Origin of the sequence: Aquitalea magnusonii, from assembly GCF_003202035.1 — a bacterium.
In the GTDB taxonomy this organism is placed as follows: Bacteria; Pseudomonadota; Gammaproteobacteria; order Burkholderiales; family Chromobacteriaceae; genus Aquitalea; species Aquitalea magnusonii.
Genome location: NZ_QJKC01000006.1, coordinates 1 through 56,822, shown reverse-complemented (window position 1 = coordinate 56,822; position 56,822 = coordinate 1). Strand labels below are relative to the sequence as shown.

At 59.9% G+C, this 56,822-nt stretch carries 53 protein-coding genes (1 of these 53 running past the window's edge); 27 read left to right on the top strand and 26 right to left on the bottom strand.

The window, feature by feature from the left end; all coding sequences use genetic code 11:
• The 13 genes from pnp to DFR38_RS07855 all read left to right on the top strand — a co-directional run.
• On the top strand, positions 1-1,255 hold the 3' portion of the coding sequence (pnp, locus tag DFR38_RS07915) for a polyribonucleotide nucleotidyltransferase (protein WP_059286118.1). 893 nt of this gene lie to the left of the window's left edge; the window shows 1,255 of its 2,148 coding nt (coding positions 894-2,148); its start codon lies off the left edge, out of view; the stop codon is at positions 1,253-1,255.
• Between the two features lie 380 nt (positions 1,256-1,635).
• Complete coding sequence (locus DFR38_RS07910; protein WP_059286117.1) at positions 1,636-2,850, top strand: aspartate aminotransferase family protein; 1,215 nt, start codon at positions 1,636-1,638, stop codon at positions 2,848-2,850.
• A gap of 107 nt (positions 2,851-2,957) precedes the next feature.
• Positions 2,958-3,977 (top strand): arginine/ornithine succinyltransferase subunit alpha, encoded by a 1,020-nt coding sequence (gene aruF / locus DFR38_RS07905; protein ID WP_059286116.1) that lies wholly within the window; start codon positions 2,958-2,960, stop codon positions 3,975-3,977.
• A gap of 11 nt (positions 3,978-3,988) precedes the next feature.
• The gene (gene astA / locus DFR38_RS07900) at positions 3,989-5,023 is read left to right on the top strand and encodes an arginine N-succinyltransferase (RefSeq protein ID WP_059286115.1); all 1,035 of its coding nucleotides are present in this window, start codon (positions 3,989-3,991) and stop codon (positions 5,021-5,023) included.
• Positions 5,020-6,480, top strand: coding sequence for a succinylglutamate-semialdehyde dehydrogenase (gene astD, locus DFR38_RS07895; protein WP_059286114.1), 1,461 nt, complete (start codon positions 5,020-5,022; stop codon positions 6,478-6,480). The genes astA and astD overlap by 4 nt, the downstream gene beginning before the upstream one ends.
• Positions 6,477-7,823, top strand: a complete 1,347-nt coding sequence (astB, locus tag DFR38_RS07890) for an N-succinylarginine dihydrolase (protein ID WP_059286113.1) — start codon at positions 6,477-6,479, stop codon at positions 7,821-7,823. The genes astD and astB overlap by 4 nt, the downstream gene beginning before the upstream one ends.
• Before the next feature lie 360 nt (positions 7,824-8,183).
• Positions 8,184-8,363, top strand: coding sequence for a hypothetical protein (locus DFR38_RS07885; protein ID WP_059286112.1), 180 nt, complete (start codon positions 8,184-8,186; stop codon positions 8,361-8,363).
• A 195-nt stretch (positions 8,364-8,558) separates the two neighbouring features.
• On the top strand, positions 8,559-9,488 hold the full coding sequence (locus DFR38_RS07880; RefSeq protein ID WP_059286111.1) for a branched-chain amino acid ABC transporter permease: 930 nt from the start codon (positions 8,559-8,561) through the stop codon (positions 9,486-9,488).
• 17 nt (positions 9,489-9,505) lie between these two features.
• Positions 9,506-10,588: an ABC transporter permease subunit gene (locus tag DFR38_RS07875; RefSeq protein WP_059286110.1), complete on the top strand. Its 1,083-nt coding sequence runs from the start codon at positions 9,506-9,508 to the stop codon at positions 10,586-10,588.
• A gap of 3 nt (positions 10,589-10,591) precedes the next feature.
• Complete coding sequence (locus DFR38_RS07870) at positions 10,592-11,362, top strand: ABC transporter ATP-binding protein (protein ID WP_059286109.1); 771 nt, start codon at positions 10,592-10,594, stop codon at positions 11,360-11,362.
• Entirely contained in the window at positions 11,359-12,069 is a 711-nt protein-coding gene (locus tag DFR38_RS07865) for an ABC transporter ATP-binding protein (protein WP_059286108.1), read from the top strand. Before DFR38_RS07870 ends, DFR38_RS07865 begins: the two co-directional genes overlap by 4 nt.
• A 15-nt stretch (positions 12,070-12,084) precedes the next feature.
• On the top strand, positions 12,085-12,885 hold the full coding sequence (locus DFR38_RS07860; RefSeq protein WP_110313240.1) for a YdcF family protein: 801 nt from the start codon (positions 12,085-12,087) through the stop codon (positions 12,883-12,885).
• Positions 12,886-12,902: 17 nt separating this feature from the next.
• A complete protein-coding gene (locus DFR38_RS07855; RefSeq protein WP_059286107.1) occupies positions 12,903-13,655 on the top strand; it encodes a competence/damage-inducible protein A in 753 nt (250 codons plus the stop codon).
• Between the two features lie 65 nt (positions 13,656-13,720).
• Here DFR38_RS07855 and DFR38_RS07850 read toward each other — a convergent pair whose 3' ends face one another.
• From DFR38_RS07850 to DFR38_RS07820, 7 genes are all read right to left on the bottom strand, one after another.
• The gene (locus DFR38_RS07850) at positions 13,721-14,812 is read right to left on the bottom strand and encodes a polyamine ABC transporter substrate-binding protein (protein ID WP_059286106.1); all 1,092 of its coding nucleotides are present in this window, start codon (positions 14,810-14,812) and stop codon (positions 13,721-13,723) included.
• Between the two features lie 360 nt (positions 14,813-15,172).
• Positions 15,173-16,063, bottom strand: a complete 891-nt coding sequence (mmsB, locus tag DFR38_RS07845; RefSeq protein ID WP_110313239.1) for a 3-hydroxyisobutyrate dehydrogenase — start codon at positions 16,061-16,063, stop codon at positions 15,173-15,175.
• A 24-nt stretch (positions 16,064-16,087) separates the two neighbouring features.
• The gene (locus DFR38_RS07840) at positions 16,088-17,236 is read right to left on the bottom strand and encodes an enoyl-CoA hydratase/isomerase family protein (protein ID WP_239688808.1); all 1,149 of its coding nucleotides are present in this window, start codon (positions 17,234-17,236) and stop codon (positions 16,088-16,090) included.
• On the bottom strand, positions 17,221-18,003 hold the full coding sequence (locus DFR38_RS07835) for an enoyl-CoA hydratase (protein WP_059287228.1): 783 nt from the start codon (positions 18,001-18,003) through the stop codon (positions 17,221-17,223). Before DFR38_RS07835 ends, DFR38_RS07840 begins: the two co-directional genes overlap by 16 nt.
• Before the next feature lie 165 nt (positions 18,004-18,168).
• Entirely contained in the window at positions 18,169-19,329 is a 1,161-nt protein-coding gene (locus DFR38_RS07830; protein ID WP_059287224.1) for an acyl-CoA dehydrogenase family protein, read from the bottom strand.
• 100 nt (positions 19,330-19,429) lie between these two features.
• On the bottom strand, positions 19,430-20,932 hold the full coding sequence (locus DFR38_RS07825) for a CoA-acylating methylmalonate-semialdehyde dehydrogenase (RefSeq protein WP_059287225.1): 1,503 nt from the start codon (positions 20,930-20,932) through the stop codon (positions 19,430-19,432).
• A gap of 45 nt (positions 20,933-20,977) precedes the next feature.
• Entirely contained in the window at positions 20,978-21,829 is an 852-nt protein-coding gene (locus tag DFR38_RS07820) for a 3-hydroxybutyryl-CoA dehydrogenase (RefSeq protein WP_059287226.1), read from the bottom strand.
• Between the two features lie 157 nt (positions 21,830-21,986).
• Here DFR38_RS07820 and DFR38_RS07815 point away from each other — a divergent pair, with 157 nt between their 5' ends.
• Together DFR38_RS07815 and DFR38_RS07810 are read left to right on the top strand one after the other, a co-directional pair.
• Positions 21,987-22,370 carry a MerR family transcriptional regulator gene (locus tag DFR38_RS07815; RefSeq protein ID WP_059287227.1) on the top strand — a complete coding sequence of 128 codons (384 nt, stop codon included), beginning with the start codon at positions 21,987-21,989 and terminating at the stop codon, positions 22,368-22,370.
• Between the two features lie 51 nt (positions 22,371-22,421).
• Positions 22,422-23,609, top strand: a complete 1,188-nt coding sequence (locus DFR38_RS07810) for an acetyl-CoA C-acyltransferase (protein ID WP_110313238.1) — start codon at positions 22,422-22,424, stop codon at positions 23,607-23,609.
• Positions 23,610-23,703: 94 nt separating this feature from the next.
• Here the strand turns inward: DFR38_RS07810 and DFR38_RS07805 are convergent, their stop codons facing one another.
• The 4 genes from DFR38_RS07805 to dsbD form a co-directional block, all read right to left on the bottom strand.
• Entirely contained in the window at positions 23,704-24,126 is a 423-nt protein-coding gene (locus tag DFR38_RS07805; protein WP_158527713.1) for a PH domain-containing protein, read from the bottom strand.
• Positions 24,127-24,159: 33 nt separating this feature from the next.
• Positions 24,160-25,275 carry an AI-2E family transporter gene (locus tag DFR38_RS07800; protein WP_110313237.1) on the bottom strand — a complete coding sequence of 372 codons (1,116 nt, stop codon included), beginning with the start codon at positions 25,273-25,275 and terminating at the stop codon, positions 24,160-24,162.
• A gap of 132 nt (positions 25,276-25,407) precedes the next feature.
• A complete protein-coding gene (locus DFR38_RS07795; RefSeq protein ID WP_158527712.1) occupies positions 25,408-26,805 on the bottom strand; it encodes a methyl-accepting chemotaxis protein in 1,398 nt (465 codons plus the stop codon).
• Between the two features lie 276 nt (positions 26,806-27,081).
• Complete coding sequence (dsbD, locus tag DFR38_RS07790) at positions 27,082-28,857, bottom strand: protein-disulfide reductase DsbD (RefSeq protein WP_110313236.1); 1,776 nt, start codon at positions 28,855-28,857, stop codon at positions 27,082-27,084.
• 150 nt (positions 28,858-29,007) lie between these two features.
• Here dsbD and DFR38_RS07785 point away from each other — a divergent pair, with 150 nt between their 5' ends.
• Positions 29,008-29,805 carry an alpha/beta fold hydrolase gene (locus DFR38_RS07785; RefSeq protein ID WP_059284791.1) on the top strand — a complete coding sequence of 266 codons (798 nt, stop codon included), beginning with the start codon at positions 29,008-29,010 and terminating at the stop codon, positions 29,803-29,805.
• A 224-nt stretch (positions 29,806-30,029) separates the two neighbouring features.
• Complete coding sequence (locus DFR38_RS07780) at positions 30,030-30,695, top strand: class I SAM-dependent methyltransferase (protein WP_059284792.1); 666 nt, start codon at positions 30,030-30,032, stop codon at positions 30,693-30,695.
• Here the strand turns inward: DFR38_RS07780 and DFR38_RS07775 are convergent.
• From DFR38_RS07775 to DFR38_RS07760, 4 genes are all read right to left on the bottom strand, one after another.
• Positions 30,692-31,984: an MgtC/SapB family protein gene (locus tag DFR38_RS07775; protein WP_110313235.1), complete on the bottom strand. Its 1,293-nt coding sequence runs from the start codon at positions 31,982-31,984 to the stop codon at positions 30,692-30,694. The genes DFR38_RS07780 and DFR38_RS07775 overlap by 4 nt on opposite strands.
• Before the next feature lie 117 nt (positions 31,985-32,101).
• Complete coding sequence (dxs, locus tag DFR38_RS07770) at positions 32,102-33,955, bottom strand: 1-deoxy-D-xylulose-5-phosphate synthase (RefSeq protein WP_110313234.1); 1,854 nt, start codon at positions 33,953-33,955, stop codon at positions 32,102-32,104.
• A 16-nt stretch (positions 33,956-33,971) separates the two neighbouring features.
• Positions 33,972-34,868 (bottom strand): polyprenyl synthetase family protein, encoded by an 897-nt coding sequence (locus tag DFR38_RS07765; protein ID WP_059284793.1) that lies wholly within the window; start codon positions 34,866-34,868, stop codon positions 33,972-33,974.
• The gene (locus DFR38_RS07760) at positions 34,858-35,091 is read right to left on the bottom strand and encodes an exodeoxyribonuclease VII small subunit (protein WP_059284794.1); all 234 of its coding nucleotides are present in this window, start codon (positions 35,089-35,091) and stop codon (positions 34,858-34,860) included. Before DFR38_RS07760 ends, DFR38_RS07765 begins: the two co-directional genes overlap by 11 nt.
• Before the next feature lie 164 nt (positions 35,092-35,255).
• On the opposite strand from DFR38_RS07760, the gene DFR38_RS07755 reads away from it, so the two are divergent.
• A complete protein-coding gene (locus DFR38_RS07755; RefSeq protein WP_059284795.1) occupies positions 35,256-36,089 on the top strand; it encodes an SDR family oxidoreductase in 834 nt (277 codons plus the stop codon).
• A 573-nt stretch (positions 36,090-36,662) separates the two neighbouring features.
• Here the strand turns inward: DFR38_RS07755 and DFR38_RS07750 are convergent.
• The 6 genes from DFR38_RS07750 to DFR38_RS07725 all read right to left on the bottom strand — a co-directional run bounded on the left by DFR38_RS07750 (position 36,663) and on the right by DFR38_RS07725 (position 42,135).
• Positions 36,663-37,670 (bottom strand): aldo/keto reductase, encoded by a 1,008-nt coding sequence (locus DFR38_RS07750; RefSeq protein WP_059284796.1) that lies wholly within the window; start codon positions 37,668-37,670, stop codon positions 36,663-36,665.
• 58 nt (positions 37,671-37,728) lie between these two features.
• A complete protein-coding gene (locus DFR38_RS07745; protein ID WP_059284797.1) occupies positions 37,729-38,112 on the bottom strand; it encodes a tautomerase family protein in 384 nt (127 codons plus the stop codon).
• Positions 38,113-38,201: 89 nt separating this feature from the next.
• Positions 38,202-39,269 carry an alkene reductase gene (locus DFR38_RS07740; RefSeq protein WP_059284798.1) on the bottom strand — a complete coding sequence of 356 codons (1,068 nt, stop codon included), beginning with the start codon at positions 39,267-39,269 and terminating at the stop codon, positions 38,202-38,204.
• Positions 39,270-39,319: 50 nt separating this feature from the next.
• Positions 39,320-40,108 (bottom strand): SDR family NAD(P)-dependent oxidoreductase, encoded by a 789-nt coding sequence (locus DFR38_RS07735; protein WP_059284799.1) that lies wholly within the window; start codon positions 40,106-40,108, stop codon positions 39,320-39,322.
• A 51-nt stretch (positions 40,109-40,159) separates the two neighbouring features.
• On the bottom strand, positions 40,160-41,158 hold the full coding sequence (locus tag DFR38_RS07730) for an NADP-dependent oxidoreductase (protein WP_059284800.1): 999 nt from the start codon (positions 41,156-41,158) through the stop codon (positions 40,160-40,162).
• Positions 41,159-41,217: 59 nt separating this feature from the next.
• Complete coding sequence (locus tag DFR38_RS07725) at positions 41,218-42,135, bottom strand: alpha/beta fold hydrolase (RefSeq protein ID WP_082693283.1); 918 nt, start codon at positions 42,133-42,135, stop codon at positions 41,218-41,220.
• Between the two features lie 103 nt (positions 42,136-42,238).
• On the opposite strand from DFR38_RS07725, the gene DFR38_RS07720 reads away from it, so the two are divergent.
• Positions 42,239-42,682 carry a winged helix-turn-helix transcriptional regulator gene (locus DFR38_RS07720; RefSeq protein ID WP_059284801.1) on the top strand — a complete coding sequence of 148 codons (444 nt, stop codon included), beginning with the start codon at positions 42,239-42,241 and terminating at the stop codon, positions 42,680-42,682.
• A gap of 56 nt (positions 42,683-42,738) precedes the next feature.
• Here DFR38_RS07720 and DFR38_RS21220 read toward each other — a convergent pair whose 3' ends face one another.
• Both DFR38_RS21220 and DFR38_RS07715 read right to left on the bottom strand, forming a co-directional pair.
• A complete protein-coding gene (locus DFR38_RS21220) occupies positions 42,739-42,900 on the bottom strand; it encodes a hypothetical protein (protein WP_158527711.1) in 162 nt (53 codons plus the stop codon).
• Between the two features lie 800 nt (positions 42,901-43,700).
• Positions 43,701-44,567 (bottom strand): LysR family transcriptional regulator, encoded by an 867-nt coding sequence (locus DFR38_RS07715; RefSeq protein ID WP_059284802.1) that lies wholly within the window; start codon positions 44,565-44,567, stop codon positions 43,701-43,703.
• Positions 44,568-44,667: 100 nt separating this feature from the next.
• On the opposite strand from DFR38_RS07715, the gene DFR38_RS07710 reads away from it, so the two are divergent.
• Positions 44,668-45,138 carry a multidrug/biocide efflux PACE transporter gene (locus DFR38_RS07710; RefSeq protein WP_059284811.1) on the top strand — a complete coding sequence of 157 codons (471 nt, stop codon included), beginning with the start codon at positions 44,668-44,670 and terminating at the stop codon, positions 45,136-45,138.
• A 2-nt stretch (positions 45,139-45,140) separates the two neighbouring features.
• The gene (locus tag DFR38_RS07705) at positions 45,141-45,476 is read left to right on the top strand and encodes an SMR family transporter (RefSeq protein ID WP_059284803.1); all 336 of its coding nucleotides are present in this window, start codon (positions 45,141-45,143) and stop codon (positions 45,474-45,476) included.
• 65 nt (positions 45,477-45,541) lie between these two features.
• Here the strand turns inward: DFR38_RS07705 and DFR38_RS07700 are convergent, their stop codons facing one another.
• Positions 45,542-46,813, bottom strand: coding sequence for a diguanylate cyclase (locus DFR38_RS07700; protein ID WP_059284804.1), 1,272 nt, complete (start codon positions 46,811-46,813; stop codon positions 45,542-45,544).
• 174 nt (positions 46,814-46,987) lie between these two features.
• Between DFR38_RS07700 and DFR38_RS07695 the strand changes: the two genes are divergently transcribed.
• On the top strand, positions 46,988-49,819 hold the full coding sequence (locus tag DFR38_RS07695) for a valine--tRNA ligase (RefSeq protein ID WP_059284805.1): 2,832 nt from the start codon (positions 46,988-46,990) through the stop codon (positions 49,817-49,819).
• Positions 49,820-50,010: 191 nt separating this feature from the next.
• On the opposite strand, the gene DFR38_RS07690 is transcribed toward DFR38_RS07695, so the two are convergent.
• Together DFR38_RS07690 and DFR38_RS20975 are read right to left on the bottom strand one after the other, a co-directional pair.
• Positions 50,011-50,913, bottom strand: coding sequence for a GGDEF domain-containing protein (locus tag DFR38_RS07690; protein WP_059284806.1), 903 nt, complete (start codon positions 50,911-50,913; stop codon positions 50,011-50,013).
• A 47-nt stretch (positions 50,914-50,960) separates the two neighbouring features.
• On the bottom strand, positions 50,961-51,275 hold the full coding sequence (locus DFR38_RS20975; protein WP_146215949.1) for a hypothetical protein: 315 nt from the start codon (positions 51,273-51,275) through the stop codon (positions 50,961-50,963).
• A gap of 136 nt (positions 51,276-51,411) precedes the next feature.
• Here DFR38_RS20975 and DFR38_RS07685 point away from each other — a divergent pair, with 136 nt between their 5' ends.
• The 5 genes from DFR38_RS07685 to DFR38_RS21860 form a co-directional block, all read left to right on the top strand.
• Positions 51,412-52,764: a hypothetical protein gene (locus DFR38_RS07685; protein ID WP_059284807.1), complete on the top strand. Its 1,353-nt coding sequence runs from the start codon at positions 51,412-51,414 to the stop codon at positions 52,762-52,764.
• 30 nt (positions 52,765-52,794) lie between these two features.
• Positions 52,795-54,528: a hypothetical protein gene (locus DFR38_RS07680; RefSeq protein WP_059284808.1), complete on the top strand. Its 1,734-nt coding sequence runs from the start codon at positions 52,795-52,797 to the stop codon at positions 54,526-54,528.
• A gap of 553 nt (positions 54,529-55,081) precedes the next feature.
• A complete protein-coding gene (locus tag DFR38_RS07675; protein WP_082693284.1) occupies positions 55,082-55,318 on the top strand; it encodes a HepT-like ribonuclease domain-containing protein in 237 nt (78 codons plus the stop codon).
• 98 nt (positions 55,319-55,416) lie between these two features.
• Positions 55,417-56,220, top strand: a complete 804-nt coding sequence (locus DFR38_RS07670; RefSeq protein ID WP_082693285.1) for a DUF2971 domain-containing protein — start codon at positions 55,417-55,419, stop codon at positions 56,218-56,220.
• A gap of 482 nt (positions 56,221-56,702) precedes the next feature.
• Positions 56,703-56,822 (top strand): helix-turn-helix domain-containing protein (locus DFR38_RS21860; protein WP_146215901.1); only part of this gene is annotated, 120 nt, incomplete at its 3' end.

The window sequence follows — 56,822 nt, the reverse complement described above, 5'->3', positions numbered from 1 at the left end:
CAAGGGTCTGGAAGCCGAGATCGTACGTGGCCAGATTCTGGCTGGCGAGCCGCGTATCGACGGTCGCGACACCCGCACCGTGCGCCCGATCAGCATCCGCAGCAACGTGCTGCCGCGTACCCACGGTTCCGCCCTGTTTACCCGTGGCGAAACCCAGGGTCTGGTGGTGACCACGCTGGGCACCAAGCAGGACGAGCAGATCATCGACGCGCTGGCCGGTGAATACACCGAACGCTTCATGCTGCATTACAACTTCCCGCCGTACTCCACCGGTGAAGCCGGCCGCATGGGCCCGCCGAAGCGTCGTGAAATCGGCCACGGTCGTCTGGCCAAGCGTGCCCTGGTGGCCGTACTGCCGCCGGAATCCGAATTCGGTTACTCCATGCGCGTGGTGTCGGAAATCACCGAATCCAACGGTTCGTCCTCCATGGCTTCGGTTTGCGGTGGCTGCCTGTCGCTGCTGTCCGCCGGTGTACCGCTGAAGGCCCACGTGGCCGGTATCGCCATGGGTCTGATCCTGGAAGGCAACCGCTTTGCCGTGCTGACCGACATCCTGGGTGATGAAGATCACCTGGGCGACATGGACTTCAAGGTGGCCGGTACTGCCGAAGGCATCACCGCCCTGCAGATGGACATCAAGATCCAGGGCATCACCAAGGAAATCATGCAGGTTGCCCTGGCGCAAGCCAAGGAAGGCCGCGAGCATATCCTGGGCCTGATGAAGGAAGCCGTGGAAGGCCCGCAAGAGCTGTCCGCCCACGCCCCGCGTCTGTACGTGATGAAGATCAACCCGGAGAAAATCCGTGAAGTGATCGGCAAGGGCGGCGAAACCATCCGCTCCATCACCAAGGACACCGGCACCGAGATCAATATCGATGAAGATGGCACCATCACCATCGCCTCCATCTCCGGTGAAGGCGCCGAGGCTGCCAAGAAGCGCATCGAAGAAATCACCGTTGAAGTCGAAGTAGGCAAGATCTACGAAGGCACCGTGGTGAAGATTCTCGACAACAATGTCGGCGCCATCGTTTCCATCCTGCCGGGCAAGGATGGTCTGGTACACATTTCGCAGATCGCCAACGAGCGTATCAAGAATGTGTCCGACTACCTGAAAGAAGGCCAGGTTGTGAAGGTCAAGGCCATTGAAATGGACGATCGCGGTCGCATCCGCCTGTCCATCAAGGCCCTGCTGGAAGACGAATCCAAGGTGGCGCGCGAAACCGCCGACTCCTTCGGTCTGAAGACCCAGCAGTAATCCTGCCTGATCGGCAACAAGAAAGCCCGCAGCAATGCGGGCTTTTTTACGCCTGTGGTGCGGCGGCGTGCTGGCGGGCAAGCTGTTGTTGCATGTCGCCATTGCCGCAGGGCTGAGTGGGAAAATGGACTTTCCAGGCCGGATTATGGCGCTGCTGGCGCTATAATCTGCCGCAAGTATTTGAAAATGATGGGAATTGTGCTGACGGGGCTGCTTTGAGATAGGTCAAGTAATTTTATAAGCTGATGTCGCAAACCGGATATGGGTTGGCTTGGTGATTCGATTAGAATCATTTCAAGCGTATTAAATCATAACAATGCCGTTTTCTGCCCAGGACAGCAGGCAGAAGCGGAGGACTCTGCAGGAAGGGAACTATAAAGATGAGCAATTCGATCACCCGCGCTGATTTCGACCAGGTCATGGTACCCAACTACGGCCCGGCGGCTTTTATTCCGGTCAAGGGCCTGGGCTCCCGCGTCTGGGATCAGGATGGTCGTGAATTCATTGATCTGGCCGGTGGTATCGCCGTGAATTCGCTGGGCCATTGCCACCCGGAGCTGGTGGCTGCGCTGACCGAACAGGCTGGCAAGCTGTGGCATGTCTCCAATGTGTTCACCAACGAGCCGGTACTGAAACTGGCACACGCGCTGACTGCCGCCACCTTTGCCGACCGTGCCTTCTTCTGCAACTCCGGTGCCGAGGCCAACGAAGCCTGTTTCAAACTGGCGCGCAAGTACGCTGCCGACCACTTCGGCCCGGAAAAGAATGAAATCATTTCCTGCAAGAATTCCTTCCACGGCCGTACCCTGTTTACCGTGAGCGTGGGTGGCCAGCCCAAGTACACCGAAGGCTTTGCCCCGGTACCGGCCGGCATCCACCATTTCGAGTTCAACAATATCGACTCGCTCAAGGCCGCCATCACCGACAAGACCTGCGCCGTGGTGATCGAGCCGGTGCAGGGCGAGGGCGGTGTGCTGCCGGCCGACAAGGCTTTCCTGCAAGCTGCGCGCGAACTGTGCGACCAGCACAATGCCCTGCTGATCTTTGACGAAGTGCAAACCGGCGTCGGCCGTAGCGGCTCGCTGTACGCCTACCAGGAATACGGCGTGACTCCGGACATCCTGTCCAGCGCCAAATCGCTGGGCGGCGGCTTCCCCATCGGCGCCATGCTGACCACCGACAAGATTGCCAAGAGCTTCTCGGTCGGCACCCATGGCACCACTTATGGCGGCAACCCGCTGGCCGCCTCGGTCGCCCTCAAGGTGATCGAAATCGTCAATACCCCGCAAGTGCTGGATGGCGTGCGCGCCAAGAGCCAGCGCCTGCGCGATGGCCTGAATGCCATCAATGCCAAATACCACGTGTTCAAGGAAGTGCGTGGCATGGGCCTGCTGCTGGGCTGCGTGCTGACGGATGAATATGCGGGCCGTGCCAAGGACTTCGTCAACGCCGCCAGCAAGCATCAGCTGTTGCTGCTGGTCGCCGGGGTCAATGTCGTGCGCATGGCGCCGTCACTGGTAGTGGAAGACCGCGACATCGACGAAGCCCTGCAGCGCTTTGATGCCGCCGTGGCTGAACTCGTCGCCGCCAAGTAAGCCTGTTTTTCCCAGCAAGAGACACCGCAGCCCGGTTTTTCCGCGGCTGCGGGTACGGCTGCGCCCGTGATACGGCGCAGCGGCTTACCCCCCAGAGGGAGGTTTCCATGTTTATCGTGCGCCCAGTCCGCACTGCCGACTTGCCCGCCATCGAAAGAATGGCCGTAGCCAGCGGCATTGGTGTGACCAGCCTGCCCAACAATCGGGACAAGCTGTTCGAACGCATCCAGCAGTCCTCATCGTCCTTCGAGTTTGAAGCCACCGCAGAAACCGGCAGCGAATACTATATGTTTGTGCTGGAATCGGCCGGCGAAGTGGTGGGCACGGCCTCCATCAGCGCCTGTGCCGGTTTTGACGAGCCGTTTTACAGCTACCGCAGCGAAACCTTCGTCCATGCCTCGCGCACGCTCAAGGTGAACAACCGCGTGCATGTGCTGAACATCTGCCACGACCTTACCGGCATGGTGCAGCTGTGCGGCTTTTATGCCGATGCCGCGCTGGAGCCTGTCGCCGCCGAACTGCTGTCCCGTGCCCGCCTGCTGTTCATCGCCACGGCGCGCGCACGTTTTGGCCGCCGCATCATTGCCGAAATGCAGGGCATTCACGACGATGCCGGCCAGTCGCCATTCTGGAACGCCATTGGCCGCCGCTTCTTCAATATGGATTTCCTGCAGGTGGAGCAGGCCTTTGTCGGCCACAGCAAAACCTTTATTGCCGAGCTGATGCCCAGCTACCCCATCTATGTCCCGCTGCTGCCGGATGATGCGCAAAATGCCATTGGCCAGATTCACGCCAATTTTGAGCGTCCCTGCCAGTTGCTGACCACCGAGGGCTTCGAGGCCGACAACTACATCGACATCTTTGATGGCGGCGCGGTGCTGACTGCCGAGCTGGACCGCCTGCAAACGCTGGAGCGCAATCGCAGCTATCCGGTGGAAGTGGCCGCCAGCCTGCCGGCCCAGGCCAGCATGCATCTGGTATGCAATCAACAGGTAGGCGACTTTGCCGCAGCAGCCATCCGGGTGGCGGTGGTGGACGGTGTGGCCTTCATCAACCCCGACGCAGCCCAGGCACTGGGTGTGGCCAGTGGCGACACGGTGCGCGTCGTCGGTTTGCAGCAAGGCTGAGGAGAAGCAGCATGATGATTATCCGTCCCATCGCCCATGGCGATCTGCCCGGCCTGATGAATCTGGCACGCAGTGCCGGTGTCGGCCTGACTTCGCTGCCGGTGAACGAAGAGCGGCTGTCGCGTCGCATCAGCCGCTCGGTATTGTCCTTTGCCGGCGAGCTGGACCGCGCCGATCAGGGCTATGTATTTGTGCTGGAAGACAGTGAAACCGGCCAGGTTGGCGGTATCTGCGCACTGGAAGCCGCGGTTGGCCTGAAGGAGCCCTGGTACAACTACCGCGTGGGCACCATCGTGCACGCCTCGGACGAGCTGGGGGTGTATTCGCGTCACGAAACCCTGTTCCTGTCCAACGACCACACCGGTTATTCCGAGCTGTGCACCTTGTTCCTGCATCCGGATTTCCGCGCCAACCGCAATGGCGGCCTGCTGTCCAAGAGCCGCTTCCTGTTCCTGGCGCAATTCCCGCAGCTGTTCGGCAAGACCGTAGTGGCGGAAATGCGCGGGGTATCCGATGCCGATGGGCGCTCGCCCTTCTGGGAAGGGCTGGGCCGCCACTTTTTCTCCATCGATTTTGCCCAGGCGGATTACCTCACCGGCGTTGGCCAGAAAGCCTTTGTCGCCGAGCTGATGCCCAAGCACCCGGTGTATGTGGATTTTCTGCCGGCCGATGCCCAGGCGGTGATCGGCAAGACGCACGACAACACCCGCCCGGCGGTGGCCATGCTGGAGTCGGAAGGTTTCCGTTACGAAGGCTATGTCGACATCTTTGATGCCGGCCCTACCGTGCAGGCGTATACCAGTGAAATCCGCGCGGTGAAGGAAAGCCGCACCGTGACCGCCCGCGTACTGGACCCGCTGCCCGAAGGTGAGCGTTGCCATTATCTGGTGTCGAATCAGTCGCTCACCGGATTCCGGGTGATTCTGGCGGAAGCCCCGGCACCCACCCATGAATTCTGCCTGACGCCGGAACAGGCGCAGGCGCTGAACGTGCAGGAAGGCGAGCATGTGCGCGCTGTGGCGCTGTCGCCCAAGGAGAATGTATGAGCACCCTGTTGATCAACGGACAATGGCTGGCCGGTGCCGGCGCAGCCCTGAGCAAGACCAACCCGGCTACGGCTGAAGTCATCTGGCAAGGGCAGGGCGCGGATGCCGCGCAGGTGGATGCTGCGGTTGCCCATGCGCGTCAGGCTTTCAAGAGCTGGGCCCGCACCGCGCTGGAGCAGCGCATTGCCATCGCCCGCCGCTTTGGCGAGCTGCTGACGGCCAACAAGGATGGCCTGGCCACCATCATCGCCAAGGAAACCGGCAAGCCGCTGTGGGAAGCGCTGACCGAAGTCACCACCATGGTCAACAAGGTGGAGATCTCGGTGAAGTCCTACCAGGAGCGTACCGGCGAGCGCGCCGCACCCATGGGCGATGCCCAGGCGGTGTTGCGTCACAAGCCGCATGGCGTGGTGGCGGTGTTCGGCCCCTACAACTTCCCCGGCCATCTGCCCAATGGCCATATCGTCCCGGCGCTGCTGGCCGGTAACTGCGTGCTGTTCAAACCGTCCGAGCTGACACCGTGGACGGCGCAGGAAACCGTCCGCCTGTGGGTGGAAGCCGGCTTGCCGGCCGGGGTGATTGCCCTGCTGCAAGGCGCGCGGGAAACCGGCATCGCCCTGGCTGGCCACAAAGGTATCGACGGCCTGTTCTTTACCGGTAGCTCGGCCACTGGCGAACTGCTGCACCGTAATTTCGGCGGCCAGCCGGACAAGATCGTGGCGCTGGAAATGGGCGGTAACAATCCGCTGATCGTGGAAGACGTGGCCGATGTCGATGCCGCCGTGCATCACATCATCCAGTCGGCATTCGTGTCGGCCGGTCAGCGCTGCACTTGCGCGCGCCGTCTGCTGCTGCCGCAAGGTGCCTGGGGTGATGCGCTGCTGGCGCGGTTGGTTGAGGTCACCGCCAAGCTCAAGGTGGGCAAGTACGACGAACAACCGGCACCCTTCATGGGCGCGGTAATTTCCAACGCCGCTGCCGAAGCCCTGCTCAAGGCCCAGGCCTGGCTGCTGGAAAACGGTGGCAAGAGTCTGCTGGAAATGCGTCGCCTGACGCCGGATGCCGCCATGCTGTCGCCCGGCATCATCGACAGCACCGCGGTAGATCGTCCGGATGAAGAATTCTTCGGCCCCTTGCTGCAAGTCATCCGCTATGCCGACTTTGACGAGGCCATCGCCATTGCCAACGACACCCGCTTTGGCCTGGCTGGTGGTGTGCTGTCGGACAGCCGCGATCTGTACGAACGTTATCTGCTGGAAAGCCGCGCTGGCGTGGTCAACTGGAACAAGCCGCTGACCGGCGCCTCCAGTGCCGCCCCGTTTGGTGGCATCGGTGCCTCTGGCAACCATCGCCCCAGTGCCTACTATGCTGCGGATTACTGCGCTTACCCGGTAGCCTCGCTGGAATGCGACAGCCTGACCGTGCCTGCCCAACTTTCTCCGGGGATTACACTGTGAACGCCTACGAAGTGAATTTTGACGGCCTGGTTGGGCCGACGCACAACTACAGCGGCCTATCCTTTGGCAATGTGGCTTCCACCAGCAATACCAAGGCCGTGTCCAACCCCAAGCTGGCGGCCAAGCAGGGCCTGGCCAAGATGAAGGCGCTGCACGACCTGGGCTTCAAGCAGGGCGTGCTGGCTCCGCATGAGCGTCCGGATGTGGCCAGCCTGCGCCGCCTGGGTTTTTCCGGCACGGACGGCGAAGTGGTGGCCCGCGCCGCCAAGGAAGCCCCGGCCATTCTGGCGGCAGCTTCGTCGGCCTCCTGCATGTGGACGGCCAATGCCGCCACGGTCAGCCCGTCTGGCGATACCGCGGACAAACGGGTGCACTTTACCCCGGCTAATCTGAACAACAAGTTCCACCGCTCCATCGAGCATCCCACTACCCGCCGCTTGCTGCAGGCGATGTTTGCCGATGAGCAGCATTTCATGGTGCACGAAGCCTTGCCGGCACAAATGCACTTTGGCGATGAGGGTGCGGCCAACCATACCCGCTTCTGTGCCGAATATGACGCGGCCGGGGTGGAGTTCTTTGTGTTCGGTGCCGCTGCTTTTGATGGGCGTTATCCGGCACCGCAGCGCTTCCCGGCGCGGCAGACGCTGGAAGCCTGCCAGGCCGTGGCCCGGCTGCATGGTTTGGCGGAATCCGGCGTGGTGTATGCCCAGCAAGACCCGGCCACCATCGATGCCGGGGTCTTCCACAATGACGTGATTTCGGTGGGCAACCGCAATGTGCTGTTCCACCATGAAAAGTCCTTCCTGCAGCAGGGCAGGGTGCTGGAAGAGCTGTCGCGCAAGCTGGCTGCCGTGGGCGGGCAGTTTGTCCCGGTGGAAGTGCCGGATGCCGAAGTCAGCGTGACCGAGGCGGTAAAGAGCTATCTGTTCAACAGCCAGCTGCTGTCCAAGCCCGATGGCAGCATGATCATCGTGGTGCCGGAAGAGTGCCGCAACATCGAGCGCGTATGGAGCTATCTGCAAAAGATGACGTCCAGCGGCGGCCCGATCAATGAAATCCGCGTGTTCGACCTGAAACAATCCATGCAGAACGGCGGCGGCCCGGCCTGCCTGCGTTTGCGCGTGGCACTGTCGGCCGCGGAGATCGCCGCGGTCAACCAGGGCGTACTGATGAGCGAGCAGCTGTTCATGAGCTTGAACAACTGGGTGGACAAGCATTACCGCGACCGCCTGAGCGGTGATGATCTGGCTGATCCGGCGCTGCTGGACGAGTGCCGTGGCGCGCTGGACGAACTGACGCAGATTCTACGCCTGGGTTCGGTCTACCCCTTCCAGCGGGTCTAGCAGGCAGGGTGGCAGATTTGTCGCCCCTCTGCTGCCGAACCAAGCCACCTGCGGGTGGCTTTGTTCATGGTGGCGCTGGCGGTGGGATGGCTGCGGCGGTGCGCCCAGGATTCTTTTTGGGGCGTCCGGGAGATTTCTGCCGCATTATGGGGCAGGGCCGGGCTTTTTCCGGCTAAAAATCTGGCCCGACTTTTGCTCTAGGGGGGCGTGGAGTGGGTTTTGTCGCGATGGAAACATCAGGATGACTGCACAGCCATGAGAATTTTCTCGTCAGCCATGCCTTAGTGTCATGCTTTGGATTGTATCCCGAAGATTGTATACATTCGAATGACTGCGAAAATTCTATGTTCACTTTGGAATATGAATGAACATATCTTTTCGAAAACGAAGAATATCAAGGGGAAACATGTCAAAAATGTGAAAATGCATGCTTGGACGGGTGTGGCGCGGCGCAGCGAAGATATCCAATTTTATCTTGTTGCGGCGCAGCGTTATGTCCTGAAAAAAATCAATAAAATCAATAACATGCAAAGTTTTTAAATGATTTGCTTTTTGGCTGTTTTTTGCTGGTTTTTAAGATTGACAGTCGATTGAATCCACACGCATAATCCGTGCGGCTGTCAGACAGAAACCAGAAAAATGGTTCGATAAGACAGGCTATACAACTACAGGTGGCATAAGAAGAGGGTAAGCCCTACAAGCTGCTGGGTCGTTTAATCAAAGGAGATCTCCCACGTGGACATTTTTATCCAACAGATCCTCAATGGTCTGGTACTTGGTAGTATCTATGCGCTGATCGCGCTGGGTTACACCATGGTGTACGGGATCATGGGGCTCATCAACTTCGCCCATGGCGAAGTCGTGATGTTTGGTGCCATGGTATGCATTACCGTTGTTTCTACGCTGATGCATTCCGGCGTAGACCTGCCGGGCTGGGCCATCGTACTGATCGGTACGCTGGTGGCCATTCCGGCTTGCGCCTTGCTCGGTTTCGTCATCGAGCGCGTGGCCTACCGTCCGCTGCGTGGCGCACAACGTCTGGCCCCGCTGATTACCGCGATCGGTCTGTCCATCACGCTGCAACAGGTGGCCATCCTGATCTGGGGCCGCAACTACATTCCTTTCCCTGACCTTCTCAACTCGGATACCGTCAGCATCATGGGTGCCAGCATCACCAAGCTGCAGGTCATGATCGTGGTGTTGTGCGTGGTGCTGATGGCCGGCTTGCTGGTGATCGTGGAGAAAACCAAGCTGGGCCGCGCCATGCGTGCCACCAGCCAGAACCCGAGCGTGGCCGGCCTGATGGGTGTGAACGTCAACACCATCATCTCCGCCACTTTCATGCTGGGTTCCGCCCTGGGCGCGATTGCCGGTGTGATGGTTGCCACCAACTACTCGCAAGCCCACTACTACATGGGCTTCATGATCGGCCTGAAGGCGTTTACCGCTGCGGTGCTGGGTGGTATCGGCAATCTGGGTGGTGCGGTGGCCGGCGGTATCCTGCTGGGCATCATCGAAAGCCTGGGTGCCGGCTATATCGGCCAGCTGACCGGTGGTTTCCTGGGTTCCAACTATCAGGACATCTTTGCCTTCATGGTGCTGATCCTGGTGCTGATTTTCCGTCCGTCCGGCTTGCTGGGCGAAAAGATGGCTGACCGTGCCTGATCCGGGGGAGAAATAATATGACCAAGGCACTCGATTCCAAAAAACTCGGGCTGTTCATTGCCTGCGGCATTGCCCTGTGCGTACTGCCCTTCGTGGTAGGCGGCGCACTGGGTAATTCCTGGGTACGTATCGTCGACTTTGCGCTGTTGTACGTGATGCTGGCGCTGGGCCTGAACATCGTGGTGGGCTTTGCCGGCCTGCTCGACCTGGGCTTCATCGCCTTCTATGCCGTGGGTGCCTACACCTACGCGCTGCTGGGTTCGCCGCACTTCGGCATTCACTGGCCTTTCTATGTCACCATTCCGCTGGGTGCGCTGTTTGCCGCCTTCTTCGGCATTTTGCTCGGTACTCCGGTACTGCGCCTGAAGGGTGACTATCTGGCTATCGTGACGCTGGGTTTCGGTGAAATCGTGCGTATTTTCATGAACAACCTGAATGCGCCGATCAACATCACCAACGGCCCGCAAGGGATCAACCTGATCGACCCCATCCACGTGGGGGGTGTCGATCTGGGCAGTCCGATCAACCTGTTCGGCCTGAGCCTGCCGCCGGTTTACCTGTACTACTACCTGTTCCTGGTACTGACCGTGCTGGTGGTGATCATGGCTTCCCGCCTGCAGCACTCCCGTATCGGCCGTGCCTGGGTGGCACTGCGTGAAGACCAGGTGGCGGCTTCCGCCATGGGCATCAACATCCGCAACATCAAGCTGCTGGCTTTTGCACTGGGCGCGCTGTCCGGTGGTGTGGCCGGTGGCCTGTTCTCTGCCTTCCAGGGCTTTGTTTCGCCGGAATCCTTCAGCCTGCTCGAATCCATCATGATTCTGGCCATGATCGTACTGGGCGGCATGGGTAATATCGCCGGTGTGATCCTGGGGGCCGTGGTGCTGACCATTGCGCCGGAAATCCTGCGTGACGTGATTGGCCCGCTGCAGATGAAGACCATGGGTCGCATGCTGATCGACCCGGAAAATGCCCGCATGCTGCTGTTCGGCATTGCCATGGTGGTGATGATGCTGGTTCGTCCGGAAGGCATGCTGCCGTCCAAACGCCGCAAGGCTGAGTTCAAGGACGCCAAAGAAGCGGCGGCGCAGAAAGGTTAAGTCATGGCTGAAGTACTGCTGAAAATCGAAGGCATCAACAAGCGTTTTGGTGGCTTGCACGCGCTGAGCGGCGTCGGCCTCACCATCAACAAGGGTGAGATCTACGGTCTGATCGGCCCCAATGGCGCCGGCAAGACCACCCTGTTCAACGTGCTGACCGGGCTGTACGTGCCGGACGAAGGCTCCTTCACCTTCGACGGCAAGAACCTGTTCCAGGCCAAGCCGCACATCGTGGTGGAAGCCGGGATTGCCCGTACCTTCCAGAACATTCGCCTGTTTGCCGAAATGACCGCGCTGGAAAACGTGATGGTGGGTCGCCACATCCGTTCCAAGGCCGGTGCGCTGGGCGCGGTATTGCGTGACCGCCGTACCCGTGCCGAAGAGCAGGCCATTACCGACAAGGCCTGGGAGCTGCTGGAATACGTTGGCATCACCGACGTGGCCAACGAGCGTGCCCGCAACCTGTCCTACGGCCACCAGCGCCGTCTGGAAATTGCCCGTGCGCTGGCCACCGAGCCCAAGCTGCTGGCACTGGACGAGCCGGCCGCCGGCATGAACCCGCGTGAAACCGAGTCGCTCAAGGAACTGATGAGCAAGATTGCCAAGAGCGGCACCACGGTTTTGCTGATTGAACACGACGTCAAGCTCATGATGGGCCTGTGTGACCGTATCGCGGTGCTGGACTACGGCAAGAAGATTGCCGAAGGCATCCCGGAAGAAGTACGCAGAAACCCGAAAGTGATTGAGGCTTATTTGGGAGCGGCACACGCATGAGTCTCTTAGAAGTTAAAAACCTGCAAGTGGCCTACGGCGGCATCCAGGCTGTCAAGGGGATCGATTTCCATATTGACCAGGGCGAACTGGTGACCCTGATCGGTGCCAACGGCGCTGGCAAGACCACCACCCTGAAAACCCTGATCGGCATGGTCAAGCCCTCCGGTGGCAGCATCACTTATGATGGTAAGCTGAACGGCACCATTCCTTCCTATGACTATGTGCGTCATGGTCTGGTGATGGTGCCGGAAGGTCGCGGCATCTTCAGCAAGCTGACCGTGGAAGAAAACCTGCAAATGGGCGCCTACTACCGCAATGACAAGGCGGCGATCCAGAGCGAAATCGAACGCGTGTACGAGCTGTTCCCGCGCCTGAAAGAGCGTTACAAGCAGCTGGCCGGCACCCTGTCCGGTGGCGAACAGCAAATGGTGGCCATGGGCCGCGCCATGCTGTCCAAGCCCAAGCTCTTGCTGCTGGACGAGCCGTCCATGGGTCTGGCACCGATCATCGTGGAAAAGATTTTCGAAATCATCCAGATGATTGCCAAGGAAGGCGTGACCATGCTGCTGGTGGAGCAGAACGCCAAGCTGGCCCTGGAAGTGTCGCAGCGCGGTTATGTGATGGAAAGCGGCCGTATCACCATGGGTGGTCCGGCGCGCGAATTGCTCGACGACGAACGCGTGCGTAACGCCTACCTCGGCGAGTAAGCAAAAGAGTCTTCAATGACAGCAACGATTAGCCCCGAAGTACTGGTTCACCAGCTCTTCGGGGCCTTTTTATTGCCGCCGCTGCTGTTCATGCTGCCGATACTGGCCGGTGCGCTGCTGTTGCGCAGGCGCCCGCTGGCCGGCTGGCTGCTGCTGCTGGGCGGCCTGTTGCTGGCCTATGGCCTGTCCATTCCGCGCACGGCCATGTGGCTGAGCGCCGGTCTCGAGCAATATCCTCCCATCACCGCCAGTCAATGGCAGCAGGCGCAGGCCATCGTGGTGCTGGGTGGCGGCAAGAAACCGGCACCCGAATATGGCCGTAACGAACCCGCAGCCGATACGCTCGGCCGCCTGCGCTACGCCGCCTGGCTGGCAAGGCGCAGCCAGCTGCCCTTGCTGGTGACCGGTGGCTCCCCGCTGGGCGGCGAGCCGGAAGGCGAGGTGATGGCGCGTACCTTGCAGCAGGATTACGGCCTGCCGGTGCGCTGGGTGGAAATGCAGTCCAATACCACGCTGGAAAATGCCCGCTACAGTGCCCGCCTGCTGAAAAAGGATGGCATCGGGCGCATCGTGCTGGTCAGCCAGGGCTGGCATCTGCGCCGTGCCTTGCCGTTTTTTACTGCGGAAGGTTTGCAAGTGTTGCCCGCACCCACCGGTTTTGTCCGCTATGATGGCGGGGGGCTGGCCTGGTATCTGCCTGCGGGCCGGGCCATGCAGGAGTGCCACTCTGCCTTGCGCGAGTGGCTGGGGATTTTTTTCTACAAGGCGCGCGGCTGGCTGCATGGCCAGGCGGATCAGCCGGCTGCGCAGCCCTGATTTGACGAGGTGAGTACGTGAAAATCGGTGCCATCATCATTGGTGACGAACTGCTGTCCGGCAAGCGCCAGGACAAGCATCTGCAGGCCTTGATCCGCATTCTGGCGGCGCGGGGCCTGAATCTGGCATGGGCTGACTATGTGGGCGATGATCCGGCCCGTATCCGTGCCACGCTGGAGCGTGCCTTTGCCGGTGGTGATGTGGTGTTCAGCTTTGGCGGTATTGGCGCCACCCCGGACGACCATACCCGCGCTTGCGCGGCGCAGGCGCTGGGCCTGGAACTGGCGGTGCATCCCGAAGCCGGTGCGCTGATCGAGGCGCGTTTTGGTGCGGATGCCTATCCGCACCGCATCAATATGGCGATGTTTCCGCAAGGTAGCCGCATCATCCCCAACCCGGTCAACCAGATTGCCGGTTTCTCGCATGGCGATGTGCATTTCGTGCCGGGCTTCCCGGCCATGGCCTGGCCAATGATCGAATGGGTGCTGGATGAGCAGTACCGCCATCTGTTCAATGACAGCCCGGACGTGGAGCAGGGCGTGATTGCGCTGAATGCCCGCGAGGGCGACCTGATCACCCTGATGCAGGATTTCAGCCAGCGCTATCCTGCCCTCAAGCTGTCCAGTCTGCCCAGCTTTGGCAATGACACCATCCCGCAGATGCATATCGATTTCGGTTTCACCGGCCAGCGCCAGCTGGTGGAGATTGCCCTTGCCGAATGGCGCAAGGCCCTGACGGCGGCGGGGTATACCTTGCAAGAGCGCGCTTGAACTGAGGGGTGGCACAACTGACAAAGGGGCGTTACGCCCCTTTTTGTTTTACTTGACCTTGCCGATCAGCGCCCGGTTTTCAGCTGCGTCCACAAGCGGTTTTGCAGGCGCATGATGTCTGCCGGTACCGGCTCCAGCAGGAACAGCTTGTTGATCAGGGCTGGCGGCGGGTAGATGGCCGCGTCGTTGGCAATCTCCGGTTTCACGAACTTGCGTGCCGCCGCATTGGCGGTGGGGTAGAACACGGTATTGGTGATGCCGGCATTCACCTGCGGGGTTTGCATGTAGTTGATCCACTGCAGGGCAGAGTCGACATTCTTGGCTCCCTTGGGAATCACCATCACGTCAAACCACAGCGGTGCACCGCTTTGGGGAATGTAATAGGCCAGCTGGTAGGGGCGTTTGGCTTCGGCCGCGCGCGCCTTGGCAATCACCACATCACCGGAATAGCCCAGCACCATGCAGATGTCGCCATTGGCCAGCTCGTTGATATAGCCGGAGGAGCTGAAGCGCTTGATATAGGGGCGGATCTTTTGCAGGGTCTGGAAAGCCGCCTGGTAGTCGGCCGGGTTACGGCTATTGGGATTCTTGCCCAGATAGTGCAGGGTGGTGGCAAACACCGCCTTGGCATCATCCAGCACCGAAATACCGCAGCCTTTCAGCTTGGCTGCTTTTTGCGGATTGAACAGATTGTCCCAGTCATCCAGCGGGGTGTCCTTGCCCAGCAGCGGCTGCACCTTGGTCAGGTTGTAGCCCAGGCCGTCGGTGCCATAGGCCCAGGGAACGCCATACAGATTGCCCGGGTCAGCCCCGGCTATCTTGGCCATCAGTGCCGGGTCCAGATTGCGCAGATTGGGCAGCTTGCTCTTGTCCAGCTTCTGGAAGGCACCGGCCTGGATCTGCTTGGCCATGAAGTCCGAGGTGGGGGTGACAATATCGTAGCCGGAGCTGCCGGTCAGCAGCTTGGATTGCAGGGTTTCATTGCTGTCGTAGTTGTCGTAGCGCACCTTGATGCCGGTCTGTTTTTCAAAGCCGGGAATGGTGTCCTTGGCAATGTAGTCGGACCAGTTATATACATTCAGCACGCCGGCGGCGCTGGATGCCTGGCTGGCAGCGGCCAGCAGCAGGGTGGTGGCAAGCAGTTGTCTGGTTTTCATGGCTGGTTTCCTGAGCGGTTGTATACGTCGTCATGAAGGGCGTTGGACCTCATCCTGATGACATGGTTTCGCCCGCGCATGGCAACCGGCCAAACTGCCTTGTGTGAATACGCCGGATGCAAAAAGCCCGGCATAAAGCCGGGCGCCGATTATTGACAAGCCCCTCTCGCTTTCTGAAAAGAAAGCGAGGCTCCCTTTCAGGGAAAGGGCGGGGGGATGGGGATTAGATGGAAAGGCTGCGGAATCGAGTGCTTGGTCGGGTGGCCCAGCTTTGCTGGGTCCAGTGCCATCGCATCACATTACGTTGCCAGCAGCCTGGGCCCGGCATAAAGCCGGGCCGGGACAGACAAGAAAACGGACTCAGTCTTGCGGCTGGAAATATTGCAGGATGCTGGAAAAATCCAGCTGGCCGTGGCCGGCTGCTGCATGGCTCTCGTACAGATTGCGCGCCAGCGTGCCCAGTGGCGTGGTGGCATGGCTGTCCAGCGCTGTGGTTTCGGCCAGGCCCAGGTCTTTCAGCATCAGCGCGGTCATGAAACCGCCGCTATAGCCACGGCTGGCCGGGGCGGTGTCCATCACGCCCGGCCAGGGGTTGTACAGCTCCAGCGCCCAGTTGCGGCCAGAGCTCTTGCTCATGATGTCGGACAGCACTTTCGGGTCCAGCCCGTTCTTCACCCCCAGCGCCAGCGCCTCGGCGGTACCTGCCATCAGGATGCCCAGCAGCATGTTGTTGCAGATTTTCGCCGTCTGGCCCGCGCCGTTGCCTCCGGCATGGAAGATGTTCTTGCCCATGGCTTCCAGCAGTGGGCGTGCTTCGGCCAGGTCTGCTTCTGCACCACCGACAATAAAGGTGAGCGTACCGGCAGCGGCCCCGGCGGTGCCGCCGGACACCGGCGCATCCAGCATGCGCAGGCCCGCTGCGGTGGCAGCATCGGCCACCTTGCGTGCATCGCTGGCGGCAATGGTGCTGCAGTCAATTACCAGCGTACCTGCCGGCAGGCTGGCAAACAGCCCTTGCTCGCCCAGATACAGTGCCTGCACATGCTTGCCGGCAGGCAGCATGGAAATCACCACGCTGGCCCCTTGCGCGGCGTCCAGCGCGCTGCTGGCGGCACGGGCACCGGCGGTTTGCAGTCTGGCCAGCGCGTCGGCGGACAAATCGAAAGCGGCGACGCTAAAACCCTTGGCCACCAGATTGAGCGCCATTGGCCCGCCCATATTGCCCAGGCCGATGAAGGCGATGTGTGTCATTGCGTCTCTCCTGTTGTGTATTGCTTAGCGCAGGGCAGCCAGCGGGTGCTGATCTGCCGGCCACGGCGCCACAAAGTGGCTGTCCACCCAGTCCTGCGGGATGTCGGCCAATTGGCGGTAATGCCATTGCGGCTGCCTGTCCTTGTCCACCAGCAGTGCGCGCACGCCTTCGCGGAAGTCCGGCTTGTGGCAGAAGTTGAGCGACAGGATCAGCTCCATGCGCAGTGCTTCAGCCAGCGACAGGTGGCGGGCGCGCTGGAAGATTTCCCAGGTCACGGCGGCGGATACCGGGCAGCCGTGACGGAAGTTTTTGGCCGCGCTGGCCAGCCAGTCGTCGTCGAACTGTTGCGTGCCCAGGGCATCGGCCACGCTGGCCAGATCGCCCATGCTCATCAGCTGATGAATGGTCAGCAGATTGGGCTGCACATTGGAAGCCGGCAGGCTGTGGCGTGCGGCCTGTTCCAGCTGGCTGAGCAGGGCGGAAACCTGGGCGTGACGGGTGGCTGCATCGGCGTCCCAGTATTGCTGCTGCAGCTGCTCCAGCAGCTGTGGCCAGGCATCGGTGGCCAGTACGTGATCGGCCAGATTGCAGATCAGCGCATCGTGGGCGTTGAGCGGTGCGCCGGTCAGGCCGAGGAACAGGCCGACGCGGGCGGGCATGCGTTGCAGAAACCAGCTGCCGGCTACATCCGGATACAGGCCGATGGTGATTTCCGGCATGGCAATGCGGGTGGCACTGGTGGCCACGCGGTGGCTGGCCCCGGCCATCAGCCCCAGCCCGCCACCCATCACGATGCCGTGGCCCCACACGATGAGCGGCTTGGCATAGCAGTGGATGTGGTAGTCCAGCGTGTATTCTTCGCGGAAAAACTCCAGCGCCTGCGGCTGCGGATGGCTGTCATCGCTCAGCAGTGCTTCGCGCAGGGCACGCACATCGCCACCCGCGCAAAAGGCCTTTTCGCCAGCACCGCGCAGCAGCACGGCGGCGATATCGGGGTCGGCTTCCCAGGCGGCCAGTTGCGGCTGCAGCAGGCGAATCATCTGCAGCGTCAGCGCATTCAGTGATTTTTCGCTGTTGAGGGTGGCAATGCCCAGGCGCTTGCCATCGGCACAGCGGACTTCTTCAAACAACACGGCATCGTGCATGGCGGCTCCTGTCAGCGGTTGTGCCATTGCGGGCTGCGCTTGGCCAGAAAGGCTTGCACGCCTTCTTGCTGGTCGGCGGTATCGAACAGCTTGATGAACTGCTCGCGCTCGTGAATCAGGTTATAGCCGGGCGGTTCGATGCGGGCGCGCTGCACCAGCTGTTTGCACACCTTGACCGAGGAGGGCGACTGCCGTGCTACTTTTTCCGCCAGCTTGAGCGCGGCTTCCAGCGCCTGGCCCTGGCCGACTACTTCTTCCACCAGACCGATGCGCTCGGCGGTGTCGGCATCCACCCGCTCGCCACACAGAATCATGCGCTTGGCCCAGCCTTCACCCACCAGCCACGGCAGCTGCTGGGTGCCGCCAGCGCAGGGCAGCAGGCCGACCGCGGCTTCCGGCAGCGCCATTTGCGCCTGGACTTCGGCAATGCGGATGTCACAGGCCAGCGCGCATTCCAGCCCGCCGCCCATGGCATAGCCGTTGATGGCGGCAATGCTGACGCCACGGAAGGCCGCCAGTGCTTCGAAGGCTTCACCGAACAGCATGGTCATTTCGGTGGCCACCAGCTTGTTGCCGTCGGCAAACAGGTTGAGATCGGCCCCGGCGGAGAAGAACTTGCTGCCGCTGCCGGTGATCACCAGCGCGTAGATGTTGTCGTCCGCGTTCAGGTCTGCCACCAGTTGCTTGAGCGCATTCAGGCTGGCGCGGTTCCAGGTATTGGCTGGCGGGTTGTTAATGGTGACCTGGGCGGTGTGGCCGCGTATTTCCACTTGCAGATGCGCGTAATGTGTCATGGCGTTCCCGATCATTGGTAAGTAGTACCTACAGTCTGTATACGATCTTTGCTGTCCTGAATCCGCGTCGCGGATGCCGGTTTGGTTTGCCGGGGCCGTGGCTGCGTCGTCAACATCAATCCTGTATTGCAACATGCACCACACAAACAGGGTGCATGGAGGTTCTCAACGGAGGTTCTCCAGCGCGCCGTCTTTCAGCAACTGCCGGGCGATTATCATGCGCATCACCTCGTTGGTGCCTTCCAGAATCTGGTGCACGCGGGCATCGCGGACATGGCGTTCCAGCGGGAAGTCCTTCAGGTAGCCATAGCCGCCAAACAGCTGCAAGGCATTATTGGCGACATTGAATGACAGATCGGTGGCAAAGCGCTTGGCCATGGCGCAGTAGGCGCTGGCGTCGGTGCTGCCGCTGTCCAGCTTGAACGCTGCCAGACGCACCATCTGCCGTGCGGCCACCAGCTCGGTCAGCATGTCGGCCAGGCGGAACTGCACGGTCTGGAAGTCGGCCAGCGGCTGGCCGAACTGCTGCCGTTCCTGCACATAGCGCTGTGCGGCATTCAGCGCGGCCTGGGCGGTGCCCACGGCGCAGGTGGCGATATTGATGCGGCCACCATCCAGCCCCTTCATGGCATAGGCAAAGCCCATGCCTTCTTCGCCCAGCAGGTTGCCTGCCGGAATTTCCACATTGTCGAAGGTGATGGCGCGGGTGGGCTGGCTGTTCCAGCCCATTTTCTTTTCCTTCTTGCCGTACTGCACGCCGGGTGCATTGGCGGGCACCACAAAGGCCGACACGCCTTTGGGGCCGGGGCCGCCGGTGCGGGCCATCACCACCAGCACATCGGTGCTGCCGGCGCCGGAGATGAACATCTTGCTGCCGTTCAGCACATAGACTTCGCCCTTTTTCTCGGCGCGGGTCTTGAGTGAGGCGGCATCGGAGCCGGCACCCGGCTCGGTCAGGCAATAGCTGCCCAGCACTTCGCCGCTCACCATGCGTGGCACCCATTCCCCGGCCAGCGTGGCGCTGCCGAAGCTGGCAATCATCCAGCTCACCATATTGTGGATAGTGAGATAGGCGGCGGTGGAGGTGCAGCCGGCGGCCAGTTCTTCAAACACGATAGCCGAATCCAGCCGCGACAGGCCCAGCCCGCCGTGGATTTCCGGGGTGTACAGGCCGAGAAAGCCCATGTCACCGGCTTCACGGATGGTATCCAGCGGAAAGGTTTCTTCCAGGTCCCATGCGACGGCAAACGGCGCCAGGCGGCTGCTGGCAAAGTCGCGTGCGCTGTCCTGGAAGGCCAGTTGCTGTTCGTTGAGTGCAAAGTCCATGTCGGTTTCTCCTCTTGCAGCAGCCGGGCCGGTGGGGGAGGGCGGCCTGCTGCTGTCTTGTTTTATCTGACGTGAATCGGTCTGCCTTGATCAGCGCAACTCAGCGCAGCGAAATGGTGGTGTGCACCTTGCCGCTGCTGGCCTCGTCGTCGAACCAGCGGCTGGTGACGGTTTTGGTCTGGGTATAAAACAGGATGACCTGCTTGCCGTAAGGGCCGAGATCGCCCAGCTTGGAGCCGCGCGAGCCGGTAAAGCTGAACAGCGGCACCGGCACCGGAATGGGTACATTGATGCCGACCTGACCGACATCGATGTCTTCCTGGAAGCGCCGTGCGGCAGCGCCGCTCTGGGTGAAGATGGCGGTACCGTTGCCATTGGGGTTGGCATTGATGATGGCAATGGCCTCATCCAGTGTGTCCACGGCCAGCAGGCACAGCACCGGCCCAAAGATTTCTTGCTGATAGATGGCCATGTCGGTGCTAACGCCGGAGAAAATGCTGGGGCCGACAAAGTTGCCGTCCGGGTAGCCATCCACGTGAACTTCCCGGCCATCCAGTTCCAATACCGCGCCTTCGGCCACGCCCTTGGCAATCAGGCTAGTCACTCGCTCACGGGCCGCGCAGGAAATCAGCGGGCCCAGGTCCGGATTGTCCTTGCCTGCGCCCACGCGCAGGGACTTGGCCTTGGCCACCAGGTCTGGAATCCAGTTGCGCGCCTCACCCACCAGCACTGCCACGCTCAAGGCCATGCAACGCTGGCCAGCTGCGCCGAATGCCGCGCCGGTCAGCTGGTTCAGCGCCTGTTCCTTGTTGGCATCCGGCAGCACGATGGCGTGGTTCTTGGCACCCATCATGCATTGCACGCGCTTGCCAGCCAGGCTGGCGCGGTGGTAAACGTGGGTGCCGACGCGGCTGGAGCCGACAAAAGAGATGGCCTTGATATCCGGGTGGTCACAAATGGCATTCACCACCGCTTCGCCGCCATGCACCACATTCAGCACCCCAGCCGGGATACCAGCCTGCAAGGCCAGCTCCACCAGCCGCATGGTCACCATCGGGTCCTGCTCGGACGGTTTCAGCACAAAGGTATTGCCGGTGGCAATGGCCATCGGGAACATCCACAGCGGAATCATCGCCGGGAAGTTGAAGGGGGTGATGCCGGCGCACACGCCCAGCGGCTGTTGCACGGTGTAGGTATCCACGCCGCCGGCCACGTTTTCGGCGTATTCGCCCAGTTGCAGATTACCAATGCTGGCGGCGTGTTCCACCACTTCCAGCCCACGGAAGATATCGCCCTCGGCATCGGCCAGGGTTTTGCCCTGTTCTGCCGTCAGCAGCGCGGCCAGTTCCTTCATGTGCTCGCGAATCAGTTGCTGGTACTTGAGGAAAATCCGGGCGCGGCTGCCGATGGGGGTTTTCTTCCAGCTGGCAAAGGCGGTTTTGGCGCTGGCGACAGCGGCTTCTACTTCTTCTGCCGTGGCCATCGGTACCCGTGCCAGCACTTCTTGTGTGGCCGGGTTGATGATGTCGCGCCACTCCTGGCTGCGCGATTCGACAAATTCACCGTTGATCAACAGCTTGACGCTAGGAACAGCCTGTTTCATCTGCAACTCTCCTGTGCTTGGCGGCTTGTGTGCCGTCTTGGTATGTCAGTCGTAGTGATAAAAACCCTTGCCACTCTTGCGCCCCAGCTGGCCGGCCGCCACCAGCTGTACCAGCAGCGGGCAGGCGCGGTATTTGCTGTCGCGGAATTCGCTGTAGAGGATGTCCATGATGGACAGGCAGGTGTCCAGGCCAATCAGGTCGGCCAGTGCCAAAGGGCCGATGGGGTGGTTCATGCCCAGTTTCATCACGGTATCGATGTCTTCCGCCGTGGCCAGGTTTTCGAACAGGGCGAAGGCCGCTTCGTTGATCATCGGCATCAGGATGCGGTTGGAGACAAAACCCGGGCCGTCCTTCACCGTCACCGGAGTCTTGCCCAGTGCCACGGCCAGCTCGAATACTTTCTGGTAAGTGTGGTCGGCGGTCTGGATGGCACGGATGATTTCCACCAGTTGCATCAAGGGCACCGGGTTCATGAAGTGCATGCCCACCACCCGTTCCGGCTGCGGCACCCAGGCGGCAATGCGGGTGAGCGAGATGGACGAGGTGTTGGACGCCAGAATGGCATCCGGCCGCACCACGCTGCCCAGTTCGCGGAAGATGGACTCCTTGATCGCCGGGTTTTCGGTGGCGGCTTCGACGACCAGATCGCGGTCGGCCAGCTCGGCCAGCAGGGTGGTGGGGTGGATGCGCGCCAGGATGCCGGCGATGTCGGCTTCGGCAATGCTGCCTTTCTTGGCCATGCGGCTGAGGCTGTTGCGGATGGCGGCCAGCCCCTTGTGCAGGGCGGGCTCATTGACGTCGGCCAGTTTCACGTCAAAGCCATGCATGGCAAAAACCTGGGCAATGCCGTTGCCCATGGTGCCGGCACCGACGACGGCGATGTTGAGGATGCTCATCTGCGTTTCTCCTGCGTTGTTTTTATCACAATAACTTGACGTTTACGTCAACGTCAATCAACAATCAGCCATCAGGGAAGAGAAAGCAGGGCAGCGGCGCAATCCGCCCTTGCCACAGGCTGGATGCAGGGCCAAAACAACAACAGGGAAGCGGCAGATGGCCGAACACACTTTTAGCATCAGCGAGCTGGCACGCGAATTTGATGTCACCACGCGCACCATCCGCTTCTACGAAGACCAGGGCTTGCTGGAGCCGCAGCGGGCAGGGCAGCGCCGTATCTACAGCCGGCGCGACCGGGTAAGGCTGATGCTGATTTTGCGTGGCAAGCGCATCGGCCTGTCCTTGCTGGAAATCCGCGAGCTGTTTGATTTGTACGATGCCGCCAGCAACGACGAACCGCAGCTGCGCGAATTCATCCGCATTCTCAGCCGCAAGGAACAGCAATTACAGGAACAGCTGGACGATATCCGCGTGGTGCTGGGCGAGATCGGCCAGATCCGCAGCCAGTGCGAAAAAGCACTGGGCAAACAGGCAGTTTGAAGACAGAAGACATTAGCCGGGCAAGCAAGCCATTCAGGAAGGAAAACGCAAATGCAACAGCAAGAATCGATTGTCATTGTGGGCATGGCCCGTACCGCCATGGGCGGCTTTCAGGGCATGTTTGCCGGACAGACCGCCAGCCAGCTGGGCACCGCCGCCATTCGCGCGGCAGTGGAGCGGGCCGGTGTGGCTGCCGAGGATGTCGACGAGGTGATCATGGGCTGCGTGCTGCCCGCCGGCCAGGGACAGGCCCCGGCCCGCCAGGCCGCGCTGGGCGCCGGCCTGCCATTGGCCGCAGGCTGTACCACCATCAACAAGATGTGCGGCTCCGGCATGAAGGCCGCCATGCTGGCGCACGACCTGCTGCTGGCCGGTGCGGCCAGCGTGATGGTGGCCGGTGGCATGGAAAGCATGAGCAATTCGCCTTATCTGATTCCCAAGGCACGTGGCGGCCTGCGGCTGGGGCATGGCGAAATCAAGGACCACATGTTTCTGGACGGCCTGGAGGATGCCTACGACAAGGGCAAGCTGATGGGGGTGTTTGCCGAAAACTGTGCCGCCGAGTACGGCTTCAGCCGCGAGGCGCAGGACGCCTTTGCCATCGCCTCGCTTACCCGTGCGCAGGAGGCGATTGCCGCAGGCCGTTTCCGCGAGGAAATCACTCCGGTGCTGGTGGCTGGCAAAACCGGCGAGCAGGCGCTGGATATCGACGAGCAGCCGCTCAAGGCCCGCCTCGACAAGATTGCCAGCCTCAAGCCGGCTTTCCGCAAGGACGGCACGGTGACTGCCGCCAATTCCAGCTCCATTTCCGACGGAGCCGCCGCGCTGGTGTTGATGACCGCCAGCGAAGCCGCCCGCCGCGGTCTCAAGCCGCTGGCACGGCTGCTGGCCCACGCTACCCACGCCCAGGAACCGGGCCTGTTCACCACCGCGCCGGTGGGGGCCATCCGCAAGCTGCTGGCCAAGACCGGCTGGACGGTGAGCGATGTCGACCTGTTTGAAATCAACGAAGCCTTTGCCGTGGTCACCATGGCAGCCATGCAGGACCTGGGCCTGCCGCATGACAAGGTGAACGTGCATGGTGGTGCCTGTGCGCTGGGCCATCCCATCGGCGCATCCGGCGCGCGGGTGATGGTGACGCTGCTGGCAGCCTTGCGCCAGCACGGTGGCAAGCGCGGCGTGGCCAGCCTGTGCATTGGTGGTGGCGAGGCTACGGCGGTGGCGCTGGAACTGCTGTAAGACTGGATGCTGGACTGTCAGCCCGGACCTGATGACCGGGCTGACTACTGTCATGGACTGCTGCGGTGTGCAGGCCATGTCAGGTCAGGCAGAGTCAGTTTGCTGCTGGGGATGATTGCGATCTCAGCGTGTCCAGTCTTTGCATGAACAAAGTCTGGTCCAGCGGGGAAATCAGGATGCTCTTGGCCTGACCATCCTGGGAATAACGAATCAGCAGCCGGTCTAGTGATAGCGCAGGTGCCGAGGACATGTCCCGGCTTGGCGTGACGCTTTTGATGGCAGAGACCGGGATGTTCCAGCGGAACAAGCCACTGCACACCATCAGGCTTTGCTTATCCAGCGTGTACTGGGTATTGCTAAGCGGATACCACAGCAACAGCAGCAGTGGTATGCCGCTCAGCAGGATGCCCAGAATTTTTCCGGTATCAGCCAGCGGAGCACGAGTCGCAGCCACCACTACCATGGCCGTGGCCATTACGGCTACCGCCACCAGCCACAGGTCGATTTTGGATGTCATGACCAAGGTTTGCATGGCATGCCTTTGCGCATTTCAGGACTGATGCTCTTCCTGTTCATCGTATGGGGGCTCGGACTCCTCGGCATGCTCCGGGTAATTCTCCGGGCGCAGCCAGTGCTGGAACAAGGTAAAGCCCACCGCCAGCAGGGTGGGGCCGATGAACAAGCCCAGCAGGCCCCAGGCCAGCAGGCCGCCGATCACCCCCATGAAAATGATGGACAGCGGCATCTGTGCGCCCTGGCTGATCAGCAGCGGCTTGAGCACATTGTCGATGGTGTTGACCAGCAGGAAACCCCATACCAGCAGGAAGATGCCCAGCCCGGTCTGGCCGGTGTAGAACACCCACAGTGCCGCCGGCAGCCAGATCAGCAGGGTAGGCAGCTGCGCCACCGCCACGATAAAGCACAGAAAGCCCAGTACCAGCGCGCCGGGCACGCCGGCGATCAGCAGGCCGATCACGCATAGCACGGTCTGCGCCAGCGCGGTGCCCACCACGCCGGTGGTGACGCTGCGGATGGTGCGGGCGATGACTTCCGGCAGCTCGTCCGCCGTGGCGCCGCCCAGCTTGCTGATGGCCAGTTCGGCACCGTCCCACAGCTTGTCGCCATTGATCAGCAACAGGCCGGCGATGACGATGGCCAGCACGATTTCCAGCATGCTGAGGCTGGCCGAGGCGCCGCCCTCCAGCGCCCACAGCGCCGCCTTGTTGATGGCCGGGCGGATTTTGTCGATGAAACCGGGCAGGTCGGCCTGCACGCTCAGCCAGAACTTGTGCAGGCTGTCGCCCACCAGCGGCAGGGTGCTCACCCAGTTGGGCGCATCCGGCAGATGAAAGCTGGTGAGATCACGCGACATATTGGTGAGCTGCGGTATGGTATCGGCCAGCGTCAGCGCCATCAGCCCGATGGGAATGGCCAGCGTCAGTGACAGCCCGCCGACAATCAGGATGGCCGCCAGCTTGGCGCGGCCATTCAGGCGCAGCCGCAGGCGGGTGAACAGCGGCCAGGCGGAGATGGCAATGATGGCCGCCCAGGTCAGCGCTCCCAGAAAGGGCTGGATCACCTTGATGCAGGACAGGATGAGCAGGCCCAGCACGGCGATGCGCAATACCGCCATCACACTGATGCTGGGGAAGGGTTTGGGCGTCATGAGGAAATCCGGAGTCTGAGTAAAAAAAGCAGGCACAAGGCCTGCCCGTTGGTGTGACACGTTAATGGATCAACCCGCGGACTTCAAGCCAGCGCAAGCCGGAAAACCGTGTTCCCGCCCTGCACGGCCAGTTCATCGCACCTTGACCATGATGCGCAGCACGCCCCACTGCCTGCCCTGCACCATGATGGGCGCCGAATAGTTCTTCATCAGGTCAAAGCGGCCACCGCCCATATTGCGGCGGTAGGTTTGTACCAGGAAGGGCTTGTTGGTCTTCATCTGGTTGAGCGAGGTGCGGTCCAGCTGACGTGTTCTGGCACGGGAGTTGGCTGCATTCCATACCGGGTCAGCGGTGGGTGGTTTGGCAAATTCGCGGTTGATGATCGGGTAGTAATTGTTCATGTCGCCCGGTGTGCAGGCGATGATGTCGGGCGAGGAGTCGACTATCCGGTCACACAAAGGGCCCAGATGGCGGGCGCAGAATTCGGTGTGGCGCGTCAGGTAATGCGGCGGCGTGATATCCGGTACTTGCTGGTACTGGGTGTCGAACAGATCGTTGATGGCAATCTCGCCGCGTTTTACCGCGTCTTCGAACAGTGTGGACACCTGTTTGGCCGCCGCCACGATTTTCTCGATAAACGGCGTATCCACCGTTTTGATACCGGCTTCGGAGGTGAGCGACACCAGATCCTCGCTCATGTTCAGCAGCGAGGCGGTATGGCCCTTGATGACTTCGATATCCTTCAGCGATTCCCGGGTGGTTTCCGCCACAAGCCGGATTTCGTCTTCAATATGACGGCAGTGTTCGCGGTTGCCTACCGCCTCTTCCACAATCCCCGCCACCGATTGCTTGACCTGGGCCAGGTCCTGGCTGATCTGATCAATGCGGGTCACGGCAGAGCCAATCTCGCCGGTGCCGGAGCGTGCTGCCTGAGCCACTTGCGAGGCGGCGCGGCTGTTGGCGATCAGCGCATCCACCTGGCTGCTGAGCGCACTGAGCGTGGCCTGAATCATTTGCACCGCGCCCTCGGTCTGGGCGGAAAGGTTCTTCACGTTGTCGGCCACCACGGCAAAACCGCGGCCGGCTTCTCCGGCACGGGCGGCTTCGATGGAGGCATTCAGCGCCAGCAGATTGGTCTGTTTGGCGACATCGTTGACCGTTTTGGAAACCTGGGAGACATGTTCCAGCGAGGTGAGGATTTCCGGCAGCTTGGCTTCGATCTGGCCCACACCGTCCACCAGCTCAAGAATGGCATCCAGTGCCACTTTGACCGTGGCACGGGTTTCTTCCATGCAGTTGGCGGCTTCGCTGGCATTTTTATGGGTGGATTCGGCGGCATCGCCGATACGGATGTTGGCACCGGACAGGGAATGTACTGCCTCGACCATCGAGGCCATTTTCTCCGTACGGCTGGTGGCCCGCGCATGCACCGTGTCCACCCGGCCATCTATTTCCACCGATTCAATGCCCAGCCGGCCAACGCGCTCGGCCAGCGCGGTGACGGTACGGCGCAAGGTATCTTCCGACACGGCATCTTGTGGCCCGGTCGCTGCGACCGGATCAGTCTTAGCCCAAAACATGAGACCCATCACTCCCCCCAACATTCATCTGCGGTTTCATTAACGGCACACACCCTGCGGGCATGGCCTGTCAGTACGGCCCGATATCGGTACTGCACCAAGCAATCCACATGCCATGCAGGACAGGGTCCGCCCGCACACGGCTCAGGCCCTGCCCATGCTGATCCTCGATATTAGCGACAAGGCTGACAAATTTTAATGACGTTTGGGTTACTGCGGGATGGTTTACAGTTGGCGGGCAAAATCGGCAGCCGGAGTAAAGCCGATCACCCGGCCTTTTTCCTGAGCTGCCGGGTCAAACAGGATGATGCCGGGCGGGCCATACAGGCCAAAGCGTTTGAGCAGGGCCTGATGTTGCGGCAGGTTGGCGGTGACATCGGCACGCAACAGCACATAGCCTTGCAGCTTGGCTGCCACGGCGGGGGCGGGGAAGGTGTCGCTTTCCATTTCCTTGCATGACACACACCAGTCGGCATAGAAATCCAGCAACAGGGGCTTGCCCTGGGCGCGGGCCTCGGCCAGGGCGGCATCCAGTCCGGCATTGTCGTTGACCGGGCCGAAATGCATGGACTGGCTGACGCCAGCCTGCGCCTTGTTGCCGGCCAGCCATTTCAGCGGATAACGCGGATCGGATTCGCCCGCCAGCGCACCGGCCAGCTGGGCGGCGCCCACCAGGAACAACAGCAGCCCCAGTCCCTTGCCCAGCTTGTGGCTGACATGAGCATTGCCGGGCAGGGTTTCGAATGCCTTGAGAAAGACCGCGCAGCCCACACACAGCGCAGCCCACAGCAGCAGTGCCAGGCTGCCCGGCAGAAAGGGGCTGGCCATCCAGATGGCAAGGCCCAGCATCAGCACGCCGAAGCCGGCCTTGACTGCCTTCATCCAGCCGCCGGCACGCGGCAGCACATGGCCGCCGAAGGTGCCGATCAGCAGCAAGGGCAGGCCCAGCCCCAGCGCCATGGCGTATAGCGCCGCACCGCCCAGCACGGCATCGCCGGTGCTGCCGATATAGCCCAGCGCCAGTGCCAGCGGCGGGGCCACGCAGGGGCCGATGATCAGCGCGGAGAGCGCACCCATGGCAAATACCGTGGCCAGCTTGCCGCCGGACAGGCGGTTGGAGGCATCGGCCAGCCGCGATTGCAGTGCCGATGGCAGCTGGATGGTGTAGAGGTCGAACATCGACAGGGCAAACACCACCATCAGCACGCTGGCCGACAGGATCACGGCCGGCTGTTGCAGCCAGACGGTGAGCAGCGAACCGGTCAGTCCGGCGATGATGCCGATCACGGTGTAAGTGAGCGCCAGGCCCTGCACATAGGTCAGCGACAGCCAGAAGCCGCGTTGGCGGGTGATGTGCTGGCCTTCACCGGCAATCAGCGAGGAGACGATGGGTAGCAGCGGATACATGCAGGCGGTAAAGGCCATGCCCAGCCCGGCCAGCAGAAAACTGCCGAGCGTGGCCAGCCAGCCCCTGGCCGCCAGATTGCCGCTGCTACCCGCCGGCTTTCCCGGCGTGGCATCCGCCAGCCAGTCGCCACCGTTCTGGGCGCTGCCGTAGCTGTCGATATTCAGGTGATGGGTATAGGGCGGGTAGCACACGCCGGCGGTGGAACAGCCTTGCAGTTTGACATTCAGCTGGAAGCGCGCCGGCGCGCCGGCTGTCAGCGGCAGCTTGATCAGCTGCTTGCCCAGGTAGATCACCTGCTTGCCGAAAAAGGGATCATGCTTTTCCTTGCCCAGCGGCAACACCGGCGTGCCCAGCAGCCCGGCCGGTTCGGTGCTGAAGGAGATGCGGTCGCGGTAGACATAATAGTTGTCGGCCACGGTCAGCTGCAGCAGCAAGTGGTCGGCCTGGCGCTCCACGCTGACGGCAAAGGCTTTTTCCGGTGGCAGCAGGTCTTCCTGATTGACTGCCAGCGCCGGCAGGCTGCTGCCAAGCAGGCTGAGCAGGGCCAGCAGGCGTAGCAGGGGAGAAAACAGGCGTAACAGAGACTGGGGCATGGCGGGGTTCAGTTTGGTAGAGCAAGGGTTGACCAGCAGACGGCTGCCGGGTTCCTGCCTGCTTGCGGCAAGTGGCGCGCAGGGTCGGGCAGCCGCCATTTTACGGTAGTATCGACCAACAACAACACAATATGGGCGAAACATCACATCATGCGGGACATCATTCATTTTGCGCATGCCAACAGCTTTCCGGCCACGGTATACGGCAAGCTGCTGGGAGCGCTGGCCACCGACTACGAGCTGGGCTGGCAGGACACCATCGGCCATGATCCGCGCTTTCCGGTCAGCGACTGCTGGCCACAGCTGGTCGAGGAACTCATCCAGCACATCGGGCAGCATTATGCCATGCCTGTCATCGGCGTCGGCCATTCGCTGGGCGGTTTCCTGCTGTTTTATGCGGCGCTCAGGCGGCCGGAGCTGTTCAAGGCGCTGGTGATTCTGGATTCGCCGCTGATGGGGCCGCGCCGCTCGCTGGGGATCTGGCTGGCCAAGAAGCTGGGCTTCATCGACCGCGTCACGCCGGGTGGCAACACCCTGCGCCGGCGTGATAACTGGGCCAGCGTGGACATGGTGCAGGACTACTTTGCCCGCAAGCCGGCGTTTGCCCGGTTTGATCCGGACTGCCTGGCCGATTATGCCCGGCATGGCACGGTGGACAATGGCCAGGGGGGGCGCCGGCTGAAGTTTCGCCCGCAGATCGAGCACCAGATCTACTGCGGCCTGCCGCATGACTTCCCGCGTTATCGCGGTCAGCTGACGGTGCCGGCAGCCTTTGTCGCCGGTACGCAGTCCGATGTGGTGCGCGCGGCGGACATCCGCTTCATGCAGCGGCATTTCGCCATGCAACTGCATCAGCAGCCAGGCAGCCACCTGTTTCCACTGGAGCATCCGCTGGAAACCGCGGCCACCATCCGCCGCGCACTGGCGCAGCTGTTGCCAGCGCGTTAAGCCTTGCCGCCGCATTGCTGCACGACACAAAAATGAGCAGACGGGCAGGGCAGATGTTACCCTGAACCCGGTTTCAGCCGCGCTGCCAGGACGGGGGCGCGGTATCCGACTGCCTTTTCGTCCCCGCATGCCCCTTGCCCGAGTGATTCCGGAAGTGACTGCCCGTTCGATCAGAACGTTTCCTGCAGTGCAACCCAGTTTCCCTTGCGTAAAGGCGTCCCGGCATGCCCGGCTATCTGACCAAGCAGCAAACGGTGTCCGTTGGCGGCACCGATTATCTCATTCGTTCCCTGCTGGATTCCCAGCAATACGCCGACCCGCTGGGCGAGGCCGAACAGCGTGGCATCTCGCCGGCCAGCTGGCCCTTGTTCGGCCTGTTGTGGCCATCGGCCCGCGTACTGGCCCTGCTGATGCATAGTGAGCCGCTGGCCGGCTTGCGCGTGCTGGAAATCGGTGCCGGGCTGGCGCTGGCCAGCATGGTGGTGCACCGCCGCGATGGCGATGTCACCGTCACCGACTGGCATCCGCGCAGCCCGGATTTTTTGCGGGAAAACCTGCTGCTGAATGATTTGTCACCGCTGGAATACCAGGCGGGCGACTGGGGTGGCTGCAATCCGGAGCTGGGACGTTTCGACCTGATCATTGGCAGCGACGTGCTGTACGAACGCCAGCAGCCGGGCCAGCTGGCCCACTTTATCGACAGCCATGCCAATACTGCGGCCGAGGTGATCATCGTCGACCCCGACCGTGGCAACCGCGCCGGTTTCTGCCGCGAAATGGCAGCGCTGGGCTATGGCTTTGACAGCCAGCGTGCGCCAGGCCGGATGGAAAGCGGTGAGGCTTACAAGGGCTGCATTGTGCGCCTGTCGCGCCAGCGCATGGCGGCCTAGCTGCCCCAGCCCAGCACCAGCAGGCCGCCCAGCATGCCAAGGCTGGCGGCCAGCAGGGTGGGCAGGCAGCGCCGGGCCAGGGTGCTACCACCCAGGCTGGCGATCAGGCCGAACTTGAAGGTGTTGTTGGCGGTAATGGCCAGGGCCAGCGTGGTGGCCACCTGCTGGCCATCCAGCCTGCTTTCACCGAACAGGTTGAAAGCGGTCAGCGAGATGGCATCCACATCGTTCAGGCCGGAAATCAGCGCCACCACATACACGCCCTTGCTGCCGAATTCGGCATTCAGCCAGGCGGCGCAGAACATCACCAGCGCAAACATGGCACCAAAGCCCAATGCCAGCTTCATTTCGGACGGATTGCTCAGGCTCAGGTCCGGCTGTTGCTGCTCGCTCTGGCGGCGCTTCAATTGCAGCAGGGCGCAGGCCAGCCCGCACAGCAGGCCGGGCAGCAGCACCCACAGCACCGCCGGCAGCACGCTGGTTTGCACCACGGCAGCCAGCAGCATCAGCCGTACGAACAGCACCAGATTGGCCAGCAGGATGACGGCGGTGGCCAGCTGGATGGACTGCGGATTGGCACGCGCCTCACGCGCGTAGATCAGGCTGGTGGCGGTGGAGGACACCAGACCGCCCAGTATGCCCAGTAAGGGGCCGCCCACGCGCTGGCCCAGCAGCTTCACCGCCAGATAGCCGGACAGGCTGATGCCGACAATCAGCGTCACCATCAGCCATACCTGGTGCGGATTGACTGCTTGGTAGGGGCCGAAGGTGCGGTTGGGCAGCAATGGCAGCACAATAAAGGACAGCGCGGCAAACTGCAGCAGCGACAGCAGGTCGCGCCGCTCCAGCTTGTGGGTGAGGCCGGTGAGTTCCGGCTTGAGATAAAGCAGGGCAGTGGCAACAATACCCACCGCCACGGCCACGCCGCCATAACCGTGCCATACCAGCGCGCCCAGGCAATACATCACCAGCAGCGAAGCCACCGTGGTGGTGCGCGGTTCGGTTTTGTCCGGCTCGCCGCTGTGTTCGGGCAGAAAACCCAGGCTGGCCACGGCCAGCAGGCCCACGGTTTGCAGTAGCACGCCGTGGGCGGGGGCATCCAGCATGGCGGTCAGCGTGCCGAGGATGGCGATCAGCGGAAAGGTGCGGATGCCGGCCAGGGTGTGATGCTTGCGTTCGCGTTCCACCCCCATCAGCAGGCCGATGGCCAGGCTGGTGACAAACAGCGGCAGCGCCTCGAACGGGCTGCCCCTGAGGTTCAGCCAGGTTGCCAGATCAATTCCCCCCATGACTTCCCCCTGTGCTGTCTGGCACCGCTCACCACACCCGGTTGCGGGCCATTCTGCTTTATTGTCTGCGCTGGCGCGTCTTGCCCCAGCGGTACGGCAGCCTCTGCCCGGCGGCGTTTACTGCTGCGGCAACCAGCTGCGGATGCTGGCTTCGATGCCGGCGGCGTTCAGGCCGCAATCGGCCAGCAGCACGGTGGGGTCGCCATGTTCGACATAGTCGTCCGGCAGGCCCAGCAGCAAGGCCGGCTTGACGATGCCCATGGCCTGCATGGCTTCCAGACAGCCGGAACCGGCACCACCCATCACCACGTTTTCTTCCACGGTGACCATGTAGTCATGCGTGTCGGCCAGTTGGCGGATCAGGGCCGTGTCCAGCGGTTTGACAAAGCGCATGTCGGCTACCGAGGCATCCAGCGCCTCGGCCGCGGCCAGTGCCGGCGCCACCATGCTGCCAAAGGCCAGTATCGCCACCTTGCCCTGGCCGCTGCGGCGCAGCACCCCCTTGCCCAGCGGCAACGCGCTCATTTCCTGCTGGATTTCCGCACCCGGACCCACGCCGCGCGGGTAGCGCACGGCGCTGGGACTATCCAGCTGGAAGGCGGTATACAGCAGCTGGCGGCATTCGTTTTCGTCAGACGGGGTGATCACCGTCATATTGGGAATGCAGCGCAGGAAGGAAATGTCGAAGGCGCCGGCGTGGGTCGGGCCGTCCGCTCCCACCAGGCCGGCACGGTCGATGGCAAACAGCACCGGCAGGTTTTGCAGTGCCACATCGTGGATCAGCTGGTCGTAGCCGCGCTGCAGGAAAGTGGAGTAGATCGCCACCACCGGCTTGGCGCCATCACAGGCGAGGCCGGCGGCAAAGGTCACGGCATGCTGCTCGGCAATCGCCACGTCGAAGTAGCGCTCCGGGTGTTCCTTCTCGAAACGCACCAGGCCGGAGCCTTCGCGCATGGCCGGGGTGATGCCCACCAGGCGCGCATCCAGCTTGGCCATATCGCAGATCCAGTCGCCAAACACCTGGGTGTATTGCGGCTTGCCGCCGCTCTTGCTGCCGGCCAGGCCGTTGGCCGGGTCGAACTTGGTGACGCCGTGGTATTTGACCGGATCGTTTTCCGCCAGCTTGTAGCCGTGGCCCTTCTTGGTGACGATATGCAGGAACTGCGGCCCTTTCAGGCTGCGGATGTTCTTGAGCGTGTCCACCAGCACATCGATATCGTGGCCGTCGATGGGCCCGATATAGTTGAAGCCAAACTCTTCGAACAGGGTGCCGGGGGTGAAGAAGCCCTTGACGTGTTCTTCCACCTTGCTGGCGATTTCCTTCAGCGGCGGGGCAATGCCCAGCACCTTGCTGGAGCCTTCGCGCATGGCGGCATAAAAGCGGCCGGACATCAGCTTGGCCAGATAATTGTTGAGCGCGCCGACATTGGGCGAAATCGACATGTCGTTGTCGTTGAGGATGACCAGCAAGTCGGTATCCATCGCTCCGGCATTGTTCAGCGCCTCGAAAGCCTGGCCGGCCGTCATGGCGCCGTCACCGATGATGGCCACGCACTTGCGCTCCAGCCCCTGCAGCCTGGCGGCTACCGCCATGCCCAGTGCCGCACCGATGGAGGTGGAGGAATGACCCACGCCAAAGGTGTCGTAGGGCGATTCCTCGCGCTTGGGGAAGCCGGCCAGCCCGCCTTGCTGGCGCATGCTGCCCATGCGTTCGCGACGGCCGGTGAGAATCTTGTGCGGATAGGTCTGGTGGCCCACATCCCATACCAGCCTGTCGTCCGGCGTGTTGAACACATAGTGCAGGGCGATGGTCAGCTCGATGCTGCCCAGGTTGGAGGCAAAGTGGCCGCCGGTCTTGCTGACCGTGTCGACCAGAAATGCGCGCAGTTCCGTGGCCAGTTGCGGCAGTTGCTGGCGGCTGAGGGCGCGCAGGTCGGAGGGCAGGTGGATGGTGTCGAGCAGCGGGGTCATTGTTGTTCTTCTGCGGTTAAAACGAGCGGGCTACGATATAGTCGGCCAGTTGTTTCAGTCGGTCGGCATCCGGTCCGAAGCCTTCCAGTGCGGCAAAGGCTTCGGCGCACAGTTCGCGGGCGAACTGCTTGGCTTCGGCCAGTCCCATCAGGCTGACATAGGTCGGTTTGTCGTTGGCGGCATCCTTGCCGGCGGTCTTGCCCAGCGTGGCGGTGTCGGCTTCGCAGTCCAGCACGTCGTCCACCACCTGGAAGGCCAGGCCAATGCGTTTGGCAAAGATGTCCAGCTGTTCGGTCTGGGCGGTCGACAGCGGCTTGCCGGCTTGTGCGCCCAGCATCACCGCGGCGCGGATCAGTGCACCGGTTTTCAGCATGTGCATGAATTCCAGCTCGGGCAGGTTCAGCTGCTGGCCGACGCTGGCCAGGTCGATGGCCTGGCCACCGGCCATGCCACCATGACCGGAGGCGCGTGCCAGCGTGTGGCACAGGCTGAGCTGGGCGGCCGGGCTGACCCCTTGCATGGGGGTGGAGATCAGTTCGAAGGCCAGCGTCTGCAGTGCATCGCCCACCAGCAGGGCGGTGGCTTCGTCAAACGCCACATGACAGGTGGGCTTGCCACGGCGCAGCACATCGTCGTCCATGCAGGGCAGGTCGTCGTGCACCAGCGAATAGGCGTGGATCATCTCCACTGCGGCGGCGGCGCGGGCCAGGTTCTCGGTACTGGCGCCGCTCAGTTCGCCAGCGGCAAACACCAGCAGCGGGCGCACCCGCTTGCCGCCCTGCAGCGTGACATAGCGCATGGCTTCATGCAGGCGTTGCGGCAGACTGTCGGCGGAGGGCAGAAAACGCTCCAGCGCGGTTTCCATGGTTTGCTGGATCTGCGTCATCCAGCCGATGAAGGATTCATTGGCCATTGCTGAGGTCCAGCGGTTTGAGTTCGTCGTTTTCCAGAATTTTCAGCTGCTGCTCGGCGTCGGACAATTTGCCCTGGCAGAACTTGATCAGCTCGATGCCTTGCTTGTACGAGGTGAGCGCAGACTCCAGCGGCAGGTCGCCGCCTTCCATCGCCTGGATGATGTCCTCCAGCTGGGCCAGTGCGGTTTCAAAGCTGGCCGGGGCTTTGGCGGATTTCGCCATGGCGTTTTCCTTGTTGCAAAATCAGGTAGTCGGCCATTTTATTCCATTTCTCCGGCAACACGATAACTTTGTCAGGCGTGAGCGCGGCAGCGAAAGCGCTTTAGCAATGCCGGGCGGATGGTGTAGGGTGCCGGCTGTCTGTCCGAACATGAGAAGGAATTCCGGTGCACGCCCACCCCTGCATTCTGATTACCGGCTGCTCCAGCGGCATTGGTTACCACACGGCAAAACTGTTGCAGCAGCGCGGCTGGCGGGTGTTTGCCAGCTGCCGCAGCGCCGACGATGTGGCCCGGCTGCAAGCCGAAGGGCTGGAGAGCCTGCCGCTGGATGTGTGCGACAGCGCATCCATTCAGCAGGCGCTGGCCGAGGTATTGCGCCGCAGCGGTGGCCGGCTGGATGCGCTGTTCAATAATGCAGGCTTTGGCCAGCCGGGCGCGGTGGAAGACATCAGCCGCCAGGCCATGCGCGAACAGTTCGAAACCAATCTGTTCGGGCCGTGGGAGCTGACCAATGCCGTGCTGCCCATCATGCGCGCCCAGGGCCATGGCCGCATCATCTATAACAGTTCCATTCTGGGCTTTGCCGCCATGCGCTGGCGCGGTGCCTATAACGCCAGCAAGTTCGCCATGGAGGGCCTGTGCGACACCTTGCGTCAGGAGCTGCACGGCACCGGCATTTTTGTGTCGCTGGTGGAGCCGGGGCCGATTGAAAGCCGCTTCCGCCCCAATGCCCTGCAGCGCTTCCTGAAAAATGTCGATGTGACGGGCAGTGTGCACCGCGAGGAGTACGAACGCCAATTGGTGCGGCTGAAAAAGGAAGGCCACGCCGCCCCCTTTACCCTGCCGGCCACCGCCGTGGCGGAGGCGGTATGGCGCGCCATTACCGTGGCACGCCCGGCCGCACGCTACCGCGTGACCACACCCACCAAGCTGTTCTGGTTCTTGCGCCGGGTGTTGCCGACGCGGGCTTTCGACTGGGCGCTGCGCAAGGCGGTGTAATGGCGGGCGGCCATCCGGCTGCCTCTGCCAGCGCTTGCCGCGGCACGCCAAGGGGCTGAGTTTACGTCTGTTGGTGCGGATGATGTTTGACATGCCGCTTCCGTGCGGCAGACGGGAAGGAGGGCTTGTGTGGCCAAGCCCTCCTTCACCTCCAAGGCCACCCCACAAGCATGGCCTGCGGCTTCCCTCCGGGGCCTGACCGCGGCGAGGCGCGCCTGAACTCGCGATTTGCTAACGTCAAATCGCTCAGACAGGGCAGGCGCTTAAAACCTCGCCCCGGCCACCCGTCGGCATGCTTGACGGGGCCCGTGGGTGGTGTCGGTGCGGTGGTAAGGGCCGGGAGATGTAGCTGGCTTCGTATGGCCCAACTAACATGGGGAACGGAATTACTGCTTTCGACCCAAAGCTGTCATCCGGGGGTGTCCACTGAACTACCGTAGTTCGGCCGAAGCGGACTTTGATTGTCCATGGAAAAAATGGCTGCTTTCCATATGAAAGCAGCCATCAATGTAGCAAGCAACAGAGGGGCCATGCCGCTTAAGCACGGCGCTCAAAGCAGGGAGATCGTACTGCCTACGCTACCGGGTTAGTTTGGTGATCATCATGCCAGGCAATCGGTTTTCTGCTGGCCATCGATGCACCCAGACTACTAACGGTATCAAGACGTTGAATCTGTTCTGCCGAAAGCGTCAGAGACAGCGCCTCAAGGTTGTCCTTGAGCTGGGTTGGCGAACGCGGCCCGATAATGGGTACGGAACCGTGTGTCCCGGCCCAGGCAATGGCAACCTGACTGGCACTCACCCCTAGCTCTGCGGCAATCGCCAGTACCGTGTCAAGAATCTGCGTGCGCTGGCTTGAATTCTCTGCCTGGAACACACGCCCGCCAAAACCTTCAGCCCGTCCCTTTTCCCCCTGTCGATACTTGCCGGTGAGCATACCGCCACCCAGTGGTGACCAGGTTACGATACCCAGGCCCAGCGCAAGTGATGCAGGGAACAGATCAGCTTCTGGCTCGCGGTGCACCAGACTGTGTTCAAACTGGGCCGCTGCGACGGGAACTGCGTGCGTCAATTCTGCGTAGGTGACTGCCCGGGAAAGCCGCCAGGCAGGAAAATTCGACAAGCCTGCGTACAGAATCTTGCCGGCACGTGCCAGATCTTCAAATCCGCGCACGATTTCTTCAATGGCCGTGATGCCGTCAGGATGGTGTGCCCAGTAGATGTCGATTCGATCCGTCTTGAGCCGTTTAAGGCTGGCTTCCACCGAGGCAATCATTGCCTTGCGGCTATTACCGGTTACAAGCCGGTTGGCATTAGGTTCCGCACCGTTGGTAAACTTCGTTGCCAGGACAAAATCTTCACGTCGTCCTTTCAACAGGTCTCCGAGCAGTGCTTCCGCTTGGCCGAACTGATAAATGTCTGCGGTATCAATAAAGTTACCGCCTGCCTCGGCATAGGCGTTGAAAATATCGGCAGCAACGTCCGGGTCGGCGCCATAGCCCCAGCCAGTGCCAAAGTTGCCGGTACCCAAAGCCACTTGCGATACCCGCAAGCCAGTGTTGCCAAAAATGGTGTATTTCATGCTTTGCTCCGTTAATGGAAGTATTCGTGTGCTGAATCAGCGGATGGTGCCGAGCGCATCAGTTTGCGTACTGGGCAAGGCCACTGCCGAATGACCAGTTTTCTTTTTTGACCTCGACCAGACTGATGAAGACATCCTCCAGCCGGACACCCGCTTCTGCATGGAGCCCCTCCGCAATCGTCTGATAGAGCAGCTTCTTCTGTTCTGTCGAGCGTCCTTCATTCAGCGTGATCTGGATAAACACCACGCCATCAGTCCGCTGGATTCCGAGATAGGCGGGGTCGTAGACAAAATGATTGTCGTCGTGCTCTGTCAGGACCTGAAAGTTGTCCTTGTCTGGAACATTGATCGCCTGCTTCATCGACGCGTAAACCACCTGGCCCAGTTTTTGGGCAAAGGTCGCATCAGGGTTCTTTTTGATGTCGATACGCACGAGAGGCATGTTTCCCTCCTTGAATTTGCTTGAGCATCTGCCCGGGTTGCGCAGGTCATAAGGGGGTGACCGCAAGCACAAGCGGGCTGAGACTTCGATCAATAGTCGGTGTAGCCCTTTTCACCAGGCGTGTAGAAGGTAGCGAAATCCGGCTCTGCCAGTTCCTGCCCGGTCTGCAGCTTGCTTACAAGATCAGGGTTCGAGATGAACGGACGACCAAATGCAACAAGGTCGCCACGGTTTGCATTGAGATCGGCCGTGGCGCGTGAGGCATCGTAGCCACCAGAAAGGATGTACTGCCCGTTGAATGCGCTACGGATTTTGGCTTTCAATTCGGGGCTGACTTCTGGAGCGCCCATTGCGCTGTGATCGACCACATGGATATACAGCAGGCCAAGGGTATTCAACTCATCAATCAAGCGCAGATACAGCGTGTCCATTTCTGCATCTGGTACTTGGGCATTGAAAACACCATACGGTGAGATGCGCATGCCAACGCGTTTGGAACCAATGGCAGCAACGGAGACTCTGGCCACTTCAACTGCAAAGCGGATGCGATTTTCGACCGAACCACCCCAGCGATCATTGCGCTGATTGGAGGCGGTATTAAGAAACTGGTCGATCAGATAGCCATTGGCGGCATGCAGCTCGACCCCATCGAAGCCAGCCTGTAAGGCCAGTTTGGCCGACTCGGCATATTCGGCGATGCTCTGGGCGATGTCCGCTTCATTCATTTCATGTGGCACCGGATGCGGCTGCATACCAGCCGTATCCGTCCACGTTTCACCAGGCACAGCAATCGGTGAAGGTGCCAGGACGCGAGCACCGTCCGGCATGTTGGCAGGATGGCTGACGCGCCCAGTATGCATCAATTGCACAAAAATCCTGCTCCCGGCCTGATGCACGCGCTCAGTCACCCGTTGCCAGCCCTGTACTTGCTCTGCATTGAACAGTCCGGGAATGCGCGGATAACCCAGGCCATTTGGCGATGGGGATGTCCCCTCGGTAATGATCAGTCCTGCGCCCGCCCGTTGGCTGTAGTATTCCGCCATCAAGTCATTGGGCAGATTTGTGATGGCGCGGCTTCGGGTCAGCGGTGCCATCACGATGCGATTTTTCAGCGGCAGGCTGCCAAGCTGGGTAGGGCTAAATAAGAGATTGGGCATTGAAGTGACCTTGGTGTTGGATTCACATTCTGATGAATACGGTGGATGGCTCAGTGTTGTTGCTGATAGCGTTCAGCGGCATGGGCTTGCCGAATGTCTGACATCAGCGCTTGACGCGCCCCATCCAGGGCATCCCAGCGCTCGGCAACATGCAAGGGGGGAATCGTCACCGGCTCGCGACGGTCAAAGCCAACCAGCGCGGCATCAACCAGCTCACCCACTTCCATCACCTCCGGGAGTGTGTTGACGTCAATGCCGGCGCGCTGCCAAATCTCGGTGCGGGTGGCTGCCGGCAGCACTGCTTGTACGTAAACGCCTTTGGGGGACAACTCCAGGCTCAGCCCCTGCGACAAAAACAGCACAAAGGCTTTGGTCGCGCCATAAATCGACATGCCGAATTCCGGCGCGAAACCCACCACCGAGCCGATATTGACGATGGCACCGGTACCGGACTGGGCGAGGCGCGGTGCAATCGCGGCAGCAAGCCGTGTCAAGGCGGTGGTGTTAAGCGTGATCTGGCGTTCAATCGCCTCGGCGGATTGCGCCAGGAAGTCTCCCGATTGCGCCATGCCTGCGTTATTGATCAAGATGCCGATATCTGCGTCATCACGCAGCCGCGCTTCCAGTGCTGGCAGTTCTGCCGTGTTGGTCAGGTCGGCTTGCAGTACCTCGACAGATACCTGGTGCTCGGCATGCAGGCGCAGTGCCAAGGCATCCAGGCGCGATTTGTCACGCGCAACAATAATGAGATTGTGGCCGCGACGTGCAAAGCGTTCGGCATAGGTGGCACCAATGCCGCTGGATGCACCGGTAATGAAAACGGTCGGCAGTGTAGTCATGGATTTTCTCTGGATCGGTTGATTTGGTGGGAAGGGGCAGTACCGCGCGCCTTACATCTTGACCACGACCTTGCCCTTGGATCGTCCCTGGGCCAGGTACGCAAGTGCATTTTTGGCTTGATTGAATGGAAATACCTTGTCGATTACCGGCTTGATCTGCCCTGTTTCCAGTAGCTTGCTGATGGCGGCGAGTTGACTGCCATCCGGACGGACGAAAAGAAAGGAATAAGAGACGTCCCGCTGCCGCGCCAGGCGCATGATCTTGCGGCTCATCAAGCCGAACACGAAGCGCAGCACAAAATTCAAGCGTTTTCTGCGGGCAAATGCCGCATCCAGCGGGCCAACGAGCGAGACGATCCGGCTTCCCGGTTTGAGAATGGCAAGCGATTTTTCAATGGAATCACCGCGCGTCGTGCCCAGCACGGCATCGTAGTCACGCAGCACGGTTTCGAATTCCTGCTTTTTGTAGTCGACAACCTCATCGGCACCCAGGCTGCGTACCAGATCAACATTGCCCGTACTGGTTGTGGTGCCAACCTTTGCACCCAGGTACTTGGCCAGCTGGATGGCAAACGTGCCTATCCCGCCGGACCCGGCCGGAATGAAGACCTTCTGGCCCGCCTGCAGATTGGCCCGCTCTTTCAGCGCTTGCCACGAGGTGAGGGCCACCATCGGAATGGAAGCGGCTTGCACAAAGTCCAGATTTTCAGGTTTCAGTGCAGCTGCACGCTCCGGCACAACGGCATATTCAGCAATCGCCCCGGTGCCCAGGTCGAAAATGCTGGCAAATACGGCATCGCCCGGTTTGAAGCGCGTCACATTGCTACCCACTTCGGTCACGACACCGGCCAGATCACTCCCCAGGACGGCAGGCAGCTGGAAATGCAGCACCGGCTTGAACATCCCGGTCGGAATCATATTGTCGATCGGATTAAGCCCGGCGGCGTGAACCTGCACCAGCATTTCATCGGGTTTGAGTGCTGGCCGGGGAACTTCGGTAATGCCGATCTCAGGTGACTTGCCATAACGCTTGAAGGTGAGTGCTTTCATGGTTTTCAACTTCCATCCTTGGTTCTTCATTTTTGTCTTGTCTGCTCAACCGGCTCAGTTCAATCCGCAAGAAAGTCCAACACGGCGGGCACAAACGTCCGGTAGTGCTGGAACACGCCGCCGTGTCCTGAGTCGGGATAAATCGTCAGTTGTGCATTGGGCAAGCGGCGCGCCATGTCTGCGGAATGGCTGCTGTCCACCATCAGGTCACGATCACCGTTGGCGACAAAAACCGGCTGCGTAATCACGGAGAGATCGTCTGGCGCACTCAACCCAGCAGTCTTGATGGCTTTCAATTGGGCAAGTCTGGCTTGCAGGGAAATCCCCTTGTCGCGGTTAGTCGTCCGCATTTTCAGGGCGGTGAAGTAATCACGCGCAGCGCGCTTTCCTTCAGGGGTACGAGGGAAAAACAGAAAATGTCTGGCATCGCTCCAGGTCAACGCCGCCTTGATGTAGGCCAGGACGGCCACTTTGGTCACTTTTTCAATACCGCCACCACCGCGTGGCCCGGTACCGGCCAGCACGATCCGCCGCACCAGATCCGGTGCTTGCAATGCCACCATTTGGGCAACGCCACCGCCCAGGGAGAAGCCGAGCAAATCCACCTGTGTAAAGCCCATGGCACGGATAAAGGCAATGGCATCACGCCCCATTGCTTCCACCGTCTCGGGTACACGCCCGGTCGAGGCACCCACCCCGCGGTTGTCAAATGCGATGACGCGACGCTTGGTGGCGATGCCATCGATAACACGCGGGTCCCAATCGTCCAGTACTGCCATCAGGTGATGCAGAAAAATAACCGGCACACCGGAATCGGGGCCCAGATCGCGATAGGCAAAAGACACCCCGCCAGCGTTAATGGTACGGGTTGCGACGTCCTGCCATTTCGCTTGGCATACCGGCTGCACAACATGCACGGCATGTTGCTGCGCCACTGTCTTGGCTGCCGATGAAGTGCCTGTATTGTTTGTGCTCATCAAAGAAATCTCCCGACGGGTGGATTGCCAGTCCATCAAGTGTTAGTATCAAAGTGATACGAACAATACTACCAATTTCCCGATAAGTCACTATCAAAATAGTATGGACACAGAAAATAGTTGTGCGAACCCTTGCCCGATCTCCCGCAGCCTGAGCGTTGCCGGTGATGCCTGGAGCATTTTGATCCTGCGTGATGCCCATGCCGGACTGACCCGTTTCGACCAATTCCGTAAGAGCATGGGTATTGCACCCACCATGCTGACCCGCCGTTTGGCGACACTGACTGAGGAAGGACTGCTGGAAAAACGGCGCTACTCGGAGCACCCGCCGCGTGAGGAATACCTGTTGACCGATGCAGGTCGGGATTTTTTACCGGTGCTGTTCATGATCGGGGAGTGGGGACGCAAATACCGCGGTGGTGGCAAGCTGACGCAGTTCTTTGATGCCGAAACGGGGACTGAAATTCAGGCGATTGCGGTGGATGAAGTGACCGGTGCGAAGATCGGAACGCGTCCGATGCGAGTCGTTGTGCCGGATGAGCGCTGACAGCACTGTGAATGTACAGGCTGCCAGTGCAGGGATGATTCAGCTTTCAGTCCGGCTCATTGGCTTCCATCTGCAGGGATGGCAAGCAAGCTGCTGTTTTTGATAGAGGCATTCGCTTGCTGGCTGGATTGATCTGCAGGCACGGCAAGATCATGACCAATACCAACAGACATGCATGCGAACACAAGATAAGCCAGTGGGGCGGCAATGATGAACATTTGTTTACTCCTGTATGCAGGATGGAGGGCAACTTATCCTCTATGTCACTCTGGCTGAAGCGAGATTGTTGAGAGGATTAGCATAAGTACTATTTCAGTAGTGACTTTAGCAGCACTCCTCCTTCAAGTCACTATCGAATTGATACAAACAAAGAGTTGCTCATCTTGCTGCGCGAAAAAGCCCATTGTGTGCTTTGGTATTTGATGTCAAAGCACTTCCATTGATGTAGAAGCTGGTCCACGTGTTTGACTCCCATCGCCCGCTCCACACCGGATTCCGGCAGATTCTTGATCTGCAAAAGAAAAAGCCAACCATCACCGGTTGGCTTTTTTCTTGTCTGGTCGATAGCGGGTCAGCGCTCGGTCAAGCGTTAGCAAGCAGCCAAGGCATCCGGAATCAGAATGTGGGATTGGATTTCACGACAGACCAAACGTTTTCCGCAGGCCCTTCTGGTCTTCTGACTTCAAAGCTCTTGGCAGAGGATGGCAACCCAGTGGAACGGAGATGCTGGCAATAAAATGATTGAGTCGCATCTTGTTTACTGGATATTTTTATTGTTCCTTTCAACATTAGAGCAGCCGTCTCTCATCTGGTACGCGAAGAACTGCTCTGGCCGAGCTTGAGACCTTGGCCTCATATCTCGGGCATGGCCGCTCCTGGCCGGTAGCAGCCATGCTAACGCATTGGCATAAAATTTTCTTGTCCCTGATCAGGAATCCAGCTACCCAGCGTGCTGCCTGACAAGTCGTTACCGGCACTTGGTTTACAGGACGCCGCCCACCTGGCTTTGTCACACCCGCTATCCCCCCGTCCCCATCAACTGCGCCAGCACCCAGGCCGCGGCCCGGCCGGGCTGGCGGGCGTGCGACCACACCAGGTCCACCCGGACTGATTTGGGCCAGCCGGCGACATTCAGCGCCTGTAGTTCATCTCCGCCAAAGTTGACTGCCAGCCAGCAGGGCAGTTCGGCCCAGCCAAAACCCAGCCGTGTCATTTCCAATAGCAGCAGATAGCTGGGGGCGGACCAGCAGCGTGCGCTCAGCGTGGCGCTGGGTGGGCCGTAATAGGTGTTCAGCCGCAGCTCGCGCTCGGCCGCCAGTTGTTCGCGGCTGACTTCCGGCAGTGTCGCCAGCGGGTGGCCACTGGCCACATACAGATTGCTCTGGCTGGCATCTGCCATGGGGTAATGGCCGATGTCGGCCGGATAGCGCGCCAGGCCCGAGACAAAGCCGAGCTGGGCACGGCCACTTTCCACCAGGTCGATCACGTCTTCCTTTTCTGCCACCAGCGTTTCCAGTTCCAGCGCCGGAAACTGCTGTTCGAAACGCCGCAGCATCTGCTCCAGCGCCTGCGACTGGAAGGTGTCGGACAGCACAATGGTCAGCCGTGGCTCCAGCCCGCCGCCCAGGAGGCCGGCCACCCGGCCCAGCGCATCGCTGGCATCCAGTAGCTGGCGGGCATGGCTGAGCAATTGCTGGCCGGCCGGGGTCAGTACCGGCTGGCGTCCGCTGCGCTCGAACAGGCTGACGCCCAGGTCGATTTCCAGGTTGGCAATGGCTTCGCTGATGGTGGACTGGCTCTTGCCCAAGCGGCGGGCGGCGGCGGAGAAGGAGCCCAGTTCGGCGGCGCTGCTGAAGGCGGCGATGGCGTCTAGTGACAGTGACATATCGGACTTTCCGATGGGTTTTATTTTTTAACTATCCGTCAAACCAATCACAATGTCACCCGATCAGAACCAGTCCGCAGTATTCGCCGGAGAAAACACCATGCAGACACAACACGACAAGCCTGTCAGCGAGCGGTTTTTCCATGCCGTGCTGTACGAGCTGTGCGCCATGATCCTGCTGGTGCCGCTGGCCTCGCTGGTGATGGATACCGGCCTGGGTCATATGGGCGTGCTGGCACTGATGATGTCCAGCGTGGCCATGTTGTTCAACATGCTGTTCAACGCCCTGTTCGAGCGAGCGGAACGGCGCTGGGGGCTGACACGTACGGTGTGGGTCCGCAGCGCGCATGCCTTGCTGTTCGAAGGGGGGCTGGTGGTGATGCTGGTGCCGTTGGCGGCGTGGTGGCTGGCGGTGTCGCTGTGGCAGGCATTTTTGCTGGACCTGGGCTTTTTTGCCTTCTTCCTGCCCTATACCTATGTGTTCAATCTGGCTTACGACCGGATTCGTCTGCGTGTCATGCAGCGCAGGCATACTGCCCGGCTTCGCGCCGAGGGCGTTGCAGGAGAGTGATGATGAATAATGCGTGGATGTTCCTGGCGGTCGCCATTCTGTCCGAGGTGGTGGCCACCTCGTCGATGAAGCTGACCGAGGGCTTTACCCGGCTGGGGCCGTCGCTGGTCACGGCCATCGGCTACATGATTTCCTTTTACATGCTGTCGCTGACCCTGCGTCATGTGCCGGTAGGGGTGGTGTACGCCATCTGGTCCGGCGTGGGCATCGTGCTGGTGTCGCTGGTGGCCTGGCAGCTATACGGGCAAAAGCTGGATGTGCCGGCCATGATCGGCATTGGCATGATCATGGGCGGGGTGCTGGTGCTGAACCTGTTTTCCAAGTCGGCCAGTCATTGAGCGGCGTGCGGCGGCGGCTGCAGCACGGCCAGGGGTGAAAGGGGGGAGGGGACTTCCTCCTTTTTTCATGCCGATGCCACGGAGGCCGGGTCGCTGGTCTGGTCGATGATGCCGCCGCATACCTGGTTGCGGCCATTGTGCTTGGCCTGGTACAGATAGTTGTCGGCCTGTTTCAGCAGGGTGCTGATATCGGCTTCCTCGGCAGCGGCCATGCCGATGCTGACCGTGAAGCGCAGATCGCCCAGTGGCGTGCTGATGCTGAGATTGGCCAGCGCCCGCCGCAGCTTGTCCAGCTGGCGCAGCATGTCGGGGGCGTCCAGCGGCTGTGCCAGGATGACAAATTCCTCGCCACCGAAGCGGGCGATGATGTCGTCCGGGAAAAACGATTCCAGCAAGCGCGCCGTCTGGCAGATCACCTGGTCGCCGATATCATGGCCAAAGCCATCGTTGATGCGCTTGAACAGGTCGATGTCCAGCACCGCCACGCTGTAGTTGTGGCGCAGGCTGGCCACCTGCTCGAAAAAATGACGACGGTTGGACAGGCCGGACAGCGGGTCCTTGTTGGCGGATTCCTGCAGCGCCTGCAGGTTTTCCACAAATTCCACGTTACGGGTGACGCGACAGAAGAATTCTTCGTAATTGAAGGGCTTTTGCAGATAGTCATCCGCCCCGGCCTTGATGAAGCGGGCGGTCATGGTGGGGTCCTGGCTGCCGGAAATGCCGATGATGGCCAGGCGGGTGTGGTCGAGAAAGCGGCGCACCGTGCTGGTCATGCGTACCCCGTCCATGCCCGGCATGTCGTGATCGGTCAGCACCAGCTTGATGCCGGATTCGTGCCGCAGTATGCCCAGTGCCTCTTCGGCATCGGCGGCTTCCAGTACCTGATAGAGATGGCGCTCCAGCTGCAGGCGCAAGAACTGGCGCACCGCTTGTGAATCGTCCACCACCAGCACCTTGATGCCGGGATTGATGCGGATGCGGCGCAGCATCTTCATCACGTATTCAAAGGCGGACGGGCTTTCCTTGGGGATGTAGTCCACCACCGGCATGCACAGCACGCGTTCACGCGTCTGCATGTCGTTATGCGCGGTCAGCACCACGGTGGGAATGCGGTTTTCCAGCAAGAGCGGCAGCACTTCGCCGTTGGGCGCGTCCGGCAGACAATAATCCGCCACGGCAGCCATGAAGCGCGGGTCGTCCGCCAGTGCCTGGCGGACTTCGGCCATGCTGGTGACGGGAACCGCGACAAAGCCCTGCTTGTTGACCATCCGGCATAGCGGACGGATCAGCATCAGGCTGTCTTCGATCACGAGAATGCGCGGGGCTGCCGTGCTCATGGTGAATTGCTGTCCGTCAAGATAGATTTCCGCATTATTGACGAAGCCAGACTATCTGTCAGTAAAGCTTGTGTTAAACCAACAACAAATGCCCGCTGCCAGCGGCTCGGAGAACACCGCAAAAAAGGGTATAATCGACCCATTTTTTCAGCATAAGACGCACCATTCACCACCATGGAACTTGCCAAGAGCTTTGAACCGGGCGATATCGAACGTCGCTGGTACGACCAATGGGAACAGGCCGGCTATTTCAAGCCGAGCATGGACACCACCAAGCCTTCCTTTGCCATCCAGCTGCCGCCGCCCAATGTCACCGGCACCCTGCACATGGGTCACGCCTTCAACCAGACCATCATGGATGGCCTGACGCGCTACTACCGCATGAAGGGCAACAACACGGTATGGATTCCCGGTACCGACCACGCCGGCATCGCCACCCAGATCGTGGTGGAACGCCAGCTGGCCGAGCAGGGCATCAACCGCCACGACATGGGCCGCGACGCGTTTACCGCCAAGGTGTGGGAATGGAAGGAAAAATCCGGCGGCACCATTACCAGCCAGATGCGCCGCGTGGGCTGCTCGGTGGACTGGAGCCGTGAATACTTCACCATGGACGATGTGCGCGCCGAAGTGGTGACCGAAGTGTTCGTGCGCCTGTTCGAGCAAGGCCTGATCTACCGTGGCAAGCGCCTGTCCAACTGGGACCCGAAACTGGGTACCGCCATCTCCGACCTCGAAGTGGTTTCCGAGGAAGAAGACGGCCATATGTGGCACATCAAATACCCGGTAGTCGGTAGCGACGAGTTTGTCACCGTGGCCACCACCCGTCCGGAAACCCTGCTGGGCGACGTGGCCGTGGCCATCAACCCCAGCGACGAACGCTACCAGCACCTGCTGGGCAAGCAGCTGGAACTGCCGCTGACCGGCCGCACCATCCCGGTGATTGCCGACGACTACGTGGATGCCGCCTTTGGCACCGGCTTCGTCAAGATCACCCCGGCGCACGACTTCAACGACTACCAGGTGGGCAAGCGCCACAACACCCCGCTGATCAATGTGATGAGCCTGGAAGCCACCATGCTGGCCCGTGCCCAGGTGTTCGGCTTCGACGGCTCGGTACAAGGCAGCATCGACCTGCCGGCCGCCTATGCCGGCCTCAGCACCAGCGCCGCCCGTAAGGCCATGCTGGCCGACCTGGAAGCCCAGGGCCTGCTGCTGGAAACCAAACCGCACAAGCTGATGGTGCCGCGTGGCGACCGTACCGGCTCCGTCATCGAACCCCTGTTGACCGACCAGTGGTTTGTCGCCATGGACAAGGTCGCCGTGGACAAGAACGGCCAGCCCGACCCCACCGGCCAGTCCATCGCCGCCAAGGCCATCGACGCGGTACAGTCCGGCGAAGTGCGTTTCATCCCGGAAAACTGGGTCAACACCTACAACCAGTGGATGAACAACATCCAGGACTGGTGCATCAGCCGCCAGTTGTGGTGGGGCCACCAGATTCCGGCCTGGTACGACGAAGACGGCAACATCATCGTCGCCCGCAGCGAAGCCGAAGCCCAGGCACAAGCCCCGGGCAAGACGCTGCGCCGCGAACAGGACGTGCTGGACACCTGGTTCTCCTCCGCCCTGGTGCCGTTCTCCACTCTGGGCTGGCCGGAAGAAACGCCAGAGCTGAATGCCTTTGTCACCTCCAATGTGCTGGTGACCGGTTATGAAATCATCTTCTTCTGGGTGGCCCGGATGATCATGATGACCAAGCACTTCACCGGCAAGGTGCCGTTCCGCGACGTGTACATCCACGGCATGGTGCGCGACCACGAAGGCAAGAAGATGTCCAAGTCCGAGGGCAATGTGATTGACCCGGTGGACCTGATCGACGGCATCGCCCTGCAACCGCTGATCGAAAAACGCACCACCGGCCTGCGCCGCCCGGAAAAAGCCCCGGCCATTGCCAAGGCCACCGAAAAGCTGTTCCCGGAAGGCATTCCGGCCTATGGTACCGACGCCCTGCGTTTCACCATGGCCAGCTACGCCACCCTGGGCCGCAGCGTCAACTTCGACTTCAAGCGGGCAGAAGGCTACCGCAACTTCTGCAACAAGCTGTGGAACGCCACCCGCTTTGTGATGATGAATGTGGAAGGCAAGGACTGCGGCCAGGATGAAAGCCTGCCGCTGGAATACAGCTTTGTCGACCAGTGGATCATCGGCCGCCTGCAACAGGCCGAAGCCGACGTGACCAATGCGCTGGAAACCTACCGTTTCGACCTGGCCGCCCAGATCATTTACGAATTCATCTGGAACGAATACTGCGACTGGTATGTGGAACTGGCCAAGGTTCAGCTGCAAAACGGCAACGAAGCCCAGCAACGCGCCACCCGCCGTACCATCGTGCGCGTGCTGGAAGTAGCCCTGCGCCTGACTCACCCGCTGATGCCCTTCATCACCGAAGAGCTGTGGCAGACCGTGGCCCCGCTGGCCAATGCCAAGAAGACCGATTCCATCATGCTGGCGCAATGGCCGGTGGCGGTGCCGGAGAAGATCAATGCCGAGGCCAATGCCCGCATGGAGGCCTTCAAGGACATGGTCAACGCGGTGCGCAACCTGCGCGGCGAAATGGGCATCGGCCCGGCCGTCAAGGCGCCGCTGTTCATTGAAACCAGCGATGCTGCGGTAGCGGACTTCATCCCTTACCTGAAGCTGCTGGCCCGCCTGACCGAGGGCAGCATTGTTGCCGCCCTGCCGGCCGACGACGCCCCGGTGGCCATGTCCGGCAACGCCCGCCTGATGCTGAAGGTGGAAGTGGACAAGGCGGCCGAAACGGCCCGCCTCACCAAGGAGCTGGGCAAGCTGGAGGCCGAGCTGGCCAAGCTGAGCGCCAAGCTGGAAAAGCCGGGCTATGTCGACAAGGCCCCGGCGCATCTGGTGGAACGCGACAAGGCGCAACTGGCCGAGCTGAACGACAAGATGGACAAGGTGAAAGGTCAGCTGGCCAAGCTGGCCTGATCGGCTTTATCCCGCAGGCAAAGCCCACCGTAACGGTGGGCTTTTTTGTGGCTGCAATGGGGCAGGGGATTGCTGTTGGCACAGAAGGAGCAAGAGCGGCTGATGCAGCTGGGGTGGCCAATATGCCTGTTGTGGCAGGATTAGCCACGCGCACCTGCCGGCAAAAAACCATGACTGGCCGGGGAGGTGGCTCAGGCCGGAATAATCCGGTTCTTCCCGCCGTTTTTGGCCTGGTACAGAGCCAGGTCGGCCCGTCTAATCGCATCTTCGTATGAGCGATCTTCCTGCATGATGGTCGTGATACCCATGCTCACGGTCACAACGGCATCATCCACCAGGAAGCGGCTCAACTGTTTCCTGGAGAGCTCGTGTATCTGTCTGGCCAGCTGCATGGCCTGCTCCAGCCCGGTATCGGGGAAGGTAATCACAAATTCATCACCACCAAAGCGGTAGGCGCCATCATTTTCGCGGAGTGCCTGGCGACAAATATGGGCGACTACCCGGATGGCCTCATCACCTTCATGATGTCCTTTGCTGTCGTTAACCCTTTTGAGATTATCAAGATCGAACATCAGGATGGATGTGGGTACGGCAGCCCGTACATAGGATTTGTAGTGCAGGGTCAGGTCATGCTGCAGTTTCCTGCGATTGAACAGGCCGGTAAGCTGGTCGGTTTCGCCCAGCTCCCGCAGTCTGATTTCCAGCTCGTGACGCTCTGAAATATTACTGGCAACCCAGAGCACCACCTCTTCGCCCTCAACCGGGAAGCTCAGGGCCTGAATGCGTCCTTCGAACCAGATCGGTTTGGCCGGGCCATCATCGGGCAGACCTTGCACATCGCTATTGCTCAATTCGTATTCTTCGATAAGCAGTTTTCTGGACTCCAGCGCCCGGGCAATCTGCTCCAGAAACCAGTTGGCCTTGGCGGGCTTGATCAAATCCGAAATGTACAGACCAACCAGGCCGGAGCCATCGTGATAATAGCGCTTGTCACGACCACCAAATACCGCAACGTATTTTCCACTGCGGGACAGAATAAAGGCAGGGTCTGGCAAGGTATCAAGAATGATGGCCATCTGCTCAATGTTGATCATGAAGCACTTCTTCTGCGTGACTTGCAATAAGTGACACCTTAGTCAAATCAAAACATAAATGCACGGTTTATTCCTGGATGTTTCAACAGGCCCATCATTGCGGCGAGACCGCGGCTGGCTGTCTGAGCGATTGGACCATGGCTGGTCGTGAGTGCCAGTGGCGACGGCAAGGAGCTCCAACGCTTCTGATTGATGACTTTCTGTTTATCTTCGTCCGGTGCGGGCAGATGCATCTGGCACAAAGTGGCTTTGTGCGCGGATCTGCAGCGCACGGCCTGTACGGCCAGGGCTGCAGTCGCGTTGCGGGTTTCTTCGCGAATGGCTGGTGTTGTGCGGGTTTGTGTGTGTGGTTTGACGATCATGGGGATTGGATAGGGATAGCCCTGCCCTGACGGGTGGGGCAAGCACTGCAGATGCGTTTGCCTAAATTAATGTCAAAAATGCGATACCCAATGCATTTGTGGTTAGAATATGCCAAACAGAACTTTGCCTTGCACCATGAAATACCTGAGTCTTGCCTCTCTTTGTTCGACAATCCTGCTTGCTGCATGCAGTTCAACTGCCTACACCGTTGATGACGGAAGAAAGGTCAATCAGCAACTGCTGACCAACATCAAACTATATGGCCAAGGCGAACGGGTGTTGCGCCCGGCGATTGTCCGATCAGCCACCATGAACGACCAACAGTGCGCAAAGCGCTGGGAATTACCCTTCAGTGTTGCCAGCAGCTACCTTGTCGAGGACAAGACAGATCGTGTGGCGTGGGTACGTGGACTGAATGTCGACGAGCGGCTGACCGTCGTTGGTGCCGCTCCCGCAAGCGGACTGGCCATTGGTGACAAACTGACCCAGCTGGATGGCTACCATACCGATGACTCGGAAAAAATGCTGAAAAAGCTGGAAGCCTTGCGCGAGGATGGCTCTGCATTTCCCGTCGTGACGGATAAAGGCAAGACCATCACCATCAATCCGGTACAGGTATGCCGTGGCCTGATCCGGCTGGCGCCCCCGACTGCCCCTTACAGTCAAAGCTTTCACTGGGAAAAAATTGTCTACCCACTGGAGATTTTCAACCCCGCGCTCACCGAGGATGAAGCACTGTGGATGGTGGTGTGGGGGCAAGGAGTCTCCGAGGAGGGCGGGACAAGAATGAAGAGCTACGCCGCGGCGCGCTGGGTCATCGACAAGACCATCACCGTTGCAAGTCTGGCCATGTCGGGAGGTGCGATCTATCAGGCTGGTAAAGCCGCATCGACACAGATCATGGCACAAGCGAGTTCGGCAGCGGCACAGGCCGCGACAAACGAAATCGCCAAACAGGCTGCCACCGAGGCTGCCAAGCAGGCTGCAGAAGCAGCGGCCAAGGCCTACCTGGAAAAGACAGCCGCCGAGATCAGTAAAAAGGTAGCCACCCAGACGGCAAGTACCGTTGCAGAATCCTACATCGCGCGTGAAGGCTTTGCTGTCGACCTGATGGATCGCGTGGCCGCAACAAGCTTTGATGATGCAGATGCCTGGGCTTATACCCGCATGTCACAATTGCATGCAGACCAGATGTCCGGGGCAAGCCTGCATTACAAGCTTTTCAGCCATAATTATCTTCATAATCCCTTTATCCTGGACAAATCCCGCCTTGATAGTCTGAATAGTTTTGTCAAATCAAAAAATGGTGAAGCGGAATTGAAGTCAGTTATCAGCGGGGGGCAAAAAGATAATATTCCACTTCTCGTTGGCGATATGCCGGAAGCCAATCCGGTAAAAACGTATGAAGACACCATGCTGCCTGCTGCGACCACATTACCTGCCGATGCGACTCATGCCCTGCTCGAGATGCCGGATGCAGGAAAATAATCATTTTATCCATTCAACTGAATTGCCATCATGTCGCGTATCAGACTAGCCTTCTTTGGACTCATCTTCTCCACATCCTTGCATGCCGAAGCGGTTTCTGTCAGTGATATGGATAACAAAACGGCAGCCGCAGACGATCAGGCACAACAATGCGTGCTACTTCTGCAAAACATACATACCGGCGTTGATCGCGCACAGGGTATGGTCGTGGCAAAGCGCTGGAAAGAAAGCCAGGAGCTTTATTCGACCAGTGCCGACGCCCTGCCACGTTTCGTGCAGCAGTGCCCGGCATTCACCGATCAGGCCCATGTACTTGAAACCCAGGTCAAGGCTGAACTACTGCAAGTAAAAGAAGCAATCAATCGCCAGCATACTTGCGATGAGGCGATCGACCACGGGTTTGATCTGGATTTGCAGACTAGTGCCGCCCGTCGTGAAAACAAAGATCCACGTTTCCTCGATAAATTACTGGTCAGTGCCGAGAATAGCTGGCAAACCGCAGTCGAAAACTGCACGGGAAGTTACCATGAATCAGCGGTAAGCAGCTTGCGCGCAGCGCAGCAGGCGCGCAAGGAAAATGCCGAATTACTGGCAGATTCACCGGCATGTGAAAATGCCTATAAAAATGCAGTGGCGATTGGTGATTTGGCCCGGCAAGCCAAAAAAGACAGACGACATGAAGAGAGCATCATGTTGTACAACAAGCTCCACATGGCATGGAACCGGGTGGCAGACAACTGCAGTGGCCCGCGCAACCAGATGGCCAAAAAGGAAATCGAGAGCAGCAGTCTTGAAGCCAGTAACGCGCAATATTGCGCACCCCAATGGGCCGATGCAGCAGAAGCAACGAAACTGCTCAATCAGGCAAAGATGTCCTCTGCAGTCTATGCCGAACGTGAACTGCTGATGAACAAGGCCGAGGTGTTGTGGCGTGAAGCTGTTGACTTATGCAAGGGTGAACCCCAAAAGCAGGCAAAGCTGAATGCCGACAGTATTGCGAAAGAGCGTGCCACGCCACTTCCCATTACGGCAATCACCGAGCTTGGCAAACATCGTCCACTGCCACCGGCGCCGGCTGTGCAGGTGACGGAAATTACCGCACCGACAGCAGCCCCGACCCTCCCTGTGCCAGACAACAAGGCGTCATTGTCTGCTCCTGCCAAAGTGAGTGCCAAAATCGTCGAGATGCCGGCGCCACAAACAGTATCCATCCCCGAAAAAGTCAATGCCCCGGTGGTAACGGACAATACGCCACTTACCGTGGTCGACAATGTTAAATTCCAGGGTGATTTTCACAGTGATGGTGGCAAGGTGACTGGTAGCGGCGTCATCGAATTTCCCGACGGCGATATCTACCGTGGCCGGATTATTCAAGGAATGCGTAGCGGAAAAGGCCGCCTGGAGTGGAAAAACGGGCAGATTTATGATGGGGATTGGGTCGATGATCACGCAACAGGTGTTGGCGCCATTCTGTTTCGAAATGGAAACCGCTACCAGGGGGATGTTGTTGATGGTGCACCCCAAGGGCAAGGGCAGCTGGACTTGAGTTCTGGCGACCGTTATGTCGGGCACTTTGACCGAGGCGTATTCAATGGGCAGGGTACTTACACTTGGAAAAGTGGGTCCTTTTATACCGGGGCCTGGAAGGATGGTAAAAAGAATGGCTTCGGCAAGACCATTCTCCCAAATGGATTTGGCTTTGAAGGTGAGTATCTTGATGATACAGAAACTGCCAATGTGAAGCGTATCAAGCCAAAATCATGATGCCATCTATTATCTATATTTGAATTGCCATGATGATGGCTCGAATATAAAGCACCATCGGTAAAAATTTTTTTGAAATGATTGCCCATGCAGAAAATGCAGCGCCAACAAGGTCGTCTGATTATTGAGCATGGCCAGTAAAACGCAACCAGCGATGCCGTGCTGGCGGATTTCATCACCTGTTGCAAGCTGCTGCCGCCTGATCGAGGGCAGCGGATGCGCAGGTGGCCATGTCCGGCAACGCCCGCCCGATGCGGTAGGTGGAGCGCGACAAGGCGCAGCTGACCGAGCTGAACGACAAGATGGACAAGGTGAAGGGGCAGTTGGCCAAGCTGGCCTGATCGGCTTCATCCCGCAGGCAAAGCCCACCGTAACGGTGGGCTTTTTTGCTTTTAACGTCAGCACTAGACTTGGCAGAAGCCGCGCAGCTTCAGGCGACAGGCAATCAGGTGATGATGTTGCAAGGGTGGCAAATAGTTCTTGGAGTGCTATGGTTGATCGCTGAACATTTCATCTGCATTCGATCAGAAAGGATGCCCATGCGCCCCTCCATATGAGTCTGATCATCATTGGTGAAGCTGCCCGCAAGGTGATGGATGGCCATGCCGGCTTCGCTCAGGTACATGCTGAAGTGCCATGGTCTTATATGCGGGGGATGCGCAATCGCATGGCGCACGGCTATTTCGATATCAATCTCGACGTGGTGTGGAACCCCATACAGACGGCGCTGCCGGCCTTGCTTGAGCTACTGCCCGCTGTGCAGCGGGATGCTGGTGACAGAGTTGAGTGACATGATTGAGAAGGTGAGGGGTGAATCGGTGGTGTTGACTTTATAGTTCATTGTCATTTGTGATAAAACCCCTATTCGTATTGAACGATGGGGGTTTTATGTTTTTGAGTCCTTCTGGTCATGCAATTTTGTATAAATATTACTCTTGGGATGCTTGGAGTAAATATGTATCTAAATCAAAGACAATTCGATTTACCAATCCCCATTATTTTAATGATCCCTTTGAATTAAGTGCGGGTTGTCATCCGTTATCAAATGTGGATTTGATGGGTGTTGATAGAGAGTGCAATATTGATCGCAATATTGTTGTATTGTGCCTGACTAGAAATCCATTGAATAGCTTGATGTGGGCTCATTATGGTGATTCCCACCGTGGTGTTGTTGTTGGCTTTGATGTTGTGTCAATGGGTTTGGGTGACAAGGATCGTTGTGTGTTGCCATACCAATTTGGTAATGTAATTTACACAAGTACTAAGCCGCAAGGATTTTATGCCGATTCTTTCAATGAAGAAATCTATTCTTTTTGTAATTATGATCCTCTTTTTTTGGAGGCATTGCAAAGAAATTATTTATATAAGAGCTATGAGTGGGCATATGAAGAAGAAGTGCGCATAGTTCGTCATCGGCGGTCTTTTTTAAGTGAAGTCTCTAGCTCAGAAGTACATTGTGTTGATATGAGCTTTAATTTGGGATCGGTCAGGGAGATTTACTTTGGGTGGCGATTTTTAATGGGTAAAAAACCACCTCGAAGTACATGTTTGAGGGCTGTGAAAGCGACTAAGCGTGATTTCCCATCTGCTAGATTAAGTTTTGTTGAGCCTGTGGGTGGTACTTGGAAATTGCAGGCGCATCATCTTGGTGATGATTGGCAGGAGTTTATTCAAGGCTATTTTGATTTTTAATATTGTTGGTTGATTCTGGTAATTTAGCTATCCATCAAAAATCCCTACCGCACCAACGCGCCCACGGGCCCCGTCAAGCATGCCGACGGGTGGCCGGGGCGAGGTCTTAAGCGCCTGCTTTGTCTGAGCGATTTGACGTTAGCAAATCGCGAGTTCAGGCGCGCCTCGGCCCGGTCGGGTCCCGGCGGGCAGCCGCAGGCCATGTTTGTGGGGTGGCCTTGGAGGTGAAGGAGGGCTTGGCCAGGCAAGCCCTCTTTCCCGTCCGCCGCGCGGAAGCGGCAGGTAAAACATCATCCGCGTAGCGGATGCAAAGCCTGTTTTGACTTGGCAATGGCAACCCGACTTTCATCCAGCCCCACTGCGTTTAACTTCGCGGGTCTCGCCCCGCCGGCGAGGTACTTTGCTTTTGCTTCGCCAAAAGAAAGTACCGGCGGTTTCAAGAGCTAAGTGCAACACCAACCAATTAAAGGTTAAGTTGTTGCATGCAAAGAACTTATGAGCACCTCAGTGCCGAAGAACGCGGGTTCATCATGGCAATGAAACAGCAGGGAGAGAGTGCCAGGGCCATTGCAAAGGCATTGCACCGGGCTCCCAGCACGATT

What these genes read in the sequence shown, in the direction of transcription:
- DFR38_RS07775 (WP_110313235.1), bottom strand. Translation starts at nt 31,984, where the DNA reads ATGGGGGGAATTGATCTGGCAACCTGGCTGAACCTCAGGGGCAGCCCG.
- DFR38_RS07695 (WP_059284805.1), top strand. Translation starts at nt 46,988, where the DNA reads ATGGAACTTGCCAAGAGCTTTGAACCGGGCGATATCGAACGTCGCTGG.
- DFR38_RS07785 (WP_059284791.1), top strand. Translation starts at nt 29,008, where the DNA reads ATGCGGGACATCATTCATTTTGCGCATGCCAACAGCTTTCCGGCCACG.
- DFR38_RS07840 (WP_239688808.1), bottom strand. Translation starts at nt 17,236, where the DNA reads ATGGCACAACCGCTGACAGGAGCCGCCATGCACGATGCCGTGTTGTTT.
- DFR38_RS07675 (WP_082693284.1), top strand. Translation starts at nt 55,082, where the DNA reads ATGAGTCTGATCATCATTGGTGAAGCTGCCCGCAAGGTGATGGATGGC.
- DFR38_RS07830 (WP_059287224.1), bottom strand. Translation starts at nt 19,329, where the DNA reads ATGGACTTTGCACTCAACGAACAGCAACTGGCCTTCCAGGACAGCGCA.
- dxs (WP_110313234.1), bottom strand. Translation starts at nt 33,955, where the DNA reads ATGACCCCGCTGCTCGACACCATCCACCTGCCCTCCGACCTGCGCGCC.
- DFR38_RS07745 (WP_059284797.1), bottom strand. Translation starts at nt 38,112, where the DNA reads ATGCCTCTCGTGCGTATCGACATCAAAAAGAACCCTGATGCGACCTTT.
- DFR38_RS07690 (WP_059284806.1), bottom strand. Translation starts at nt 50,913, where the DNA reads ATGATCAACATTGAGCAGATGGCCATCATTCTTGATACCTTGCCAGAC.
- DFR38_RS07865 (WP_059286108.1), top strand. Translation starts at nt 11,359, where the DNA reads ATGAGTCTCTTAGAAGTTAAAAACCTGCAAGTGGCCTACGGCGGCATC.
- astD (WP_059286114.1), top strand. Translation starts at nt 5,020, where the DNA reads ATGAGCACCCTGTTGATCAACGGACAATGGCTGGCCGGTGCCGGCGCA.
- DFR38_RS07820 (WP_059287226.1), bottom strand. Translation starts at nt 21,829, where the DNA reads ATGAGCATCCTCAACATCGCCGTCGTCGGTGCCGGCACCATGGGCAAC.
- DFR38_RS07680 (WP_059284808.1), top strand. Translation starts at nt 52,795, where the DNA reads ATGTCGCGTATCAGACTAGCCTTCTTTGGACTCATCTTCTCCACATCC.
- DFR38_RS07850 (WP_059286106.1), bottom strand. Translation starts at nt 14,812, where the DNA reads ATGAAAACCAGACAACTGCTTGCCACCACCCTGCTGCTGGCCGCTGCC.
- DFR38_RS07705 (WP_059284803.1), top strand. Translation starts at nt 45,141, where the DNA reads ATGAATAATGCGTGGATGTTCCTGGCGGTCGCCATTCTGTCCGAGGTG.
- DFR38_RS07685 (WP_059284807.1), top strand. Translation starts at nt 51,412, where the DNA reads ATGAAATACCTGAGTCTTGCCTCTCTTTGTTCGACAATCCTGCTTGCT.
- DFR38_RS07815 (WP_059287227.1), top strand. Translation starts at nt 21,987, where the DNA reads ATGGCCGAACACACTTTTAGCATCAGCGAGCTGGCACGCGAATTTGAT.
- dsbD (WP_110313236.1), bottom strand. Translation starts at nt 28,857, where the DNA reads ATGCCCCAGTCTCTGTTACGCCTGTTTTCTCCCCTGCTACGCCTGCTG.
- DFR38_RS07805 (WP_158527713.1), bottom strand. Translation starts at nt 24,126, where the DNA reads ATGACATCCAAAATCGACCTGTGGCTGGTGGCGGTAGCCGTAATGGCC.
- DFR38_RS07760 (WP_059284794.1), bottom strand. Translation starts at nt 35,091, where the DNA reads ATGGCGAAATCCGCCAAAGCCCCGGCCAGCTTTGAAACCGCACTGGCC.
- DFR38_RS07860 (WP_110313240.1), top strand. Translation starts at nt 12,085, where the DNA reads ATGACAGCAACGATTAGCCCCGAAGTACTGGTTCACCAGCTCTTCGGG.
- DFR38_RS07740 (WP_059284798.1), bottom strand. Translation starts at nt 39,269, where the DNA reads ATGCCCAATCTCTTATTTAGCCCTACCCAGCTTGGCAGCCTGCCGCTG.
- DFR38_RS07835 (WP_059287228.1), bottom strand. Translation starts at nt 18,003, where the DNA reads ATGACACATTACGCGCATCTGCAAGTGGAAATACGCGGCCACACCGCC.
- DFR38_RS07885 (WP_059286112.1), top strand. Translation starts at nt 8,184, where the DNA reads ATGAATGAACATATCTTTTCGAAAACGAAGAATATCAAGGGGAAACAT.
- DFR38_RS07710 (WP_059284811.1), top strand. Translation starts at nt 44,668, where the DNA reads ATGCAGACACAACACGACAAGCCTGTCAGCGAGCGGTTTTTCCATGCC.
- astA (WP_059286115.1), top strand. Translation starts at nt 3,989, where the DNA reads ATGATGATTATCCGTCCCATCGCCCATGGCGATCTGCCCGGCCTGATG.
- mmsB (WP_110313239.1), bottom strand. Translation starts at nt 16,063, where the DNA reads ATGACACACATCGCCTTCATCGGCCTGGGCAATATGGGCGGGCCAATG.
- DFR38_RS07780 (WP_059284792.1), top strand. Translation starts at nt 30,030, where the DNA reads ATGCCCGGCTATCTGACCAAGCAGCAAACGGTGTCCGTTGGCGGCACC.
- aruF (WP_059286116.1), top strand. Translation starts at nt 2,958, where the DNA reads ATGTTTATCGTGCGCCCAGTCCGCACTGCCGACTTGCCCGCCATCGAA.
- DFR38_RS07825 (WP_059287225.1), bottom strand. Translation starts at nt 20,932, where the DNA reads ATGAAACAGGCTGTTCCTAGCGTCAAGCTGTTGATCAACGGTGAATTT.
- DFR38_RS07800 (WP_110313237.1), bottom strand. Translation starts at nt 25,275, where the DNA reads ATGACGCCCAAACCCTTCCCCAGCATCAGTGTGATGGCGGTATTGCGC.
- DFR38_RS07725 (WP_082693283.1), bottom strand. Translation starts at nt 42,135, where the DNA reads ATGAGCACAAACAATACAGGCACTTCATCGGCAGCCAAGACAGTGGCG.
- DFR38_RS07720 (WP_059284801.1), top strand. Translation starts at nt 42,239, where the DNA reads ATGGACACAGAAAATAGTTGTGCGAACCCTTGCCCGATCTCCCGCAGC.
- DFR38_RS07810 (WP_110313238.1), top strand. Translation starts at nt 22,422, where the DNA reads ATGCAACAGCAAGAATCGATTGTCATTGTGGGCATGGCCCGTACCGCC.
- DFR38_RS07765 (WP_059284793.1), bottom strand. Translation starts at nt 34,868, where the DNA reads ATGGCCAATGAATCCTTCATCGGCTGGATGACGCAGATCCAGCAAACC.
- DFR38_RS07700 (WP_059284804.1), bottom strand. Translation starts at nt 46,813, where the DNA reads ATGAGCACGGCAGCCCCGCGCATTCTCGTGATCGAAGACAGCCTGATG.
- DFR38_RS07750 (WP_059284796.1), bottom strand. Translation starts at nt 37,670, where the DNA reads ATGAAATACACCATTTTTGGCAACACTGGCTTGCGGGTATCGCAAGTG.
- DFR38_RS07730 (WP_059284800.1), bottom strand. Translation starts at nt 41,158, where the DNA reads ATGAAAGCACTCACCTTCAAGCGTTATGGCAAGTCACCTGAGATCGGC.
- DFR38_RS07735 (WP_059284799.1), bottom strand. Translation starts at nt 40,108, where the DNA reads ATGACTACACTGCCGACCGTTTTCATTACCGGTGCATCCAGCGGCATT.
- DFR38_RS07670 (WP_082693285.1), top strand. Translation starts at nt 55,417, where the DNA reads ATGTTTTTGAGTCCTTCTGGTCATGCAATTTTGTATAAATATTACTCT.
- DFR38_RS20975 (WP_146215949.1), bottom strand. Translation starts at nt 51,275, where the DNA reads ATGATCGTCAAACCACACACACAAACCCGCACAACACCAGCCATTCGC.
- DFR38_RS21220 (WP_158527711.1), bottom strand. Translation starts at nt 42,900, where the DNA reads ATGTTCATCATTGCCGCCCCACTGGCTTATCTTGTGTTCGCATGCATG.
- DFR38_RS07875 (WP_059286110.1), top strand. Translation starts at nt 9,506, where the DNA reads ATGACCAAGGCACTCGATTCCAAAAAACTCGGGCTGTTCATTGCCTGC.
- DFR38_RS07910 (WP_059286117.1), top strand. Translation starts at nt 1,636, where the DNA reads ATGAGCAATTCGATCACCCGCGCTGATTTCGACCAGGTCATGGTACCC.
- DFR38_RS07715 (WP_059284802.1), bottom strand. Translation starts at nt 44,567, where the DNA reads ATGTCACTGTCACTAGACGCCATCGCCGCCTTCAGCAGCGCCGCCGAA.
- DFR38_RS07870 (WP_059286109.1), top strand. Translation starts at nt 10,592, where the DNA reads ATGGCTGAAGTACTGCTGAAAATCGAAGGCATCAACAAGCGTTTTGGT.